Annotated in this window: 48 protein-coding genes (1 of these 48 only partly in view); 20 read left to right on the top strand and 28 right to left on the bottom strand. The window is 32.8% G+C overall.

Features of this window, described 5'->3' with window-relative positions; all coding sequences use genetic code 11:
* Nucleotides 1-111 precede the first annotated feature (111 nt).
* Together ACSV4D_RS14160 and ACSV4D_RS14155 are read right to left on the bottom strand one after the other, a co-directional pair.
* The gene (locus ACSV4D_RS14160) at nt 112-1083 is read right to left on the bottom strand and encodes a family 43 glycosylhydrolase (RefSeq protein WP_439228768.1); all 972 of its coding nucleotides are present in this window, start codon (nt 1081-1083) and stop codon (nt 112-114) included.
* Nucleotides 1084-1183: 100 nt separating this feature from the next.
* Nucleotides 1184-1663: a DUF6265 family protein gene (locus tag ACSV4D_RS14155; protein ID WP_439228767.1), complete on the bottom strand. Its 480-nt coding sequence runs from the start codon at nt 1661-1663 to the stop codon at nt 1184-1186.
* 145 nt (nt 1664-1808) lie between these two features.
* On the opposite strand from ACSV4D_RS14155, the gene ACSV4D_RS14150 reads away from it, so the two are divergent.
* The 3 genes from ACSV4D_RS14150 to ACSV4D_RS14140 all read left to right on the top strand — a co-directional run bounded on the left by ACSV4D_RS14150 (nt 1809) and on the right by ACSV4D_RS14140 (nt 6378).
* Complete coding sequence (locus tag ACSV4D_RS14150; protein WP_439228766.1) at nt 1809-2969, top strand: MFS transporter; 1161 nt, start codon at nt 1809-1811, stop codon at nt 2967-2969.
* 136 nt (nt 2970-3105) lie between these two features.
* Nucleotides 3106-4182 (top strand): peptide chain release factor 1, encoded by a 1077-nt coding sequence (gene prfA / locus ACSV4D_RS14145; protein ID WP_439228765.1) that lies wholly within the window; start codon nt 3106-3108, stop codon nt 4180-4182.
* A 132-nt stretch (nt 4183-4314) separates the two neighbouring features.
* Complete coding sequence (locus ACSV4D_RS14140; RefSeq protein WP_439228764.1) at nt 4315-6378, top strand: DUF5723 family protein; 2064 nt, start codon at nt 4315-4317, stop codon at nt 6376-6378.
* A gap of 218 nt (nt 6379-6596) precedes the next feature.
* Here ACSV4D_RS14140 and ACSV4D_RS14135 read toward each other — a convergent pair whose 3' ends face one another.
* From ACSV4D_RS14135 to ACSV4D_RS14095, 9 genes are all read right to left on the bottom strand, one after another.
* Entirely contained in the window at nt 6597-7244 is a 648-nt protein-coding gene (locus tag ACSV4D_RS14135) for a DUF6565 domain-containing protein (protein ID WP_439228763.1), read from the bottom strand.
* 51 nt (nt 7245-7295) lie between these two features.
* A complete protein-coding gene (locus ACSV4D_RS14130) occupies nt 7296-7832 on the bottom strand; it encodes a hypothetical protein (protein WP_439228762.1) in 537 nt (178 codons plus the stop codon).
* A 57-nt stretch (nt 7833-7889) separates the two neighbouring features.
* On the bottom strand, nt 7890-8156 hold the full coding sequence (locus ACSV4D_RS14125) for a YtxH domain-containing protein (RefSeq protein WP_408082604.1): 267 nt from the start codon (nt 8154-8156) through the stop codon (nt 7890-7892).
* 31 nt (nt 8157-8187) lie between these two features.
* Nucleotides 8188-8340 (bottom strand): lmo0937 family membrane protein, encoded by a 153-nt coding sequence (locus ACSV4D_RS14120; protein ID WP_408082603.1) that lies wholly within the window; start codon nt 8338-8340, stop codon nt 8188-8190.
* Nucleotides 8341-8362: 22 nt separating this feature from the next.
* Nucleotides 8363-8992, bottom strand: a complete 630-nt coding sequence (locus ACSV4D_RS14115) for a porin family protein (RefSeq protein WP_408082602.1) — start codon at nt 8990-8992, stop codon at nt 8363-8365.
* A gap of 186 nt (nt 8993-9178) precedes the next feature.
* Nucleotides 9179-9703 carry a hypothetical protein gene (locus ACSV4D_RS14110; RefSeq protein WP_439228761.1) on the bottom strand — a complete coding sequence of 175 codons (525 nt, stop codon included), beginning with the start codon at nt 9701-9703 and terminating at the stop codon, nt 9179-9181.
* A gap of 82 nt (nt 9704-9785) precedes the next feature.
* Nucleotides 9786-11552: a CHASE3 domain-containing protein gene (locus tag ACSV4D_RS14105; RefSeq protein ID WP_439228760.1), complete on the bottom strand. Its 1767-nt coding sequence runs from the start codon at nt 11550-11552 to the stop codon at nt 9786-9788.
* Nucleotides 11553-11555: 3 nt separating this feature from the next.
* Nucleotides 11556-12002 (bottom strand): response regulator, encoded by a 447-nt coding sequence (locus tag ACSV4D_RS14100; protein WP_408082599.1) that lies wholly within the window; start codon nt 12000-12002, stop codon nt 11556-11558.
* A 15-nt stretch (nt 12003-12017) separates the two neighbouring features.
* Nucleotides 12018-12581: a helix-turn-helix domain-containing protein gene (locus ACSV4D_RS14095; protein ID WP_408082598.1), complete on the bottom strand. Its 564-nt coding sequence runs from the start codon at nt 12579-12581 to the stop codon at nt 12018-12020.
* A 176-nt stretch (nt 12582-12757) separates the two neighbouring features.
* Between ACSV4D_RS14095 and pyrF the strand changes: the two genes are divergently transcribed.
* Together pyrF and ACSV4D_RS14085 are read left to right on the top strand one after the other, a co-directional pair.
* A complete protein-coding gene (pyrF, locus tag ACSV4D_RS14090) occupies nt 12758-13576 on the top strand; it encodes an orotidine-5'-phosphate decarboxylase (RefSeq protein ID WP_439228759.1) in 819 nt (272 codons plus the stop codon).
* Nucleotides 13577-13646: 70 nt separating this feature from the next.
* A complete protein-coding gene (locus ACSV4D_RS14085) occupies nt 13647-14447 on the top strand; it encodes an ABC transporter substrate-binding protein (protein WP_439228758.1) in 801 nt (266 codons plus the stop codon).
* On the opposite strand, the gene ACSV4D_RS14080 is transcribed toward ACSV4D_RS14085, so the two are convergent.
* The 3 genes from ACSV4D_RS14080 to ACSV4D_RS14070 form a co-directional block, all read right to left on the bottom strand.
* Nucleotides 14442-14582, bottom strand: coding sequence for a hypothetical protein (locus ACSV4D_RS14080; RefSeq protein WP_439228757.1), 141 nt, complete (start codon nt 14580-14582; stop codon nt 14442-14444). The genes ACSV4D_RS14085 and ACSV4D_RS14080 overlap by 6 nt on opposite strands.
* A gap of 392 nt (nt 14583-14974) precedes the next feature.
* Nucleotides 14975-15829: a formyltetrahydrofolate deformylase gene (gene purU, locus ACSV4D_RS14075; RefSeq protein WP_439228756.1), complete on the bottom strand. Its 855-nt coding sequence runs from the start codon at nt 15827-15829 to the stop codon at nt 14975-14977.
* A gap of 37 nt (nt 15830-15866) precedes the next feature.
* Nucleotides 15867-16574, bottom strand: a complete 708-nt coding sequence (locus ACSV4D_RS14070) for a DUF4197 domain-containing protein (RefSeq protein WP_439228755.1) — start codon at nt 16572-16574, stop codon at nt 15867-15869.
* A gap of 159 nt (nt 16575-16733) precedes the next feature.
* Here ACSV4D_RS14070 and ACSV4D_RS14065 point away from each other — a divergent pair, with 159 nt between their 5' ends.
* The 7 genes from ACSV4D_RS14065 to ACSV4D_RS14035 all read left to right on the top strand — a co-directional run bounded on the left by ACSV4D_RS14065 (nt 16734) and on the right by ACSV4D_RS14035 (nt 23386).
* Nucleotides 16734-17696, top strand: a complete 963-nt coding sequence (locus ACSV4D_RS14065) for an ion channel (protein WP_439228754.1) — start codon at nt 16734-16736, stop codon at nt 17694-17696.
* Between the two features lie 63 nt (nt 17697-17759).
* Nucleotides 17760-18656 (top strand): MerR family transcriptional regulator, encoded by an 897-nt coding sequence (locus ACSV4D_RS14060; protein WP_439228753.1) that lies wholly within the window; start codon nt 17760-17762, stop codon nt 18654-18656.
* Nucleotides 18657-18690: 34 nt separating this feature from the next.
* Nucleotides 18691-20160, top strand: a complete 1470-nt coding sequence (locus ACSV4D_RS14055; protein WP_439228752.1) for a phytoene desaturase family protein — start codon at nt 18691-18693, stop codon at nt 20158-20160.
* Nucleotides 20161-20162: 2 nt separating this feature from the next.
* Nucleotides 20163-21005 carry a phytoene/squalene synthase family protein gene (locus ACSV4D_RS14050; RefSeq protein WP_439228751.1) on the top strand — a complete coding sequence of 281 codons (843 nt, stop codon included), beginning with the start codon at nt 20163-20165 and terminating at the stop codon, nt 21003-21005.
* Between the two features lie 24 nt (nt 21006-21029).
* Nucleotides 21030-21470: a sterol desaturase family protein gene (locus ACSV4D_RS14045; protein ID WP_439228750.1), complete on the top strand. Its 441-nt coding sequence runs from the start codon at nt 21030-21032 to the stop codon at nt 21468-21470.
* Between the two features lie 159 nt (nt 21471-21629).
* Complete coding sequence (locus ACSV4D_RS14040) at nt 21630-22088, top strand: SRPBCC family protein (protein WP_439228749.1); 459 nt, start codon at nt 21630-21632, stop codon at nt 22086-22088.
* A gap of 2 nt (nt 22089-22090) precedes the next feature.
* Nucleotides 22091-23386 carry a cryptochrome/photolyase family protein gene (locus tag ACSV4D_RS14035; protein ID WP_439228748.1) on the top strand — a complete coding sequence of 432 codons (1296 nt, stop codon included), beginning with the start codon at nt 22091-22093 and terminating at the stop codon, nt 23384-23386.
* A 144-nt stretch (nt 23387-23530) separates the two neighbouring features.
* On the opposite strand, the gene ACSV4D_RS14030 is transcribed toward ACSV4D_RS14035, so the two are convergent.
* The 5 genes from ACSV4D_RS14030 to ACSV4D_RS14010 are packed head-to-tail and all read right to left on the bottom strand — an operon-like array spanning nt 23531 to nt 27895.
* Nucleotides 23531-24949 carry an SDR family oxidoreductase gene (locus ACSV4D_RS14030; protein WP_439228747.1) on the bottom strand — a complete coding sequence of 473 codons (1419 nt, stop codon included), beginning with the start codon at nt 24947-24949 and terminating at the stop codon, nt 23531-23533.
* A 4-nt stretch (nt 24950-24953) separates the two neighbouring features.
* Nucleotides 24954-25637, bottom strand: a complete 684-nt coding sequence (locus ACSV4D_RS14025; RefSeq protein WP_439228746.1) for an SDR family NAD(P)-dependent oxidoreductase — start codon at nt 25635-25637, stop codon at nt 24954-24956.
* A 20-nt stretch (nt 25638-25657) separates the two neighbouring features.
* Nucleotides 25658-25936 (bottom strand): TIGR03643 family protein, encoded by a 279-nt coding sequence (locus ACSV4D_RS14020; protein WP_439228745.1) that lies wholly within the window; start codon nt 25934-25936, stop codon nt 25658-25660.
* Nucleotides 25926-27236 (bottom strand): ABC1 kinase family protein, encoded by a 1311-nt coding sequence (locus ACSV4D_RS14015; protein ID WP_439228744.1) that lies wholly within the window; start codon nt 27234-27236, stop codon nt 25926-25928. The genes ACSV4D_RS14020 and ACSV4D_RS14015 overlap by 11 nt, the downstream gene beginning before the upstream one ends.
* Complete coding sequence (locus tag ACSV4D_RS14010; RefSeq protein WP_439228743.1) at nt 27233-27895, bottom strand: TetR family transcriptional regulator C-terminal domain-containing protein; 663 nt, start codon at nt 27893-27895, stop codon at nt 27233-27235. The genes ACSV4D_RS14015 and ACSV4D_RS14010 overlap by 4 nt, the downstream gene beginning before the upstream one ends.
* Before the next feature lie 111 nt (nt 27896-28006).
* Between ACSV4D_RS14010 and ACSV4D_RS14005 the strand changes: the two genes are divergently transcribed.
* Nucleotides 28007-28921: a TIGR01777 family oxidoreductase gene (locus ACSV4D_RS14005; protein ID WP_439228742.1), complete on the top strand. Its 915-nt coding sequence runs from the start codon at nt 28007-28009 to the stop codon at nt 28919-28921.
* Here ACSV4D_RS14005 and ACSV4D_RS14000 read toward each other — a convergent pair whose 3' ends face one another.
* On the bottom strand, nt 28922-29458 hold the full coding sequence (locus ACSV4D_RS14000) for a YceI family protein (RefSeq protein ID WP_439228741.1): 537 nt from the start codon (nt 29456-29458) through the stop codon (nt 28922-28924).
* A 143-nt stretch (nt 29459-29601) separates the two neighbouring features.
* The gene (rmuC, locus tag ACSV4D_RS13995; RefSeq protein WP_439228740.1) at nt 29602-30972 is read right to left on the bottom strand and encodes a DNA recombination protein RmuC; all 1371 of its coding nucleotides are present in this window, start codon (nt 30970-30972) and stop codon (nt 29602-29604) included.
* 151 nt (nt 30973-31123) lie between these two features.
* On the opposite strand from rmuC, the gene ACSV4D_RS13990 reads away from it, so the two are divergent.
* The 5 genes from ACSV4D_RS13990 to ACSV4D_RS13970 all read left to right on the top strand — a co-directional run bounded on the left by ACSV4D_RS13990 (nt 31124) and on the right by ACSV4D_RS13970 (nt 34689).
* Nucleotides 31124-31534, top strand: a complete 411-nt coding sequence (locus ACSV4D_RS13990) for a hypothetical protein (RefSeq protein WP_439228739.1) — start codon at nt 31124-31126, stop codon at nt 31532-31534.
* A gap of 44 nt (nt 31535-31578) precedes the next feature.
* Nucleotides 31579-32130, top strand: a complete 552-nt coding sequence (locus ACSV4D_RS13985) for an RNA polymerase sigma factor (RefSeq protein WP_408082577.1) — start codon at nt 31579-31581, stop codon at nt 32128-32130.
* A gap of 23 nt (nt 32131-32153) precedes the next feature.
* On the top strand, nt 32154-33533 hold the full coding sequence (locus ACSV4D_RS13980) for a hypothetical protein (protein WP_439228738.1): 1380 nt from the start codon (nt 32154-32156) through the stop codon (nt 33531-33533).
* 65 nt (nt 33534-33598) lie between these two features.
* Nucleotides 33599-34183 carry a pseudouridine synthase gene (locus ACSV4D_RS13975; protein WP_439228737.1) on the top strand — a complete coding sequence of 195 codons (585 nt, stop codon included), beginning with the start codon at nt 33599-33601 and terminating at the stop codon, nt 34181-34183.
* A 41-nt stretch (nt 34184-34224) separates the two neighbouring features.
* Nucleotides 34225-34689 carry a tRNA (cytidine(34)-2'-O)-methyltransferase gene (locus ACSV4D_RS13970; protein WP_439228736.1) on the top strand — a complete coding sequence of 155 codons (465 nt, stop codon included), beginning with the start codon at nt 34225-34227 and terminating at the stop codon, nt 34687-34689.
* A 64-nt stretch (nt 34690-34753) separates the two neighbouring features.
* Here the strand turns inward: ACSV4D_RS13970 and ACSV4D_RS13965 are convergent, their stop codons facing one another.
* The 3 genes from ACSV4D_RS13965 to truA all read right to left on the bottom strand — a co-directional run bounded on the left by ACSV4D_RS13965 (nt 34754) and on the right by truA (nt 38222).
* A complete protein-coding gene (locus ACSV4D_RS13965) occupies nt 34754-35539 on the bottom strand; it encodes an ABC transporter ATP-binding protein (RefSeq protein WP_439228735.1) in 786 nt (261 codons plus the stop codon).
* Between the two features lie 2 nt (nt 35540-35541).
* On the bottom strand, nt 35542-37296 hold the full coding sequence (locus ACSV4D_RS13960; RefSeq protein WP_439228734.1) for an ABC transporter ATP-binding protein: 1755 nt from the start codon (nt 37294-37296) through the stop codon (nt 35542-35544).
* Nucleotides 37297-37481: 185 nt separating this feature from the next.
* The gene (gene truA / locus ACSV4D_RS13955; protein ID WP_439228733.1) at nt 37482-38222 is read right to left on the bottom strand and encodes a tRNA pseudouridine(38-40) synthase TruA; all 741 of its coding nucleotides are present in this window, start codon (nt 38220-38222) and stop codon (nt 37482-37484) included.
* Nucleotides 38223-38476: 254 nt separating this feature from the next.
* Between truA and ACSV4D_RS13950 the strand changes: the two genes are divergently transcribed.
* Nucleotides 38477-38974 (top strand): metallophosphoesterase family protein, encoded by a 498-nt coding sequence (locus ACSV4D_RS13950; RefSeq protein WP_408082570.1) that lies wholly within the window; start codon nt 38477-38479, stop codon nt 38972-38974.
* Here the strand turns inward: ACSV4D_RS13950 and ACSV4D_RS13945 are convergent, their stop codons facing one another.
* The 3 genes from ACSV4D_RS13945 to ACSV4D_RS13935 all read right to left on the bottom strand — a co-directional run bounded on the left by ACSV4D_RS13945 (nt 38975) and on the right by ACSV4D_RS13935 (nt 41870).
* Nucleotides 38975-40672, bottom strand: coding sequence for an ATP-binding protein (locus ACSV4D_RS13945; protein WP_439228732.1), 1698 nt, complete (start codon nt 40670-40672; stop codon nt 38975-38977). It lies immediately after the preceding gene.
* An 18-nt stretch (nt 40673-40690) separates the two neighbouring features.
* The gene (locus tag ACSV4D_RS13940) at nt 40691-41353 is read right to left on the bottom strand and encodes a response regulator (protein WP_408082568.1); all 663 of its coding nucleotides are present in this window, start codon (nt 41351-41353) and stop codon (nt 40691-40693) included.
* Between the two features lie 103 nt (nt 41354-41456).
* Nucleotides 41457-41870, bottom strand: coding sequence for a DUF4293 domain-containing protein (locus tag ACSV4D_RS13935; RefSeq protein WP_408082567.1), 414 nt, complete (start codon nt 41868-41870; stop codon nt 41457-41459).
* A gap of 185 nt (nt 41871-42055) precedes the next feature.
* On the opposite strand from ACSV4D_RS13935, the gene rho reads away from it, so the two are divergent.
* The gene (rho, locus tag ACSV4D_RS13930; protein WP_439228731.1) at nt 42056-43834 is read left to right on the top strand and encodes a transcription termination factor Rho; all 1779 of its coding nucleotides are present in this window, start codon (nt 42056-42058) and stop codon (nt 43832-43834) included.
* 119 nt (nt 43835-43953) lie between these two features.
* Here the strand turns inward: rho and ACSV4D_RS13925 are convergent, their stop codons facing one another.
* Nucleotides 43954-44300 carry the 3' portion of an RsmB/NOP family class I SAM-dependent RNA methyltransferase gene (locus ACSV4D_RS13925; protein WP_439228730.1) on the bottom strand. It continues 913 nt past the right edge of the window, so the window shows 347 of its 1260 coding nt (coding positions 914-1260); the start codon falls outside the window, past its right edge — the gene reads right to left on this strand; its stop codon occupies nt 43954-43956.

The raw sequence follows: 44300 nt of genomic DNA, 5'->3' as shown, positions 1-44300 counted from the left end.
TTGGTAGACACGCTGGACTTAAAATCCAGTGAACAGCAATGTTCGTGCGGGTTCAAGTCCCGCTCTGAGTACAAAAACTTCAATTAGTGTTATGCTAATTGAAGTTTTTTTTTATTTAAAAGAATTTCCAACACCTAATGAAGTTCTCTTTATTTTCTGGATGGTTCCATCTTCATTAAAATAAAGGTTTTCAGCGCACACCTGTCGTTGTTTGTCTCCACAAACAGAATTGTTATCCAGCCATCTGTGATAGAATAAAATCCATTTCCCTTTGAATTCTACAATAGAATGATGATTGTTGCTTTCATTTTCTTCCTCCATAATAACACCTTGATATTTCCAAGGACCTTTAGGAGATTTTGCTGTATAATAAGTCAGGATTCTATTCTCTTCCGGCATGGTATAATAATAAATACCTTTTCTTTTAAAAACCCAGGGGCCTTCTCTTTTAGGTTTGTAACCGCCCATATCCATCGAGTACATTTCTCCTTTAACACTTAATAAATCATCTGCTAATTCAGCAACTAAATAATCTCCGCCTCCATTAAAATATACATAGCCTTTGCCATCATCATCAATGAACAAACAAGGATCATTAGCATAAGGAGTAGTCCATAATGGTTTGCCAATTGCATCTTTAAATGGTCCGGTAGGTGTGTCACTTACTGCAATGCCAATACCCATCCATTTAGTGCTGTTTTTTGGATTAATGCGATCTTTAAATCCAGTACCAGCCGGAAAACAAAAATAATATTTACCATTTTTATAGGCGCAATCAGGTGCCCAGGCAAAATTATCTGCCCACGTAAGCTGATCTACTGATAAAATAGCTCCGTGATCAGTCCAGTTTACTAAATCGCCAGAAGAGAATACATGCCAGTCTTTCATAAAAAAATCAGTTTGACATTCTAAATCATGTGAAGTATATACATACATCTTGCCATCTTTCCAAACATGTGCAGAGGGATCTGCGGTGAATATTTTACTGCCAAAATTAAGTGGATTTTGAGCTTGGGTATCATTTGCGGAGAGAACAGCTATTGCTAATGCGGTCAGCAGTTGAAATGTCTCATTTTTTTTCATTTTATAATTTATATTGGTTAATAGACTTGTAAATATAAATTATTTAAAACAAAAAACCTTGCAGTAAATAGGCAAGGTTGTGGATAGAAGTTTATTTGGATTATTTAGTTTTTACTAAAGTATACTTTTCAGAAGTTTCTTTTTTTAATTGTTGCCCTGAAATATAAGTTATTAAGCTGTTATTTATTCCCTTTTTATAGCTGATTTTTTGAGGATAATCGTTTTTTAGATTTTCAAAAATTAATTCATTTTCTGTATCTTCTTTTAATTGAAAATGAATGGGTTTGTCATTATTTTGTCCTTTTATTGTTGTGCTATATACTAGTGTATCTTCTTTTTGTTGCAGAAAAATACTCTCTTTATGAATAGTATCTTTGTCTTTAATAAATAATGATTCTGCTTTAAAAGTGCTGTCATTTACTTTTTCCCAGTTTTCAGAAAATATTCCGGTATTTGTTTTTACCTGCCAGTTTCCAATAAGCCAATCGGCTTTTTTAATTTGGTCTTTTTCAATAGAGTCATTCTTTTGACAAGCAGTAGCAAGCAAGAGTATTGAAAGAAATGAAGCCGTTGTTTTCATAAAAAAAATGAATTGATATTGTGTCAATTTCAAAGCAAAATTAGTAAAAAATAACAATAGTTTTTAAGAATATTATTTAGGCTTTTTTAATATTCTTTAGCCATTTAAATGATTTATTTTTGCAGTCCAGATAATGTATGGCTTTATGATTTTTAACTATTTTGATAATTTACGTCACTCGAAAAAAGGATATCGATTGGCAACAACTATATTCTTTTTTATTTCCGGTTTTGGATATTCTTCATGGGCATCCAGAATCCCTGCTATAAAAGCCCAATTGCATTTGTCAGAAGCTGAATTTGGAGCTGTTTTATTTGCTTTTCCCATAGGCTTAATGCTGACTATGCCTTTTACAGGAAGGATATTGAATTTATTTAGCAGCCGTTATTGTATGTTATTAGGTGCAGTTTTATTTAATATCGTTTTAGCTTTACCGGGTTTTGCGGCATTTGTATGGCAATTAGTCCTTATATTGTTGATTTTTGGGGGTTCCAGAAATATTTTGAATTTATCGATGAATGCACAAGCGCTGGAAGTACAACGTTTGTATCCTAAATCCATAATGACCACATTTCATGCTGTATGGAGTCTAGCAGGGTTTGCAGGTGCAGGTTTGGGATATGTAATGGTTACTCAGCGCATAGATCCTTCATTTCATTTGTTAGGAATTAGTGTTGCTATGCTTGCAGTAACGGCTTGCTTTTATCCAATGACTTTAGAATGCGAACCATCAAGGGAAAAAAAGAAATTTTTCTCGATGCCTGATAAAACGTTAATGAAATTTGCTATCATCTGTTTTGTTTCTATGGCATGCGAGAATACTATGTATGATTGGAGTGGTATATATTTTCAGAATGTTTTACATGCTTCTCCTAAAATTACAACGGCAGCTTTTGTGTTTTTTATGACCGCAGTTACATTAGGTCGTTTTTTAGGGGATTATGTAGTCATGCGTTTTGGTATCAAAAATATTTTGTTTTACAGTGCTATTTTAATTTCAATTGGGTTCTTAATTAGTTTTCTTTTGCCTTTTATAATTCCTACCATAATAGGATTTGTTATGATTGGAGTAGGTGTTTCCTGTACTGTTCCATTGGTTTTTAGTATTGCTGGAAAATCTAAAAGTTTGAGTAGTGGTTCGGCATTGACTTCTATTTCCACTATTGGATATCTTGGTTTTTTAGTCGTTCCGCCCATGGTAGGATTTATATCTGAGGTATTGAGCATGAAATGGGCTTTTTTAGTTATGGCATTTTTAGGCGGAATTATGATTTATATGGTGAATAAAATTTCGGAAGAGAGTTGATTATAAAGGCACACAAGACAGAGCGTCCTGACAACTATCGGAAGCAGGAAACAGCTCCTGAAAAAATGTGAAAATGGGATTCTAAAATGTGCAATCTTTTTTGTATTTTTGCACTCCAATTATAAGGACTACAACTATGTTAGACAGACTTCAGATAGTGAAACAACGTTTTGACGAGATTTCGGATTTAATTATCCAGCCGGATGTTATTGCCGATCAAAAGCGTTATGTGCAGTTGAATAAAGAGTATAAAGATCTTAAGGCTTTGGCTGAAAAAAGAGATGAATATGTTCTTTTGAAGGCGAATATTGACGAAGCCAATGAGATTATTGCTGACGGAAGTGATGCTGATATGACCGAAATGGCTAAGATGCAGTTAGACGAAGCTAAAGAAAGATTGCCTATTCTTGAGGAAGAAATTAAGTTTATGTTAATTCCTAAAGATCCTGAGGATGCGAAGAATGTTATGGTGGAAGTTCGAGCAGGAACTGGTGGTGATGAAGCCAGTATTTTTGCAGGGGATTTATTCAGAATGTATACTAAATATTGTGAAAGCCGCGGATGGAGAACTTCAGTTGTGGATATGAATGAAGGAACTTCAGGGGGATTTAAGGAAATTATCTTTGAAGTTACCGGAGAGGACGTTTACGGAACATTAAAGTTCGAAGCAGGAGTTCATCGTGTACAGCGTGTTCCTCAAACTGAGACTCAAGGACGTGTGCATACATCAGCAGCAACCGTTATGGTATTGCCGGAAGCAGAAGAGTTTGATGTGCAAATAGATATGAATGATGTGCGTGTGGATTTCTTTTGTTCGTCAGGACCTGGAGGACAATCGGTTAATACAACTAAATCTGCTGTGCGTTTGACTCACATTCCTACGGGATTAGTGGCTCAGTGTCAGGATCAGAAATCACAACATAAAAATAAAGACAAAGCTTTAGGCGTATTACGTTCCCGTTTATACGAAATGGAATTAGCTAAAAAAGAAGCTGAAGATGCTACTAAACGTACTTCTCAGGTAAGTTCTGGGGATCGTTCGGCAAAAATTAGAACTTATAATTATGCTCAGGGACGTGTAACCGATCATAGAATTGGTTTGACTTTGTATGATTTAGGAAATATCATGAATGGTGATATTCAGAAAATTGTTGATGAGTTACAATTAGTTAATAATACAGAAAAATTAAAAGAAGCCAGTGAAGTTTTCTAATCGTTAATTAAATATTATCTGTTAAAAAAAACATAATTTTTTTAACGGTATTAATAAGAAAAAGCACTTAATTTGCGTTATCAAATTAGGTGCTTTTTTTTGTCCCAAATTTATTAACTAATAGTATCAAATATGAAAAAGAACGTATTTCTTTCGTTGTTTGCTTTTGCAGCTTTTTGCACTGCCAATGCACAGTCTTATTTAGGTTATACACCAGATAATTATGCTGGTGTTCAGGGAGTTTTGTTTAACCCGTCGTCTATAGTTGACTCTCGTTTTAAAACAGATATCAATTTGTTTTCAATGAGTTCATCAGTAACAAATGATGCATACGGAGTTAAGATTTTTGACGTTTTTAAGGACGGTTATGATTTTGATTTAGAAGCTAAAAAAAGTTTTAGCAATGCTAATAACGCAGCTTTTAATGCGGATGTTATGGGACCATCGGTTATGTTTAATATCGCTCCTAAGCATTCATTAGCCGTTTATACAAGAGCAAGAGCTTTTGTTAACGTTATAGGGGTTAATGGACAGGTAATTAATGATCTTGCAAAAGATGATATGGAAAGTTTTCCTGAGGCAAACGTAGGAAGTTTTAATGGAGTTGGGAATTCTTGGGGGGAATTAGGAATTTCTTATGCTGCTGTTTTATACCAAAGAGGACAGCATTTCTTAAAAGGAGGTATTACTGCTAAATATTTACAAGGAGTAGCTAATTATCATATTCAGGGAAATGATGTAACAATGGAATTTAATGAGGATTTGATTTTGCCAGAAAACAGTACTTATACAACTACTGGTTCAGCAGTTTATGGTTCTAGTCAGGATTTTGAAACGAATTCAGATTTAGATATTAATTCAAAATCAAGAGGTTTCGGATTTGATTTAGGTTTGACATACGAATGGAGACCGGAATATAGTGCCGACAGAGCGGATATCAACGACTTAAAAGAAGTAAATAAATACAAATTACGTTTTGGTATTTCTGTTACAGATATTGGTTCTATGAAATATGAAAAAGGAATTCGTAATTTGTATGATCTGGATTATACTTTTACTCAGGATAATTTAGACGATGCTGATGGTATTTATGATTTATATCCAGCTTCTAATAGACAGCAAATTAACGGAACTGTTAAATCATATTTACCAACGGCTTTACATGCTGATGTAGACTGGAATATTTACAGAAGATTTTATTTGAATGCTAATGGTGATCTTGGAGTGGTAAGCAGAACAAAATTAAATCAAAACAGCATTGCTAATCGTGTGAGTATAACACCACGATATGAATCAAAATGGTTTAGTGCTTATATTCCTGTATCTTATATGGAGTATAGTGAACAGGCTCAGGTGGGACTTGGTTTGAGAACTGGAGTATTTTTTATCGGATCTAGTTCGATAATTTCAAATGCAATTTCAAAAAGCTCCAGAGCTGCTGATATTCATTTAGGATTTAAAATTCCAATTTACCAAAAAAAAGCTAAAGATCAGGATGGAGACGGAGTTTTAGATAATGAGGATGAATGTCCTACTGTTGCCGGACCTGTTGAAAATAACGGATGTCCGTGGGGAGATCAGGATAATGATGGTGTCCTAGATAAAGACGATAAATGTCCAACTGTTGCCGGACCAGCTGCTAACAATGGTTGTCCGTGGGAAGATAAAGATAATGATGGGGTTTTGGATAAAGATGATAAATGTCCATCTGTAGCCGGACCAAAAGAAAATACAGGTTGCCCTTGGCCGGATACTGACGGAGACGGAGTTGTGGATAAAGATGATAGATGTCCAAAAGTAAAAGGAACTTTAGCAAATAAAGGCTGTCCTGAAGTTACTACAGAAGTGATAAAAAAATTAAATGATTTTTCTAAATCAGTTTTATTTGATTCTTCCAAAGCTACTATTAAACCTGAATCCCATGATAAATTAGAAGGAATTGTAAATGTAATGGAAGAATACAATAATGCTAATTTTAAACTGGAAGGACATACTGATAGTACCGGAAATGTTGCAAAAAATCTTCAGTTATCAAAAGACAGAGCTGCTGCAGTGAAAGATTATCTGATTTCTAAAGGTATTAGTGCTGACAGACTTTCTTCCGAAGGTTATGGAATTACCAAACCAATAGCTACTAATAAAACAGCTGAAGGAAGAGCTCTAAATCGCAGAGTAGAAGTTGTTTTAATTAAATAATCTAATTTTATCTGAAAAAGATTAAAAAAAAAGCTATTTCACAATTTGTGAAATAGCTTTTTTTAATTGACATTTATTCTGAAAAGTTAAAAAATAATGAGGTCGTAAATCCCTATTATTTTTTAATTACACAGTTTATATTATAGTGCCGATATTACAAAAAAGCTTCTTCTTTAAAGAAAAGAAGAAGCTTTTTTTAATGTAACAGAAAGCAATTATTATTCTTTAGCTTCTGCGTTTTCATCAGATTTAGCTGTTGCTCTGTTAATGCGATACATGGTAGCAAATTTTATTTTCAGACCTGAAATTTTGATATTGTCTTTAGAAGATAATCCTTCTTTTTCAACAGTATTTTTTCTGGTATCTAAAGCTTCATATAACAGTTTTATTTCATCCCATTCCTCTCTGTTGTAGGTATCTTTGTTTTTATCTACAGTATCAACAAAGTGAGAGTATACATCAGCAATATTATCTTTATTTACCCAGGCAAAACTCATATCCTCACTTATTTTTTCAGTAAATAATGTACTTCTTAAGTTTTCACGGAACATAGCGTTGCGTTTTTGTACCACTTCAGCTTTATATTCTTCATATTTAGTGGCTATTTTATCCATATCCGCTTCTTTTTCAGCTTTGTTCTCCAAGTTGTTAAGAGCTTCTTCGGCTTCCAGTTTAGTTTGCTCGTATTTGGCTTGGATGCTCTCCCAGTTTTCACTGGTTTCTTCAGCAGCTACATTACTTATAGAGTCTACGTAAGATTTAAATTGGTCTACTTTCTTATCAGCCATTTCTTTTTTTTCATCTTTACATGAACTCATGAAAACAGCTATTGCAGCGAGAACTAGAAATTTATTTAGATTTTTCATTTTTTATAAATTTAATTAATTTGAATTATGTTATTTTTTAATGTTATGTATTTAAAGTCTAAAACCGTAGGCTAGACGTAAAGCAATTTGACTCAATCCACTATCTGCATTATTATTTCTCAAAGCAGGAAAATCAGGCAGATATTCGTAACGAACGCTTATGTCAATATATTTGGTAGCGTATCCAATACTTGGACTTAATAACAGAGATTTGTCATTGTAATTATTTGTTACTGCAAAAGCAGCACCTACCTCTCCCATTAAATAAAATTGATCTTCTAAAACAAAAGCTTTAAAACCCAGTTTAGCCGGAATATATCCTAAATCATTTTCATCACCGCTTATAAACAGATTATTAAATCCTGTGGTAGCTGTAAGGGAGTATTTTTTTGATAAATCATATTGCAATCGAACGTCTCCTCCCACATTAAGGTCGTAAGGATCTTCGAATGGATAACCTACAGTGGCACCAATTCCTAATTTAAATTTTTGTTCATAGTTGTCATTAGGAAGGTCCTGAGCCGTAGCTTTAGTTGTACCTGCGACTAGTAAAGCCACTATTGCTAAATTTTTGATTGCATTTTTCATAATTACAATATTATTTGTTGAACATGTTAAACGAAATATTACGTTCGGAAAAACAGATTAAACTTTATCGGCAATTTCGTTTGCCACTTTTGATTTTTCCTCCTGAATTACTTCTTTTGCGTTGTGAGCAACAGACTGGTACTTATCTTCAATTTTTTGAATTGCTTTATCCAGATCATTTTTTACATTGTCCTTTAATTCTTTTGTCTTGTCTTTAATTTTTTTTCTGGTGTTTTTTCCGCTTTCTGGAGCAAATAGAACTCCTAATACTGCTCCTGTTAATAATCCACCTACTATTCCTACTATTACTTTATTTGTGTTCATAATTTATATTATTTATTTAAGTTATTAATTTTTAAAGCCTTCTTCCGCTTATAATTCGCATCAGTACAGCAATAACTGCTATTACTAATAAGATATGAATTAAACTTCCGATGCTGTATACGAAGAATCCTAAAGCCCAGAATATTACCAATAATACTGCGACTAAATACAATAAGTTTCCCATGATTTTTTAGATTAAATTTTTTTTATAGTTTGAAACCAACATACACACTTAATGCGCTGTTTTTTGAATCTGGAAAAGTATAAGTTTCTCCGGCAAATGTTCTTTCTTTTCCAATAGTCTGTAATCCATAATTGTAACGAACCCCTATTGAAGCAGATTCAAAATCAAAACCTACACCCGCTGATAAACCATAATCCCATTTGTTTAAATCATCATTATTGATGTTTTCTTCAAAATCGAAAGATCCGCTATCAGTTTCATTAGTTGCTTTTCCATCCAATAAGTATGCAACATACGGACCTAAATGCACATTAAAATTTGGTGTGACATTCAGTTTTAATAAAACTGGTAATTCTAAGTAATTCAATTTTAATTTTGTGGTTCCTGATGCAAATACATTATCATAAACTAATTCAGAACCTTTTCTCGAATAAAGAAGTTCAGGTTGAATAGATACCGATGAAGCAACAGGAAAGTTAGCAAATAAACCGGCATTAAAACTGGTTAATACATTATTGTCATCTACATCTTCAGTATAAAGGTTCGTAAAATTAACTCCTCCTTTAATACCTACTGAAGGTTCCATATCCTGAGCTTTAGTAAAATTTACAAATGATAAGCAAACTGCTGCGGCTAAAAATAAATTTTTCATGATTTATATTTTATATTATTAATTATTATAAGATGCAGCTCCTAGGCTACATTACAAAGGTGCGATATGTTTAGTTTTCTCCTATTACAGGATATTTTGAGACTTTTATAGAATTACCATTTCGCGCATAAGCAAAAAAAACACCTTATATAAGGTGTCTTTTGTTTATATTCTCTGGTAAAATATTTATTGCTTTTCTTGCTCTTGAATTGTCTGGATGTTTTTTGTTAGAATCACAATTGTTTCTTCAGCAAGTATTTCTAATTGTTTATTAGGTGTTGTTTTGCTGATTTTTTTATATTGTTCTAATTCATTTTGAAGCAGAATGTTGGTTTTTTTTAAATAAGAAGTTACGTTAGCTTCGCTAATAAAATCTTTTAAGGTATGAGTATCATATAATGTGTTAGGAATAATGATAAAATTGTCTTTTGCAATTTTTCTAATACCTTTTTTTAACTCAAGATGCTCCGTTTCTATTTTTTTAAATAAAAGTCTTGTAGGTTTTTCCATTTTATATTCCTGAGCTTTTTGAGTAATGGCAACTACCTTTAAATTGGATTCTGCAATTTCAATTAAAGTCTGGGGTATTATTCTCATTTCAGGAATATCCTTTTCAGGTCTGGACTTTTTCTCACAGGAGCATAACATCATGCAGCAGATGGTAGCCAGAAATAAGTGAAAAACAGTTTTTTTTCTTTTTAAAAACTTCATTCGGAGTGTTTTATTTAAAAGTAAAAAATAATTTAATATACAATTTACATCATTTTTTTATAATATTAAACAATGGTTTCGCTTAAAGGGGCAGGTAAATTTCAAATTCAGCGCCTTCATTCAGTTTTCCCTTGGCAAAAATATATCCTTTATGGTTTTCAACTATTTTTTTACAAATAGCAAGTCCTACTCCTGTTCCAGGATAATCTTTTTTACCATGTAGTCTGTTGAATAATAAAAAAATTCTTTCGGCATATTCCTGCTCAAACCCAAGGCCATTATCTTTAATAGTGATTTTTATATATTCTTTTTTTGATTTTTCATTTAACTTTGGAGCTTTGGATGCTTTTATTTTTTTAGATGTTACTGTCACTACAGGCGGAACATCTGTTTTAGAATATTTTAAAGAATTACCTATCAGATTGATGAATAATTGCTCCAGTTGAAAAGGAACACCCTGTAACTTATGTAATTTTTCGGTATTTATTTGGGCTTTTTTCTCAATAATACTTTCTGAAAGCTCACTGACAGCATTAGAAAGAACATCATTCAGATCTACAGCTTCAAATTTCTTTTCTGATCGGTTTGTTCTTGAGTATTGTAGCAAATCATCAATTAAAACCCGCATTCTGTTAGAGGCTTCCTGTATTTTTAAAAAATAATCTTTTGCTATTTCGGATAAGTTTTCTCGTTCCTTGTCTTCAATTCTGGAAATAAACGTTTGAATTTTTCGTAAAGGTTCCTGTAAATCATGACTGGCTACATGATTGAATTCGGTCAGTTCTTTATTATTTTGTTCTAATTCCTTATTTCTTAATTCAATAAGTTGTGTTTTGTTAAAATCTTCGGTAATATCCTGCGTAGTACCAATCATTTTTTGATTATGCAGTCTGTCGACAAATATTTTACCAGTAGTTCTGAAATAACGAATTTCTAAAGTGTCTTTTTTAATTATTCTGTAATAAGTAAGAGGCAGGAATTTTTTTTCTTTAATTTGCTGAAAAGCATCAATAATGATTTCTTTGTCGTCAGGATGTATATATTCAAATAAGTTTTCAACTGTAGGTTGGAAAGACTGAGGTTCATAACCTAATAAACGAAATTTATTATCCGAATAATCAAAAGTTTTATTTTCAAGGTTTAATAACCAACTTCCGTATTTTCCAAGTATTTCGGCCTGATTGCTGGATTCATCAAATATTTTAAGTCTGATGTTCTGATTTACTAAATCCTTATAATTTTTAATAATTAACAAATATCCTAAGCTTAAAAGCAAAATAGAAATCAGGAAAGTTGAAAATATAATTAAAGGGGTATTGGAGTTATTGTATCTGTAAAGTTTTCCTTTTGAGTTTAACAATTTGTTTTCAGCATTAAGCATGAAATTTACTTCTGTTTTTAAGGAATCCATGATTAATCTCCCGTTTTTAAAATGAGAGTTAAATTCTTTTTTGCTGGTAAAATCATTCTTAAAATATGAAAAACGCTTGTCTACTAAATCATAAATTCTTTTGAGTCTTATTTGTTTTCTGGAGTCATTTTTTATTGTGTTTCTCAATGACTGAAAAGAATTATTAATGTTCTTACGGGCGTCCATAAACGGATTCAGATAGATGGAGTCATTGGTGATGATGTAACCACGGTAGCCCGTTTCGGCATCTTTTAAATAGGAGGTAAGCTGACCTAATTCAATTGAAATTTCATAAGTATTGATAATTGAATCATTAATCTTATCTAATTCTTTTATATGTCTGTAAGTTACAGAGGCTAAAAAAATTAAAATAAAAAAAGCGATTAAAAATACAGCCCTTATGAAGCCTATTGAATCAAATAACTTTGATTTAAACATTTTTTACATCCTTAATAAAAAATTATCTTTATTTAAACCCGAAGTTATATACTGCCAGTTTAGTGTTACTACTTCGGATAATACTTGTTTTAATTTTCCAAAATTGCTTGGTTTTTTAATATAAATATTAGCTCCCAATACAAAGGTGTTTTCAATATCCTCTTCAGAAGAAGAAGTGGAGTAAATAGCAATTACAATGTCTTTAAATTTAGGTTCAGCTTTAATTTCTTTTAAACATTCTATTCCTGATTTTAAAGGCATATTTAAATCCAGAAAAATAATATTAGGTAAAATGCTTTCAGGATCGTAAAGAAAATTCATTAAAGCAACACCATCATTTACTGTATTAACTACAGTATTAATTTTTAATTCATCAAAAGCATCTGTGAAAAACATTCTGTCGTCTTCGTCGTCATCTGCCAGGGTAATTAAGATGAAATCTTTTTGCATATAGGTATTTGGGGTTTAATTGATATTATGACTGCTAAATTCGTTACGTTTTTTCAATATTCGCTGAAATGCCGAAGGTGTAATTCCGGTAGTGTTTTTAAACTGTGAACTTAAATGTGCTACACTGGAATAATTAAGTTTAAAAGCAATTTCTGTCAATGTCAGATTATGATGTGTAATTAGCTTTTTTACATACTCAATTTTTTGAATAATGATAAAATTTTCAATCGATGTATAGGTAACTTCTGAAAATAAATTAGAGAGGTAACCATAGCTGTGATTGAGTTTTTCGGCTAAATATACCGAACTTTTAACTGTTGGAGCATCTTCGTTAAAAATCATCTCTATAATTGTTTCTTTTATTTTCTGAACAATAATGTTTTTCTGGTTTTCAATTATTTCAAAACCATACTCGTTTAATAATGAGCTTATTTTTTCATATGTAACAGTATCAATTTCTTCTAAAAATAAGATTTCATTAGTGTTAATTATGTTGTATTTGACATTGAAAGTGTCTAATTTCTCTTCTAATATTTTTTTTATTAATAGAGACGTATCTGTTTTTAAAAATAATTTCAAGGTGATTATTTTAAGTTATTTTAGTAAAAGTAATAAATAGGTTTATTATTTCACAGTTTTTGGATATTTGTTTGTTCAAATATAAAGCGTATTGTAGAATTTTTATCGAAATTTCCGCATTTTTTATATAAATTTAGGATTGGCTTTGTAACTTTGCGTTTTGTAAAATAAAATTAATGACTACACAACAGCTTATTGAGCAAATAAAGATAAAAAAATCATTTCTATGCGTAGGTTTAGATGTTGATTTAAATAAAATTCCACAAAGTTTTTTAGCATTAGAAGATCCAATTTTTGAATTTAATAAAGCCATTATTGATGCTACTCATGATTTAGTAGTAGCTTATAAACCGAATACCGCTTTTTTTGAAGCTTATGGTATTAAGGGCTGGATGTCTTTGCAAAAAACAATTAACTATATTAACGACAACTATCCAGAAATATTTACCATTGCCGATGCTAAACGTGGCGATATTGGGAATACTTCTTCTATGTATGCCAAAGCATTTTTTGAAGATTTAAACTTTGATAGTATAACTGTTGCTCCTTATATGGGAAAAGATTCAGTAGAACCTTTTTTAGCATTTGAAGACAAACATACTATAATGTTAGCGCTAACTTCTAATGAAGGTGCTTTTGATTTTCAAACGCTTGATGTAGACGGAAAAGAATTGTATAAACGTGTTTTAGAAACTTCTAAAACATGGAAAAATAGTGAGAATTTAATGTATGTTGTGGGGGCGACTAAAGCAGAGTACTTCACGGAAATCAGAAAGATTGTTCCGGATAGTTTTTTATTAGTACCGGGTGTTGGAGCTCAGGGCGGAAGTTTGTCAGAAGTTTGTAAATACGGCATGAACGCCAGTGTAGGTTTGCTGATTAATTCTTCAAGAGGAATTATCTATGCATCAAAAGATGCTGATTTCGCTCAGAAAGCAAGACAGGAAGCTTTAAAAATACAACAGGAAATGGCTGTAATTATGCAGGCGGAATAATAAAACAAAGCATTTGTAAAGTTAAAACCATTAATTTTTTAATGGTTTTTTTATTTTAAATATAATCAGAATGAAATCTTATTCTTTAATCGATGCAGTCGGTATTGTACATACTTTTGATAAAGTACCGCAACGGATAGTTTCTTTAGTGCCTTCGCAAACGGAGTTATTGGTCGATTTAGGTTTAGAATCAAAAATAGTAGGGATTACTAAATTTTGTATCCATCCAAAACATTTAAAAAATACAAAATGCATTGTGGGTGGGACAAAAAAAGTCAATTATGATAAAATCAAAGCTTTAAAACCGGATGTTATTATTTGTAATAAGGAAGAAAACACCTTAGAAATCGTTGAAAATCTTCGTGCTGTATGTGCGGTGTGGGTAACCGATATCGTTACAATTGAAGATAATTTTAAAATGATAGAGGATTTTGGAAAGCTTTTAGATTGTAATATTGAAGCTAAGCTTTTGATCTCCGGATTGTCTTTTGCTCTAAGTGATTTCAAGCAATTTATAGAAAGAAAACCCATTCGGAAAGTAGTTTATTTTATCTGGAAGAATCCTTATATGGTTGCAGGTTCGGATAATTTTATAAATGAATTATTAAAATTAAACCATTTTGAAAATATTTTTGAAAACCAACCCAGATATCCTGAAATGCAGCTTCAGCAAATAAATGAAGCAGCTGATTTGAATTTTATGTTTCTTTCTTCAGAACCTTATCCATTTAAGCAAAAAGATATTTTGGAAATGAAGGCATTAGTAAACCAGCCTGGAATTATTTTAGTTGATGGTGAAATGTTTTCGTGGTACGGAAGCCATTTATTAAAGGCGTTTCCTTATTTTAAAGAACTGCATTTAAAATTATAACTTGCAGGATTCAGGAATTAATTTGTCTTGTTTTTTCTTAGTTGCAGGAGTTTCTTTTTGCTTTACTTTAATTAGTGCTTTAAATTCTTCCTGTAGCTTTTTTATCTCGCTTGTCTCTTTCAGTAATCCCTTCATAACAGTAAGTTTTTTGCAAATTTACAGTTTCATAACATTAAAAACCTAGTTTTTTATGTTAAGTTTAGCTTTTTAACGCTGTTTTGGAGTGAAAATTAAGAATAATATTAATTTTTAACGTGGGGAAATTGCAATTATACTGCTGGAAAAAAGGTGGAAAAAACAGTATATTAAGTGATATAGTTTAAACCAAATGGTCTTAAAATAAAGAAGTGCCGGTATTAAATAATACCAGCACTTGTTTAACTAACCAAAACCAAATATAATAAATAACCAGTTCATTACATTGCAAAGATGCTACTAAATAGGCTTAAACGCTGTTAAGGTTTTGTTATTACTTTGTTGGTTATAAGTTAAGTTTTAAACATGTGTTTAAGAAATGTAAAAAACGATTAAGAAAAAATTACGGTTTTGTTATTGTATACCATTGTTTTACGTTCAGCATGTAGTTTTATAGCTCTTGCTAACACACTTCTTTCTAAATCCCGTCCTTTAACAATGAAATCTTCTATAGAATGACTATGCGAGACTCTGGTAATATCCTGTTCAATTATCGGACCTTCATCTAGTTCCTCTGTTACATAATGGCTCGTTGCTCCAATAATTTTAACACCGCGGGCAAATGCCGAATGGTAAGGTTTTGCTCCCGGAAACGCAGGTAAAAAAGAGTGGTGAATGTTGATTATCTTGTTTTTGTACAATTCAATTAGTTGGGGAGTGATGATTTGCATGTATCTGGCCAAAACGATAAAATTGATGTTGTATTCTTTCAATAAAGCAATTTGTTGTTTTTCTCCTTCCTCTTTAATGTTTTTATGAAAAGGTACATGATGAAAAGGAATTTCAAAACGTTCGGCTACTCCTTTTAAGTCTTCGTGATTGCTTATAATTAGTGGGATTTCCAGAGGTAATTCACCTGCGCTGTAACGTCCTAAAATATCATATAAACAATGGTCGTATTTAGAAATAAAAAGTGCCATTCTGGGTTTGTATTCCTGAGTATAAATTTCCCAGGACATATTGAATTTATCAGCGAGGTTGTTTTGGAAATCTTTTTTAATTAATTCCAGATCCCAGTTTTGAGTACTGAATTCGCATTCTAAACGCATGAAAAAAACATTTTCATTAGCATCAACATGCTGATCCAGATAGATGATGTTTCCTTCTATTGCTGCAATATAGTTAGTTACTGATGAGATAATTGCTTTTTGATCCTCGCAGTGGATCAGGATGGTTATTTTTTGCATTTTTTAATTATTACTTTCTTTCTGTAAATTTTTTAATTTATTTGTTGTCCTGCATCGCAAATACTCTTTGTAGTAAAGGAGTTGTTCTGGCACTGATGTTATTTCGGATATTTTTTTCTTCAACGGCAACCATTTTAAAGACACCGTTCATGGCTTGATTTGTAACGTAATCTGTTAAATCCGGATTTACTTTAGTAACCAGTGGAATGCTGTTGTATTTAGTAATGATGTTTGCCCAGACTTTATCAGCACCTACTTTTGAAAATGAATTTTTGATTACAGGGTTGAATTTACTGTATAAAGATGTAGAAGTGCTGTTTTGTAAATAGGTCGTTGCTGACGTATCATTGCCCAGTAAAATTCCTTTAGCGTCAGTAAATGACATGTTTTTAACTGCTGATACAAATATGGGTGTAGCTTCTTTTACGGCATCTTCTGCAGCACGGTTGAGTACTTTTAGTCCTTCATCAGCTAATGAGCTTAATCCTATTCGCCTTAATCCGGTATCTACTTTTCTCAGTTCTTCAGGAAGCAGAATTTTTACGGCTTCGTTTTTATAAAAACCATCTGTAGCAGTGAGTTTACTCACTTGTTTTGTGATACCATTATTTAAGGCTTCTTTTAATCCGTTGGCAATATCAATTGTTCCGGTAGTTCCGGTTTGAGGCATTTGACTAAGGACTTGTTGCATCTCTGCACAACTAAAAAAACTAAACACTAGCAGGAAAGGAAATATTTTTTTCATTTTAAAGAATGTCTTTATTTGTTTTTATATTATTGTTGTCAAAAATACTATTTATTATAATAAGTACTCACTTAGATTATTTATTGCTTAAAAAAATAAATAGAGATATATTTTAAGGGGCTTTTGTTAAATTTACAGAAAAATCAACCCGGAAAGCAAATGGCCTTTTTAAATAAAATTAACCTGAAAGCGGTATTAGACAGAAATACAGGATTTGGTACCAATGCAAATAGTTACGGTGGTCGTTTTGTAAATAAAGACGGAACTGCTAATGTTCAGAAACAGGGAATGCATTTTTTGCATCGTATCAGTTGGTATCATACGATGATTGATATGCCGATTTGGAAGTTTATGTCGGTTATATTTATTTTTTATTTACTCATAAATTTATTTTTTGCATCAGTCTATTTTGCTATAGGAATTGAACACCTCGATGGTATCCCGGGAACAGATAGCAATTGGGTTAAATTTGGTCAGGCTTATTTTTTCAGTGCGCAAACATTTACCACTGTTGGTTATGGTCATATAAGTCCGGTTGGTTTTTTTACCAGTTTACTTGCGGCTGCGGAAGCCTTGGTGGGTTTACTCAGTTTTGCTATTGCTACAGGTTTGTTTTTTGGAAGATTTAGTAAGCCAACAGCTTTTTTAAAATTTTCACACAATGCACTTATTGCACCCTATGGTGATATTTCGGGATTGATGATCCGGATGACACCTTTTAAAAACACTAATTTTACTGATGCCGAAGCAAAAATGACCTTAGGGATGAGTGTTGAGGAGAACGGCATAAAAGTCAATAGATTTTATTCCTTAAACCTGGAGCTGGAAAAAATTAATTCATTGACTTTGAGTTGGACTTTAGTACATCCTATAACCCAGGAAAGTCCTTTGTATCAGTTCAACAAAGAAGATTTTGAAAATGTCAGAGGGGAGATTTTTGTTTATATTAAAACTTTTGATGATATGTTTTCAAACACAGTTGCTACCAGAACGTCGTATACTTTTGACGAAATTATTTATGGAGCTAAGTTTGTGAACATGTATTACAGAAGTGATGATAATTCTAAAACTATTCTGGATTTAGATAAGTTAAATGAATATGAAGAAGTGGTCTTTAATTAGTTCGTGACTAATAAGGTTTGTAAAAATAAAAACATATATTTGTTTAATCTTATTTTGAAATAGATGAACAATATAAAAAATGTTTTTAGTATCAAAGATCTTGAAAATCTATCAGGAATAAAGGCGCATACAATACGGATATGGGAAAAAAGATATCAGATTCTGGAACCCATGAGAACAGATACGAATATACGGTTGTATGACTTGGTGAGTTTGCAAAAACTACTGAATATTACTTTTCTGCATGAATATGGTTATAAGATTTCTAAAATAGCCACGTATAAAGAAGCTGAAATTCCTCAGCTAGTCAATCAGATTGTCTCAGCTAAAAATTCTAAAAATCATGCTTTGAGTGCTTTCAAAATGGCAATGATGAACTTTGATCAGCAATTATTTTTTAATACTTATGATTGGTTAGCAGCCGAAAAATCTTTTCAGGAAATTTTTTTAGATGTTTTTATTCCGCTTTTAGAAGAGATAGGGGTTTTGTGGCAAACAGATACTATAACGCCTGCTCATGAACATTTTATTAGTTATTTAGTACGTCAGAAAATAGTTTTAAATTCAGAAAAACTTCAGATTTTAAATCCTGTCCGTCAGGATAAAGTTTTTGTGTTGTCACTTCCGTTAAATGAAATTCACGAACTGGGTTTAATGTATCTGCATTATGAAATTCTTTCAAAAGGATATAAAAGTATCTATTTAGGAGAAAGTATGCCGATACAAAATTTAAAAGATCTTAAAAAACATTTTGATAATATTGTCTATGTTTCTTATTTGACCATTAAACCGGACAGAGATCAGATTAATAATTATATTGAAGAAATGGTGGAGGAGTTGCATGGTGATGAAACGGAGTTGTGGTTTACAGGAAGATTAGTTTCGTTAATTAATTCAGAAAAAGTAAAAGATAAAATTACTGTTATTGATTCCATTTCGGATTTTAATTCTAAGCTGTAGTTTTGTTTAGTGTTTTTGTATATTTGTTAAACAAATGAAAAAGAAAATTACAATAATAGGATCTGGTTTTTCAGCATTATCTGCTGCTTGTTATTTGGCAAAAAGCGGTCATGAAGTATTGGTCTTTGAAAAGAACGGGACAATAGGGGGAAGGGCAAGACAGCTAAAAAAAGACGGCTTTACTTTTGATATGGGACCAAGCTGGTATTGGATGCCGGATGTTTTTGAGCGTTTCTTTGCTGATTTTGGAAAAACAACAACTGATTATTATGAGCTTATAAAGCTGTCTCCGGCCTATCGGGTCTATTTTGGAATCAATGAATTCATAACCATAGCAGATAATCTGGATGAAATAGCGGCGACTTTTGAAAATACAGAAGAAGGGAGCGGTAAACAGCTTAGGGCTTTTATTGCAGGGGCTAAAAGTAATTATGATATTGCCATTAAAGATTTGGTGTATCGGCCGGGAGTTTCTCCATCAGAATTAATCACCGTAGAAACGACGAAGAAAATCGGACAGTTTTTTAGCAACATCAGTCGGGATGTTCGCAAAAAATTCAAGAATGAAAAACTCATTCAGATTTTAGAATTTCCTGTTTTATTTCTTGGAGCCAAACCTTCTGATACACCTTCTTTTTACAGCTTTATGAATTACGCCGATTTTGGTCTGGGGACCTGGCATCCTAAAACAGGAATGTTTGATGTAGTTCGGGCAATGGAAAGTTTAGCAACAGAATTAGGGGTACAGTTTTTTGTCAATTCGAATATTGAAAAAATAGTTGTCGAAAATAAAACAGCCACGGCTATTATTGTAAATGGTAAAAAAATAGCGTCTGATTTGGTTTTAAGTGGCGCCGATTACCATCATACAGAAACTTTACTAGATACAGAGCACAGAATGTATTCAGAACAGTACTGGGAAAGTCGTGTTTTTGCACCCTCATCTTTATTGTTTTATGTAGGTTTTAATAAAAAATTAAAAAACATTTCACATCATGCGTTATTTTTTGATACTGATTTCAATCAGCATGCAAAAGATATTTATGATCAACCTAAATGGCCGGACGAGCCTTTGTTTTATGCAAACTTTCCTTCGTTGACTGATAAAACAGCTGCACCCGAAGGAATGGAATCAGGTTTTTTCTTAGTACCGCTTGCACCGGGTATTAATGATTCCGAAGCATTAAGAGAACAGTATTTTGATAAAATAATCGAACGTTTTGAGATTATTACGCAGCAAAATATTAAAGATAATATTATATTTAAGCAATCCTTTTGCAAAAATGATTTTGTAGAACAATACAATTCGTATAAAGGAAATGCATACGGAATGGCAAATACTTTATTACAAACAGCTTTTTTAAGGCCAAAACTTAAAAGTAAAAAAGTTCGTAATTTATATTTCACAGGACAATTAACAGTTCCGGGACCAGGTGTTCCTCCGGCATTAATATCCGGAAAATTAGTATCTGATTTGATAGATAAACAATTTCTAAAAGTATAGTTATGAAGCAGTTATTTGATGATGTTTCCTTTAAATGCAGTAAATTAGTAACAAAGAATTACAGTACTTCTTTTTCTTTGGCAGTTTATATGCTTTCACCAAGTATCAGAGATGCTATTTACAGTATTTATGGTTTTGTACGTTTTGCTGACGAAATTGTAGATTCGTTCCACGGTTTTGAAAAAGAAACGCTGATTAATGATTTCGAAAAAGAATATTACAAAGCGTATCATTCCGGGATTAGTCTGAATCCGATTTTAAATTCTTTTCAGCATACCGTCAAACAATATAATATTGATGACAATTTAATTCAGGCTTTTTTAAAAAGTATGAAAATGGACCTCGTTAAATTAGATTATGAGTCAAAAGCTGAATACGAAGAATACATTTATGGTTCAGCTGATGTAGTGGGACTGATGTGTTTAAAAGTATTTGTTGACGGAAAAGAATCTAAATACGAAGCTTTAAAAGCCGAAGCCATGCGATTGGGATCTGCTTTTCAAAAAGTAAATTTCCTGCGCGATTTAAGAGATGATAATCTTATTTTAAACCGCAATTATTTTCCCGGAGTAGATTTAAAATCATTTGATGAAAATGCTAAAAAAGCAATTATCAATGAAATAAAAGAAGATTTTAGAATTGCTTATCAGGGAATTGTGAAATTACCCATAGAAGCAAAATTTGGCGTCTACACTGCATATGTATACTATAAAAAATTGCTTAAAAAACTGGAAAGTACACCCTGTCACGATATAGGAAATGCCAGAATCAGAGTTTCTAATTATACTAAAGCAACACTCTTAGCCCAATCGTTTGTTACTTATAAATTGCGACTGATTGAATAAATAACCGATTTTAAAAACTAAAAAATGATTTATTTTTTAATTACAATAGCTGTTTTTTTATTGATGGAATGTGTCACCTGGCTCACGCATAAGTATATCATGCACGGACTTATGTGGTATTTTCATGAAGACCATCATCAGCCTAAATACGAACATGTGTTTGAACGCAACGACATTTTTTTTGTAATTTTTGCGATTCCCAGCATCGTACTTTTTTATTACGGAGTAGAGGGCGGCATAAATTACCTTTTTTTCATTGGTCTCGGCATTACTCTTTACGGAATTTGTTACTTTCTGATTCACGATGTTCTGATTCACCAGCGATTCAAGTGGTTCAGGAATACAAAAAACAAATATTTAATAGGTTTAAGAAAAGCGCATAAAGTACACCACAAGCATTTAGGAAAGGAAGACGGCGAATGTTTCGGAATGCTTTTTGTGCCTTTCAAGTACTACAAAATGTAGCATAATTTGGGCGTGTCCTTTTTTGAAAAAAACAAGAAAAATGTTTTTTCAAAAAAAGGTCGGGCTATTCGTTACAATCTTTATGTTTTTAAAGAAAAAACATAAAGGATTTTCACTACTATCCCTCACGCAACTCACTTTGTCTGAAAAAACAAACTCATGAAAGTATATTCAAAACAAACAATCCAACATGTCAATGCTACCCTTGAAGAATGTTGGGCATTTTTTTCCAGTCCGGCTAATTTGCAAAAAATAACACCGCAATCCATGGGGTTTCAAATCACTGATTTTGATGGGAAAAGTATGTATGCAGGTCAAATTATTCAATACAAAGTATCACCACTTTTAGGAATTCAATTACCCTGGGTTACCGAAATCACTTTTGTAAAGGAAAATAATTACTTTATAGACGAACAACGTTTTGGACCTTATACTTTATGGCATCACAAACACTTTTTTGAGCCCGCAGAAAAAGGAGTAAAAATGACTGATTTAGTACATTATGCTTTGCCATTGGGTTTCATTGGGCGTATCATGAATACGCTGGTGGTTAAAAATAAACTCAAAGAAATTTTTGAATACCGCGAACAAAAAATTAATGAAATCTTTAATAATTAGTGATGAGTAAAGCAACTGTTTCTTTTTTCTGGTTTCGACGGGATTTACGGTTAGAAGACAATATTGGATTGTTTCACGCTTTAAAATCTGATTTTCCGGTAATTCCCTTATTTATTTTTGATGAAGCTATTTTAGACAGTTTACCTAAGGATGATGCCAGAGTAGGGTTTATTTATGAAACACTTTCTAAAATAAATTCAGAATTGAACCAAACAGAGAGTTCATTATTAATAAAAAAAGGAAAAACCCGTCAAGTCTGGCAAGGGCTCCTTGAAGAATTTGATATCAAAGAAGTTTTTTTTAATAAAGATTATGAACCTTACGCTAGAGAAAGGGACGAAAGTATTTGCCAGTTATTAGAAGCGCATCAATGCATCACTTTTTCTTTTAAAGACCAGGTAATTTTTGAAGAAAAAGAAATCACAAAAGCTGACGGTTTGCCTTATACGGTTTACACGCCTTATAAAAATAAATGGCTGGAAAAATACCATCAGGAAAACCCCATCCGGGAATATGATACTTCTCAGCTCTTTTCTAATTTTTATAAAAGCAATTTCGATTTTCCTTCTTTGGGACAAATTGGGTTCGTAGAAAGTTCTATAAAAGTACAAGCCTATGAACTTGATAATATAGATAATTATCAGGAAACACGTGATTTTCCGGCTGTTGATTCCACTTCGTATTTGTCTCCACATTTGCGTTTTGGAACGGTAAGTATCCGAAAAATGGTCAATTTTGCTGCAAAAACCAATGCTGTTTTTTTAAGCGAATTAATCTGGAGAGAGTTTTTTATGCAAATTCTCTATCATTTTCCTAAGGTAGTAACACAGAATTTCAAATCAGCTTATGATGGAATCCAGTGGCGTAATAACGAAGAAGATTTCAAACGCTGGTGTACGGGGACGACTGGCTATCCTATGGTGGATGCAGGAATGCGACAGCTGAACGAAACCGGGTATATGCACAATCGGGTCCGTATGGTTGTAGCGAGTTTTCTTTGCAAGCATTTGATGATTCAATGGCAATGGGGTGAAGCTTATTTTGCCGAAAAATTATTGGATTATGATTTATCGGCGAATGTTGGAAACTGGCAATGGGCAGCGGGAACGGGTTGTGATGCTGCACCTTATTTCAGGGTTTTTAACCCGGAGATTCAATTGAAAAAATTTGATGAAAAAGGAATTTACGTCCGCAAATGGATTTCGGAATTCGATTTGGGATACGGCGAACCTATGGTTGATCATGCCTTTGCAAGACACAGAGCGATTGCAACTTACAAAGCTGGAATCTTGAAATGATTTTGTTTCTTTTTAATCAAGCAAAAAAGAAAATTAGTAAACCATAATTTTACTTATAAAACGGTATTGGTTACAAAAAAAGAATCTTCTCTATTTTAGTTTTTTGATCAGATTCCTACTCCGGTGCAATGACAACAATGGCGACTATTTTATCAATCTCTTCAACATTCCCTCAAAAATAAACCCATGGAATGGTAAAACGGAATACCAGTACAGTTTTCCTAAAATTCCCTTAGGTCTAAATGTCGCCGATTGATACAGTGTGTTTCCAATAATTTTGAATTCGAGCCAGGCTTCTCCCGGAAGTTTCATTTCGGCAAATAAGATTAATTTTCCTTCCTCTTTGTTAGCATATAAAACCCGCCAAAAATCCAATACATCACCCGAATGAAGGTTACGTTTGTTAGTTCGTCCGCGTCGTAGTCCTACACCGCCAAATATTTTGTCCATAAAGCCTCTGATATTCCATAACCAACTACCATAATACCATCCTGTTTCTCCGCCAATAGACCAAATGCGATTGATAGTAAATTCACGGTTTATGATTTCTTTTTTGCGTCTGTCAATAAAACAATCTTTTTTAGGCACTTTTAGATATTCACTAAGATTGTTTTTAAAGCGTCCGCTAATTAAGGAGTCTTTCCAGCTTGATGCAACCTGATCTTCTTCTATTTTCATCAAAGCTTTGGATAATGCTTTGTCATAGGACATAGGTTTTACTTTCAATAATTCATTGATTTTAGTATCCTTGCATATCACTTCCACTTTCATGCTGCTTACTAATGCGGTAGCTAATTTATAAGAGGTTGAAGTTACAAAATACAACCAGTACGATGACAGTTTTGGTGTCATTACGGGCACCGTAAATATCCATCGGCGTAGATTTTTTGCTTTGGCGAAAGCCAGAAGCATTTCTTTATAAGTGAGAATATCAGGACCTCCAATATCAAAATTCTGATTGTACGTGAGTGGATTCAATAATGATTTGGTCAGGAATTCTAACACATCATTGATGGCAATTGGCTGACATTTGGTATTGAGCCATTTAGGCGTAATCATCACGGGAAGTTTGTTGACCAAATCCCGGATAATTTCAAATGATGCGCTTCCGGAACCGACTATAATTCCTGCTCTTAAGGTAGTCATGGCAAAAGTTCCCGAATTGAGAATCTCTTCTACTTGTTTTCGTGATGATAAATGTTTGGATAATGATTTGTCATTGACAATTCCGCTCAGATAAATCACTTGTCCGGCTTGAGTCTGATTGATTCTTTCTGTAAAGTTTTCAGCCGAAATTCTTTCCAGTTCATCATAATTATCCGAAGATCCGGACATGGAATGAATCAGGTAATAAGCTGCATCAATGGATTCAGGAATATTTAATAAGCTTTCTTTTTTTAGAAAATCAACTTCAATAACTTGTATGTTTTCTTTAAATTCAACAGGGATATAAAATCTGTTTTTATCTCTTACACAGCATACCACATTATGACCTTTTGATACAAGAAGAGGTAAAAGTCGTTTTCCAATGTAGCCCGTGGCACCTGTTAAAAGGATTTTCATGGTGTTATATCTTAAATGTTACGATGCCGTAGTCCATTTCAAAAATCTGTCCTGAAATTGATTTTGCCTTTTCTGAAATTAAAAAATCAGCCATTTGAGCTACTTCATTAGGTTGCAGATAGTCTTTCATGGGATGACGCTGAATCATATTTTCTTTCATCCGTTCATTTCTCAGGATATTCGAAGACAGGGAAGTTTCCGTTATCGTGGGAGCAATGGCATTGATTCTTACTGTCGAAGCTAATTCGGCTCCCAATGATTTTACCAACCCTTCAACTCCTGCTTTTGCGGAAGCAATGCTGCTATGAAAAGGCATTCCTAGTTTTACCGCAACTGTGCTAAAGAGTAAGATTGATGGATTGTTTCCTTTTTTTAAAGCAGCTAAGTATTTCTGAATGGTTTTTACTGCTCCAATTACATTGATTTCAAAATCATTCCTGAAATCCTCTATGCTTAAATTTCCGAAGGGTTTGAGATTAATAGATCCCGGACAATAAATAAGAGTGTCAACAGTTTCAATTTCCGGAAGCTCATCCTTCAAAACATCAACCGTAAAATGCTTGAGGTTTGGATGAATATTCTCAGGTGCAGATCTGCTGAGGTTATAAACAAAATTATTTTCTAATTGTTGCAACAATACAGCATTTCCAATCCCTTTACTTCCACCAATGATTACAATGTTTTTCATTTTAAATTTCTGTTGTTGAATTATCTTTTTGAAATTTTATTTTTATTAATCTGTCTCTGTCTGCTGCATTTAAAACGCCCTTCTGTAAAACTTCTTAGCTTCTCATGTTTAGTTTTACGAGCTTGCACTCTTTTCCGCCACATTTTAAAACTTGATGACTTCATTTCACGACGCATCAAATTAATAACCTGTTCTTCTTTTAAACCAAATTGCAACTCTATAGCCTCAAAAGTGGTACGGTCTTCCCAGGCCATTTCAATGATGCGGTCTTTATCTAAGTCAGAAAATTCAATTTTCATCTTGATATTTTAAATAATTATTAACCACAATTTTAGCCTTCAGGTCGAACATCAGGTTGTATAAACCAAAGAAAGTTCTGTTCATATAAATAAAATGTTTGGAGCCGCGGTTTCCATTCATTTTTTTAAGATTGGTATCTTTAGAAAAACGTTCTCCTAATTGAGCTATGTTAGCAAAGAATATTTCATCTGAAAAATCAAAAGTTTCCGTTTGGAAGGGTTTGGTAAAAAGAGATAGTAAATCATAGAACATTTGGGTGAAATAAGTAATTTCTTTCGGAGTGTCATCCGTTCTCAGGATTTCTAGTTCGAATAATTTTTTTCGAAAAAGTTCAGTATCATCAATAATATCTTTATTGATGAGTTCGAAATAAGGAATGTAAAAGTCATTCGGAATTTGTTTCATGCATCCAAAATCAAGAGCTACCAATTCCTTTTTATCATTAATCAGGAAATTTCCCGGATGCGGATCAGCATGAACTTTTTTCAGAATATGAATTTGGTACATGTAAAAATCCCAAAGTGCTTGACCTGTTTTATTAGCAATTTCCGGATTTGAATTTTTAAATTCTGATAAATGTACTCCTGTCATCCAGTCCATTGTAATAATTTTCTCTGAAGAAAACTCAGGATAATATTCCGGAAAAACCAGATTCTCTATTTTTTTACAAGCCTCTGCTACTTCCTTACTTTGTTTAAGTTCCAGTAAATAGTTGGTCTCTTCAATTAGTTTATCTTCTACTTCTTTAAAATATTTATCGGAATCTTTTCCCTGCAGATTAAACATTCGGATAGCTATTGGTTTAACCAGAGCCAAATCAGAAGAAATGCTGTTAGCCACACCAGGATATTGGATTTTTACTGCTAGTTTTTTGTTGTCTTTTACTGCAAGATGCACCTGACCAATACTCGCCGCATTGACTGAATCAGCATTAAATTCATCAAAAATTTCATAAGGCGTTTTGCCAAAATTAGATTTGAAGGTTTTTAAAACTAATGGTGCCGAAAGCGGTGGAACAGAAAACTGCGACAATGAAAATTTTTCTACGTAAGCCTGAGGCAGGAAATTCTTGTCCATGCTCAGCATTTGTGCCACTTTAAGCGCACTTCCTTTCAGGCTCTTTAATCCGTCATAAATATCTTCAGCATTATTCTCGTTTAATTTATCACGGCTTAAGTCAGAATTGACTATTTTTTCACCATAATATTTTAAATAATTAACACCTATTTTAGCTCCGGTTTGTACCAGTTTGGTTGCGCGCTCAATTTTTGAAGTGGGGATATAATCGATTGTTTTCATGAGTTATGTTGCATTTTTTCTTTAAAAATAAATTTTCCAAAATCGATTAAGCTATTGAGAGGTGCTACATTTATTAATTCAAAACTTAATTTCACGGATTTTTCAATATAAACATCGGTTTTTTCAAAATTAGGAGAACCGTCTTCAAGCCAGAATTTTAATGTGAATAGAAATTGAATCCATGCACTTTCCTGAATTGCTTTTTCCTGAAATTCCTGTATTTTTTCTTGTTGAATTCTTACTTCGTCTGAAGTGATTCCGGCAATGAAATTTTTAAAATGAGTTCTTAAGCCTGAAAGCTGCATCAGGTTTTTTAACTGATTCTTGTTTTCGTTCAGACTCATTGTAACATAACTTCTGTTAGCAGCCAGTAGTTCGAAAAATGTAAAGTAAAAACTTAATAGTTTACTTTTCATATCATACGATTCGTAGTTTGGATCTTTAGAAAGCAATTCAACCGTTTTTTGTAAAAACAAAGTATAGATTTCTTTTTCGATACTTTCTAAATTCCCAAAGAATGTATAAAATTCTGCTTCTGTAAATCCATTTATTTTAGAAAAGAGATATACTGATTTTGGTTTTTCATTGTGTTCTAATGTGTAATCCATATACATGGATACAACTGCGTCTTTAGTGAGTTTTATTTTTTTAGTTGCCATTTTTTATAAGTTTTATTTAGAATATAAAGATAATGAATTGTTTAACCATAATGTGTTAATGTTAAACAAAATAAGTTTGTATCTTTGAAATAAACTGCAAAAAGTGATTTTATGAAAAAAAACATACTGATAAGCGGGGGAACTGGATTTGTTGGAAGGCATCTAACGAAATTGTTAGTTGCCAATGGCTTTTCGGTTTCTATCTTGAGCAGGACAAAAAAAGAAAATACCGAAACTGTTTTTTACTATACATGGGATGTTGAAAAACAAACGATGGAAGAAGAGGCAGTTCAAAAAGCAGATTATATTATTCATTTATCAGGTGCTAATATTGCTGGAAAACCCTGGACTAGTAAGCGTAAAAAAGAAATTGTAGCGAGCAGAGAACAAGCTGCAAAATTGCTGTATGTCACATTGGTAAAAATGAATAAACAAATAGAAGCTTTTGCTTCCGCATCAGCAGTAGGAATTTATGGTGCTATGAACGGTCGGGCTATTTGCCATGAAGAAATGCAGCCTGCAAATGATTTCTTAGGATTGACTTGTCAGAAATGGGAAGCAGCGGCTGATACTTTTGAGAAAGTAGGAATTAGAACTGTAAAAATTCGTACTGGTTTAGTGATGGGTGAAAATGTTGGTTTTTTAAAAAAATTAGCTCCTGTTTTTAAATTTAAACTGGGAGCTGTTTTAGGTTCCGGAAAACAATACATGCCCTGGATTCATATTGATGATTTGTGCAGGATATATTTAGAAGCCATACAAAATCCGGAAATGCGAGGAGCTTATAATGCGGCTGTTTCTGATGATACTACTAATGAGTCATTTTCAAGGGTTCTAGCAAAAGTGTATGGATATAAATTATGGTTGCCTAATGTCCCTTCATTTTTGATCCGATTAGTTTTGGGCGAAATGTCTAAATTGCTTTTAACAGGGAGAAGAGTTTCCAATGCAAAAATCAGGACACTCGGTTTTGAATTCAGACATACCAATTTAGAAGCTACACTGAAAGATTGTTTGGTCGTATGATTATTGAAGTTCAGCATTGACTGATACATTTACATTTTTAGATATTTTGCTGCGTACTATAAAAGGAATGTCAATCTTAAAATCATCAGTGTTTAATGTAAAATCAGATTGAATGGAAATTTTATCTTTGTTTGTTTTATAAAGTGTTGCAGGCACTCTGATGTTTTTAGTTACACCATGAATGTTGATTTTTCCTTTAATGTAATATTCATTTGGTATGTCATTGATTTTTTGAAAAGATAATTTTTCAATTTGACCTTTAAAAATGGCTTTTGGATATTTTTTGCTTTCCATATAATTAGCGTTAAAATGATCCTGCATCAGACTTCTTTCAAATTGAAAATCCTGAATTAGCGTCACAAAAGTAATATTCCCGTTTTTAGTATTGAAAAACACATGAAGTTTATTGTTTTCTGCCGCTACTGCTTCATAAAAAGGAACTGAAGCCTCAAAAGTAATCCTGCCATTAGTTGTCATTTTCTTGTCCTGAGCAACTATTGGAAAACTTAAAAAAAATAAAAGTACTATTTTTTTCATGGCAACTACAATTTTTCTACTTAAAGTTAGAAAAAAAATGCCAAAAATCCTAATAAAAAGAAATGAAATATACCTGAAATCAGTTCTTTTATTTCTCCTGAAAAAAGTAAAAAAAACTTTTTCGCTTTAAAAGCTGTAGCGGTTTAATCAATCAATTTATTGTCATCTTTTTGTGCCCGGGCCAGGATACTTTCCGGGAGTGCTTTTTTAGCTTTGGCTCCCATCTTTTTTAACTTTTCTACCCGTACGATTAGGTTTCCGCTGCCGTCCACCAGTTTGTTCATAGCTCCGCTATATTCGGTTTTTGTTTCGTCAATCTTTTTACCAATTTTAATCAAATCGGCTACAAAACCTTCAAATTTGTCATATAAAGCACCTGCCTGGCGCGCAATTTCAAAAGCATTTTCCTGTTGTTTCTGATTGGTCCACATACTGTCAATAGTACGTAAAGTGGCTAATAGTGTAGCCGGTGTAACAATTACAATGTTTTTTTCGAATGCCTTATTGTACATAGCGCTGTCTTCATTTAAGGCAATGGCAAAGGCGGGTTCGATAGGGATAAAAAGTAATACAAAATCAGGACTTTCTATCTGATATAAATCCTGATAACTTTTATTTCCTAATTGTTCTACATGTCGTTTGATGGAATTAACATGCTCTTTTAGATAAATAATTTTTAAAGCATCGTCTTCTTCATTGATGTATTTTTCATAAGCTGTCAGAGAAACTTTTGAATCCACAATCATCTTTTTTCCGTCAGGTAAATTAATCACCACATCAGGAAAAACACGATTTCCATCCTGAGAAGTAAAACTTTGTTGTACTTCATATTCGCGTCCTTTTTCCAGTCCTGATTTCTCCAGCACACGTTCTAAAACGAGTTCGCCCCAGTTTCCCTGCATTTTACTGTCACCTTTTAAAGCTTTTGTCAAATTCAGGGTTTCTTTACTCATCTGAAGATTCATTTCCCGTAATCCCAGAATTTGTTGGCGTAAAGCCGCATGGTAATCGATACTTTCTTTATGGGTATCTTCGACTTTCTTTTCGAATAACTGAATTTTATCCTGTAATGGAGACAAGATGTTTTTCATGTTTTCTTTATTCTGCTCTGTAAACTTATTCGATTTTTCGTCTAAAATTTTATTAGCCAGATTTTCAAATTCTTTGGTGAATTTCTCCTGTAATTTTTCTACTTCGTCTTTTTGTTCTTTGTTTCTTTCCCAGAGATTATCAAAATCTACTTCTTTTTTTGAAAGCTGGATGGCCAGACTGTCTTTTTCGTTTCGAATAGTTTCTTTTTCCTGATTACTGATTGCTAATTGTTTTTCAAACTGGATTTTCTCATTTGAAAGTTGTTCTCTCAATTGATTGATTTGTGAATTAAACGAAATTAATTTTTCTTCCAGACTTGTTTTTTCGGACAGAAAGCGAGCAGAAAACAGCAGTTTTCCAATAAAAATTCCAATGGAAAGAGCAATAATAAACGACAATAAAAACGGAAAAAGATCTGACATATAATAGTTTTACAGGTAAAGTAAGCAAAAATAAAGATTAATGATGATTCTGCCTCTTTTTTTATTCAAATCAGTATTACTTTTTTAAACTGTTTTAACGCAACCATTTATATACTTATCAATCTATTTATAACTAAACCGAATTCGTGTTATGAGAAAGCTAAGCATTTTGTTTTTGTCTGTTTTTATACTTTTTTTTGTCGTTTCAGGATGTAAAAATGAAGAAAACGAAACTCAAAATGTAACAGCTATTTACGGAACCTGGTATTGGAAACAATCCAGAGGAGGAATAAACGGAAAAGAGATAATAACTCCGCAGGGAACAGGAGTTGATAAGAAATTAGTTTTTAATACCAATAAAAAAGTGACTGTTTTTACTAATGAGGTAGAAACAGGAAATTATACTTATACAATCACAAAGGGAAACAGTATCTTTGATGATAAACAACATTATTTATTGACTTTTAATGATATGGCTTATGTAATTCAGTCACTTGATAATACGAATCTGAGTATCCAGGATAATTTTGCAGACGGGTATGTTTTGACATATACTAAGTGAATTTTTAATTTTGTTTCCGTTAAACTGTTTTAAGAGTTAATTTTTTGAAAGAACCATTAGACCATTATATCCGAAAATGTATCGAAAATGATAGAGGAGGACAACAGAAGATTTATCAGTTGTTTGCTCCTGTATTGTATGGTCTGTGTCTTAAATATATGAAGAATGAAGAGGATGCCAAAGATGTTTTTCAGGAAGCATTTGTGATTGCGTTTCAAAAAATGAGTCAATATAGGTTTGAAGGCAGTTTTGAAGGCTGGCTCAAACGGATTTTTATTAACAAGCTAATAGAAACTTTAAATAAGAGGAAAAGGGATGTTCTTTTTGTAGATGAAATGTATCAGGAAGATCTGGTCGATGATGAAGAGGATATAGTTTCTTTTTCACTTCCTCAGGAAAAATTATTAGAAATTATTCAGCAATTACCGGATCAGTACCGCTTAGTATTTAATCTGTATTTTTTTGAAAAAATGAAACATAAAGAAATTGCTGTTTTACTAAATATTTCAGAAGGAACTTCTAAATCTAATCTGAACAGGGCAAAAAGTAATTTACAAAAAAAAATAACAGCATTAATGGCTTCGAAAAATAGTTAAAAAAGAAGGCAACAAAAGATATTATGAAAAAAGATAACATAGAGAAACTATTTTCTTCACTGGAAGATTTTTCTAAAAATCCTCCGGATGATTTATGGATGGGGATTGAGGAAAAATTAGACCATCCTGATAAGAAAACAGCATTGCCTTATTGGTGGTTCGTTGCTGCAAGTTTAGTGATAGGTTTAGGACTTTTTATCACTTTTAATTCCGGCTCTAAAGACAATTTAATGACTAATCCTGTTAAGAATGGAGTCGTTAATCAGTTAAAATCCAGTGACAGCGAGGAAAAAGACAAGGTAAGTAATAAAGTGATTCCCAATAAAGGAAAACAAGAGAACATTATTAACAGTAAAATTTCAAATTCATTAGTTGAAAATGAAAATTCGGAAAAATCTTCGTCAGTAAATGAACCAACTGTTATAGTTAGAGAAAAAAATCAGCCGTCTCATAACGACAAAGCTGTTGTGATAACATCAAACAAAGATAATGTATCGTTTAAAGGTTCAGAAGAAAATAAAAATCAAATAAAAGACAACGGAATCGCTGAAAAAGGAAATCAAATTGCGGAATCAAATACAGCCAGTATAGAAAAAAAAGATGTTAAGATAAAAGATAATTTAGCTTCAGCAAGTTTGGAAGAAAATGCTCTGGCTGCTATTGCAAAAGGACAGGAAAATCAACAGAAAAAAGCAGTAATTGAAGATAGATGGTCATTGCAGGTGTTTGCGGGAGTAAATAGTTCTCAGAATTTAAAAAACCAAAAAACATTAGGGAATACGATTGAATCCCAAAAAGGGCATAGTTACGGTGTAAAAACAAATTACAAACTCAATAGCCGGTGGGCGGTAAGTACGGGTTTGAAAATAAGTGAATTAGGGCAGCAGGTGGCTAATGTTTCCTATGTGAATCAGTCTGAGAATCTCCTTAATATATCTAAGGCACCTTTTGCTTCACCGCAGGAAAAAGGAGCAATTTCTACTAATTCTAATTATTTATTTATACCTAACAACAATGCTGAAAAAAATACAGCTTTAGCCAGTACTACTTTTTATCAAAAAGGAGATTTATCTCAAAAAGTACAGTATATTGAAATGCCCATGGAGATTTCGTATGCTATTTTAAATAAAGGAAAAGCTAGAATCAACATGAATACCGGAGGATTTATAGGTAAAATGATTTCCAATAAAGTATTACTGGATAATAATCTGATTGGTGAAAATCAAGAAGTAAATGATGTGGTTTTTGGAACCGTTTTAAGCAGTACTTTACAGTATGAATTATTTAAAAAGACAAAAGTTTTTGTAGAACCGGGTATGAATTATTATACACAGCCAGTACAGAATCAGAATTTCAATCAGTTTCAGCTGATTTTAAATTTTGGATTGAATGTCTCTTTTTAAATCACTTCAAAAAGGAGTAAGACTGGGCTGATTTGTTTATTTTTGCGCTAAATTTTATTTAGCTCATGCCACATCAGCATTTTATTTTACATAAACCTTATGGCTATCTGAGTCAATTTATATATGAATTGAAACGGAAAAAGAAATTGTTGGGGGAATTACATGATTTTCCTGAGGGAACAATGGCTATTGGTCGTTTAGACGAAGATTCAGAAGGTTTATTATTACTCACAACTGATGGGAAAGTAAGTGAACAAATTCGTTCTAAGAAAGTCGATAAAGAATATTATGTTCAGGTAGACGGAATAATAACTCAGGAAGCTATTGAAGCACTTAAAAAAGGAGTTGAAATAGGTTTTAACGGGACTAAGTATATTACCAAACCCTGCGAAGCGCAATTCATAAAGGAAATTCCTAATTTTGGGGCCAGAGGAAAAAAAATCCGTGACGAGCGTCATGGACCCACTTCCTGGGCTTCGATAACGGTCAATGAAGGAAAGTTTCGTCAGGTGCGTAAAATGACTGCTGCTGTTGGATTTCCAACCTTACGATTGGTGCGTGTTCGGATAGGAAACGTTCATTTGAATGATTTACAATCAGGTGAAGTGATTGAAGTGGAAAATTTCAATAGCAATTTCAATGATATATAATGTCAAGGACAATAAACAAATAACCGAATAAACAAATCATAATGCTCAACATTGTTTTAGTAGAACCTGAAATACCTAATAATACCGGAAATATTGGTCGTTTGTGTGTAGGAACCGAAAGTCGTTTGCATCTGATACATCCGTTTGGATTTGTTATTAATGATAAAAATTTAAAACGCTCGGGTTTGGATTATTGGGTACATCTTGACGTGACTGAATATCAGAATGTAAGTGAATGGTTGGAACAGATTCCGGATCAATCACGGGTTTTTCTTATGAGTTCTCATGCGGAGCAATCGTATTTAGAAACCGAATTTCAGGATGGTGACTGGTTGGTTTTTGGGAAAGAAAGTGTTGGTTTGAGTACGGAATTTTTAGCTTTGTTTGATAAAAAAAATCAATTAAAAATTCCCATGTCTCCTTTAATCAGGAGTTTTAATATTGCTAATTCGGTGGCTTTTGTAGTTGGAGAAGCTAAAAGGCAGATTGCAGGAAGAAGAATTTAGAAAGCAGAAAGCAGAAAATAGATTTTCTTAGTAAACTTAGTGAAAAACTTTGTGCTCTTTGCTGTTAAGAAATTACAAACTTTCCTTTCGTAGCATCAAAAACAATATGTTCATCTTTGAACAATGTATTAAAACTTCCTTTTGCAATAAAATTGCAAGGTTCATCCTGCATCACAGTTTCAGGAGTCATGATAATCATTTCGTCGCTTAATTGAATCGCCATATCAATATCATGAGTAGAAAATAAAATACATTTTTGAGTCTCCTGAGTGAGTTTTTTCAGAAGTTTAAATAAGGCAACTTTATGTAATAAATCCAAATGTGTGGTAGGCTCATCTAAAATAATCAAAGGTGTGTCCTGTGCAAGAGCTCTTGCTACCAGAACTTTTTGTAATTGTCCGTCGCTGATTTCATAATGTTTTTTGGAAGCCAGATGTTCAATTTGGGTAAGTGCTAATGCCTGATTCACTTTTTCAGTATCTCCAGTTGTTAAGGTACCTATCCAGTTAGTGTACGGCTGCCTGCCCAGTGCGACCAGTTCAAATACCGTGAGATTACTAGGGGGTAATTTCTCAGTCAGAACAAGACTTAAATTTTTGGCTAAAGCCAAAGCATTCATTTGGTGCACGTTGTTTTCGTTTAAAAAAACTGTTCCGGAAATTGTTTTTTGAATTCCGGTAATGGTGCGTAATAAAGTCGATTTTCCAACACCATTAGCACCAATAAGAGCAATGAGTTTCCCTTTTTCTAAGGTCAGGTCGATATCAGAAGCTATTATGGTCTGTTCTTTTTTATCCGAATAACCAATGCTTATATTGCTTGCTTGTAATATGGTTTGAGATGGAATCATATTTATTGAGCCAGTGAAAACTGAGAATCATAAAGGTTTTTATAATAGCCCGATTCTTTGTTAATCAATTCCTGATGTGTGCCTTCTTCAACGATTAATCCTTTGTCCATAACTACAATTTTATCGGCATTAACAATGGTCGCTAATCGATGTGCAATCACAATCGAAGTTCTTCCCTTAGTAATCGTTTCTGTAGCCCGCTGAATTAATTCTTCGGAATAAGTATCAATAGAAGAAGTGGCTTCGTCTAAAATCAAAATGCTTGGATTGCTCACATAAGCTCTTAAAAAAGCAATCAGTTGGCGTTGTCCGGAAGAAAGCATTACTCCGCGTTCTTTTACGTCAAAATCATAATTATCAGGTAAGCTCATGATGAAATTATGGACCCCTATTTCTTTTGCGGCAGCATAAACATTTTCACGGCTAATTTCAGGATTATTTAGCGTAATGTTGTTGTAAATGGTATCCGCAAAAAGGAAAACGTCTTGCAATACAATCGCAATTTGTTTTCTTAGTGAACTCAAAGTATAGTTTTCGATATTATTATTATCAATACAAATCGTTCCGCTTTTTATTTCGTAGAAACGGTTTAATAAATTGATAATAGTAGATTTTCCGGCTCCGGTAGAACCTACAATAGCAATGGTATCACCTGAATTTACCTTTAAATCAATACCTTTAATTACTTCTTCGTCCTCAATATAACTGAAGTGAACATCTTTAAAAGTAATATTTCCATCAAAAACAGGCGCTTCAATTTTTCCGGTATCCTGGATTTGATCTTGGGTATCAATAATTTCAAAAACACGATTAGCAGCAATCATTCCCAGTTGCATCTCGTTGAATTTATCAGCAATCTGGCGTAAAGGGTTGAACAGCATTCCGATAAACATTGTATAGGAAAATAAATCTCCAAAAGTAGTGAAATTATCTCCATTCAGAATTTTAATTCCTCCGTAAAGCACAATAAATCCAAGTGTTAACGACGAAATTATATCGGCAATAGGGAAGAAGATAGAGTTATAAAGTATGGTTTTTATCCAGGCATTCTGATGTTTTTCATTAATATCTTTAAATTTTTCCGATTCGATTTCTTCCCGGTTGAACAGTTGTACAATTTTCATTCCGGTAACGCGTTCTTGCACAAAAGTATTCATGTTAGCAATCTGGGTACGTACTTCTTCAAAAGCAACCTGCATTTTGCGTTGGAAAATTCGGGTAATAAAAACTAAAATTGGCATAGCCACAATTACAATCCAGGTTAGTTTCCAGTTCATGTAAAACATAAAAATAAGTACAACAACCATTTTCATCAGGTCACTTATAATCATAAAAAGCCCCTGACTAAAAATTCGTGCAATGGATTCAATGTCAGAAACGGATCGGGTTACAAGTTGGCCAACAGGAACCAAATCAAAATATTTCATTCGGAAACTCAAAATGTGTCTGAACAGTTTAATCCGGATATCTTTTACAATATCCTGCCCCAGCCAGTTTGCCCAATACACAAAATAAAATTGGGAAAAAACCTCCAGTAAAAGTACAATCCCCATTAAACTGATGTATAGTAAAAGTCCGTTAGCATCTTCGGTCTGGATGTAGCCATCTACTGTTTGTTTCAGTAAATACGGGCGTAAAGCAGCAAAAAGAGATAACGAAATGGCAAAAATTACTACGCCATTAAAACGCCATTGATACGGCTTCGTATATTGTAATATTCGTTTGAATAACCGGGTGTCGAATGCTTTTGCTTTCATTTTTTTTTTAAGCTGAATTAATATCAGTTTTCTTTAGGAGCTATTTCCTGCTGTTCATTACAATCTTGTTCGCCGAAACCCGGCTTCACAAGGATTTCCATTGCCATCAGGGCTAGGGAAATGGTATATTTTCAAAATTAGTCTTTAGTTCTTAGATTTTACTACTAATGACTAGTAACTAATTACTAATCATCTATATATGGATATTCAATTTTAGTTAAATACAATCCGTGTGCCGGAACCGAAAATCCGGCTTTTTCTCTACTTTTACTTTCGATTATAGTGTTGAAATCGGCTAATGTTATTTTGTGTAAACCAATATTTACCAGAGTTCCCACTATAGAACGCACCATATTTCTCAAAAACCGATTGGCTGAAATGGTAAAAATCAATTTATTTCCTTCCTTTTTCCAATACGCTTCAAAAATAGTACAATCAAATGTATTTACATCTGTATTTACCTTTGAAAAACTTTGAAAATCAGTATGGTTGAGTAATAATTTGGCAGCTTTATTCATTAAATCAATATCTAACTCTTGGTGGAAGTACCAACTTTGCTCTTGCGAAAAAACATCTTTGTAACTATTGATATGGTATTCGTAGGTTCTTTTAGTTGCATCAAAACGAGCGTGTGCTTCACTGTCAACAGGGAAAATACTATAAATAACAATGTCTTTAGGAAGATAGGAATTGAGCTTGTGAATTAATTTTGGAATATCAAAATCAGCTTTAAAATTAAAATGAGCATACATTTCGCTGGCATGTACTCCTGTATCAGTACGTCCGGCTCCCATTAAACTGATATCCGAATGTAATAAAACGGAAAAAGCTTTGTTCAGCGTTTCCTGTACCGAAGCAGCATTAGGCTGAATTTGCCAACCATGATAAGCGGTTCCGTTGTAGGCTAATTTTATAAAATATCTCAAGTTTGTAATCTCAAAGTTTCAGAGTTTCAAAGGTACAAAAAAGTAGTTAAGGTAGTGAGTTGCCCGGCTGCTAAGTTTTTGTTAATGCCTGATGACACATTTGAACAGGGTGTTTGGATTTAAAAAGTTTTCGCCACAAATTATACAAGCCCAGTTTTTTTAAAACAAACATTCTGGAGTTGAAATGGTAAGCAGTTTTGGTGCTTTAGAAAACTTAGTATCTTAGCGCACTAAAATATCAGATATAAAAATAAATGAAAAAAATCCTTTTGCTTTCTGACACGCACAGTTATATGGACGATGCTATTTTGAAATATGTGCACCAAGCTGATGAGGTTTGGCATGCCGGAGATATTGGTGATTTGAAAGTAACTGATACTTTAAAAAAAATAAAACCCTTGCGTGCTGTTTACGGAAATATCGATGATGCTCAGGCACGTTTGGAATTTCCGTTGCACAACCGGTTTATGTGTGAAGAAGTTTCAGTATGGATTACCCATATTGGCGGATATCCGGGGAAATACAATCCGAATATAAAAGCTGAAATGGCAGCTAATCCTCCTCAATTATTCATTTGCGGACATTCGCATATTTTAAAAGTGATGTTCGATAAAAAACATAATCTCTTACATATGAATCCCGGCGCTTGCGGGAAAAATGGATTTCATCAGGTTCGTACGATGCTGCGGTTTGTTATTGAAGGAGATAAAATTAAGGATTTGGAAATTATTGAACTGGGAAAAAGAGTCTGATTAAACAGCGTATTCGATGGGAACTATAATCTCAATTCGGGTTCCTTCTTTAGGTTTTGAAATGATTTTAAATTTTCCATTCATTGTGTTTATTCTGGCCTTAATCTGGTTTAGTCCAAAACCTTCAATAGTTTGAAATTGATTGATTTCAAAACCTTTACCATTATCGCTTACTACAATGCGCAATTGTGAATTTACTTCTTTTAAACTAAGCTTGGCTTTATTTGCTTCACTGTGTTTGATAATGTTGTTTAATAATTCACTGATTATGAAATACATTCTCATTTCGTAATCTTCATTGTAGCGTGTCTCATTAGAAACACTACTGGAATATTCAAAATGAATAGTAGAGTTTGAATTCATTTCGCATAAATCATTCAGCGCAAAAAACAATCCAAAACGCGCTAATAACGATGGTAAAAGCTGGTGTGATAAGTCGCGTATTTTATAATGTGCCTGTATCAGAATGGCTTTAGTTTTTGTTATTTCTTCAGAGTTGTTTTTATTTTTTGTTGAAAAAACACTAAGATGTAAAGCTGCGGATGAAAGTAAAGCGCTGATGTTATCATGTAAGAAGGCAGCAATTTTTTTCCGTTCTATTTCTTGTCCATTTATAGAAGCAGTAATTATATTTTCCTGGATTTTACTTTCAATATTTTTGAGTTTATTTTTTTGTTTTAATTTATTGTTTTGGAAATATAAATAAAAGAAAACTATAATTAAAAGCAGTATTGATATAATCGTTATACTGTACAACTTATTTTTGGATTGTTTTTCCAGCAAAATTTGGTGTTGTGTTTTGTACTCGGTTTTGATATTGTCAATTTCTCGTTTGTATTCATCGATTTCGAGATTTATACCGGCAACATTTAGTTTTTTTAATTTATCTTCATTGTTAATTTTTGCGGTCAGTTCATTGTAAGCCTTAAGGTATTCATATGCTTCTTTAAAATGATTTGTTTTGAATAAAAATTTTGAATATTCCTGATAAGCAAATGATAAATCTGACTTTTCATTTCCTTCTTCTCCCAGTTTAATAGCGTGTTCAAAATAAAATGTAGCTTTCTCTGCCTTATTTAAATGGGAATAATACATGCCGTTTAGCATTTTTAATGCTACGATTGTGGTTTCATCACTATGTTTTTTATGATGTTTATTGATATAGTTAAGATAAGGAAGTCCTAAGCTAAACTTATTAATATCAAAATAGGCCCAGGTAATATTCAGTTTTGTTAAAAAAAATTCTGAAGAGTCGGCAGATTTTATGCTGTATTCCAGTGATTCTTTGTAATGATAAATTCCTTTTGAATATTCTTTTTTGTCAAAACAATAAATATTCCCTAAGTTGTTGTGTATCCAGTTTTTCAGGTGGTTATTGTTAGTCTTATTGGCATAAACAAGTCCTTTTTTATAATAGAATAGTGCTTTTTCATATTCTGCCAACTGATCAAAATTAGCAGCGATGGTATTATAAGAAAGTGCAATTAAGTTATTGTCCTTTAGTGAAATTGCTTTGCTTAAAGCATGACGCGAAAGAATTAATGATTTTTCATAATTCTCAGCTCTCATTAATCGGGTCGCTTCCTGAGTGAGCGCAGTAGTTTTAGTATGTAATGAATTTTCAGTTTGGGCATATACCAGATTCGTAACACTAATAAATAGTGCCAACAATAAATAGTAGATGCGTTGATAGTACATGCCGGTATAAATTGAAATCTAAGATTTTATTAAATTATTTTTTAAAGCAAATTTGACTAAGCTAATGGTGTTTTTAGCCTGTAATTTTTTCATAATATTTTTGCGGTGCGTTTCTACAGTATTGGCACTAATGAATAACTGATCTGAAATTTCTTTTCCGCTAAATTCTAACGCAATTAATGTAATAATTTCAATTTCTCTTGAGGTTAACTGATAATCAGGATTGAGATTACTTTTATTTAGTTTTGAGTTGTTTTTGGTAGCCGAAGAAAAAATTATTTCACGTACTCTGCTGCAAAAATATTCCTCATTATTACTTACAACTTCAATGGCTTCAACAATGTTTTCACCTGCACATTGTTTAGTCAGGTAGCCGCTGGCACCTAATTTCATGACTTCCTGAATTATTTTAATATCATCATAGGTCGAGAGTACAATTACTTTGCAGGGAAATCCTTTTTTTGAAAATTCTTTTAATACTTCTATGCCGTCTTTTTCAGGCATGCTGATATCTAAAATTAATATATCGGTAGCGTTGTTGCTCACTTCTTCATAAAGGGTTGTTCCTTTTAAAGAATACCCTATGACCTGAAAGTTTGGAATAGCATTCAACAGCGTGCGCATGCCCACAATTAGTACCTGATGGTCGTCGGCGATATGAATTCGTATAGGGGTTTCCATAAAATGATTTCTAGTATCTTCAAATGTATAAAAAAAAGATCACAAAAAAACCCGAATGTAAAATTCGGGTTTCCTTCGCACTAATAAATTAAAATTTATAGGTTTACCTCAATCGATCCACAGATTTTACAAGATCTTCATCCTTTTTGATTGCCTTATTTGCTAAAACTAAAGCTACAATGGCTAAAATAGGTAGAAACATCCCAATACCTTTCTCAGAAACTTCAGGAGTTTCTCCAGATAAATTTAGTGAATGATATAAAAACAATCCTAATAAAATCAAATTTAATATGATATTCAATCTGCCCAGAACAAATTGATTTTGTCTTTTTTTATAGGATAAAATACTTAATAAAGATAGTGTTGTGCTTAATCCAAATAAAATTACATATAATTGGTTTTGCATAAACAGAAATGATTTACCGTCATTAAGTGTCCATAATGGAAAAATAAAAGGCAAAATACCCGTAACTACAAAAGCTATAAGTAAATATATGGTTTGAATTCTTTGTATCATTATCTCAATATTGTAGTACAAAAATATATTTTCTTTTCATAAAATACTATTGTATGATAAAATTTTATTCGTATTATTGCAATATAATACCGTAAGCACTTCATACTGCGGTGAATTCATAATAAAAAAAACACACCCAATCTTTTTTCAAGATTCCCCATTTTAATTAAATTCATAGAACATTCATGTTTGATATTTCGGCATTAAAGGAAATGAAGCTTTCTGAGCTTCAACAAATAGCTAAAGCTGCTAAAACAATAAAGTACAATGGTGTAAAAAAGGATGCCTTAATTACCAGTATTTTGGATTTTCAAAATTCTTTAGCAACAACTGCAACAGAAGAAACTGCTGCTACTGTTACAGATGATAAGCCTAAAAGGCAACGGATTGCCCCCGCAAAGAAACCGGCAATTATAAAAAACAAAGCTAATGCAGCTGTGAAGAATGGAGTAGAAAATGAGGAAGGGGAATCAGCTCAGCCTGATGCGCCGGTTGCAGTGGAAGAAGCAGAAGTTGTAAATGAGCAAAAAGAAGGAACAGTACAAGAAACTGTTGCCGGAAGAGCTAAAGCCGGAAAGTTCAATAAAGCAACTTATGAAAAGAAAATAGCTTTAAAAAAGGACAAGGAAAATCAGGATACAGTAAAACAAACCGAGGCGGAGAATGAAACAAGGTCTGAAGAAGTTTCAAATGATGCTACAGTTCAAACCCCTCAAAAGAAAATAAATCCACACGAGCGTAAGCGAACTGACGAGGTAAATCAAAATAAACCAAATCCAAACCAAAACCAGAATCAAAATCCTAATTTTAAAAATAAGAAGAATAATTTCAGAGATTCTGATTTTGAATTTGATGGTATTATAGAAAGTGAAGGCGTTCTGGAAATGATGCCTGATGGTTACGGATTTTTACGTTCATCCGATTATAATTATTTAGCTTCTCCGGATGATATTTATTTATCAACTTCACAAATTCGATTGTTTGGTCTAAAAACAGGAGATACTGTAAAAGGAGTGGTTAGACCTCCAAAAGAAGGAGAGAAATTTTTCCCTTTAGTTCGTGTACTGAAAATTAATGGACATGACCCGCAGGTTGTCAGAGACCGAATTTCATTTGAACATTTAACTCCGGTTTTTCCATCAGAAAAATTCAAATTAGCCGAAAGAGACAGTTCTATTTCAACACGTATTATCGATTTGTTTTCACCAATAGGAAAAGGACAACGTGGTATGATTGTAGCCCAGCCTAAAACGGGTAAAACCATGTTGCTGAAAGAAATAGCGAATGCTATTGCTGCGAATCATCCTGAAGTATATCTTATTGTTTTACTGATTGACGAACGTCCGGAAGAGGTAACTGATATGCAGCGTTCTGTCCGTGGTGAAGTTATTGCTTCTACTTTTGACAGAGAGCCACAGGAGCATGTTAAGATTGCCAATATTGTTCTTGAAAAATCAAAACGTTTAGTAGAATGTGGACATGATGTAGTGATTCTTTTAGACTCCATTACGCGGTTAGCCAGAGCTTACAATACAGTTCAGCCAGCTTCAGGTAAAGTATTAAGTGGTGGTGTGGATGCTAATGCGTTGCAAAAGCCAAAACGATTCTTTGGAGCTGCCCGAAATGTTGAAAAAGGTGGTTCTTTAAGTATTATTGCAACTGCTTTAACAGAAACAGGTTCTAAAATGGATGAGGTTATTTTCGAAGAATTTAAAGGTACGGGTAATATGGAATTACAATTGGATAGAAAAATTGCCAATAAACGTATCTTCCCTGCAATTGATTTGACTTCTTCGAGTACACGTCGTGATGATTTATTATTAGATAAAGATACCTTACAAAGAATGTGGATTATGAGAAAGTATCTTTCAGATATGAATCCTGTGGAGGCAATGGAATTTATAAACGATCGTTTTAGAAAAACCAGAAATAACGAAGAGTTTTTGATTTCTATGAATGACTAATTCAGAGAAAAGAAAACAGAATAAAGAAGCTAGAAAACAGATAAAAAAAATCCTCGTGTATGCGAGGATTTTTTTTTGAATTATGAAGAATCTAAGATTTAAACTAAAAGCTATATTCTTTATTCTGTTTTCTTTTCTCTGGCTTCTTTATTCTCTTTCACTGGATTTTCTTTACGTTCCATCAAAGCCATATAAAATCCGTCAAAACCGGATTCTGAAGCTAAGATTTTATGGTCTTTTATAAAGGTGAATTGTTTTCCAATTTCGGTAGTTAAAAAACGTTCAACTTGCTTTTGATTTTCTGAAGGTAAAATAGAACAGGTTGCATAAACCAATTTTCCACCTGGTTTTACAATTTTAGAGTAGCTTTCTAAAACTTCTGATTGTACTTTTCTAATGTTATCAATAAACTCAGGTTTGAGTTTCCATTTCGCATCAGGGTTTCTTTTTAAAACACCTAAACCGC

Origin of the sequence: Flavobacterium sp. ARAG 55.4 (assembly GCF_051846875.1) — a bacterium.
In the GTDB taxonomy this organism is placed as follows: Bacteria; Bacteroidota; Bacteroidia; order Flavobacteriales; family Flavobacteriaceae; genus Flavobacterium; species Flavobacterium plantiphilum.
Note: the sequence above shows the minus strand (reverse complement) of the source record. Positions and strands in the feature narration are given on the sequence as shown.

What these genes read in the sequence shown, in the direction of transcription:
- ACSV4D_RS13990 (WP_439228739.1), top strand. Translation starts at nt 31,124, where the DNA reads ATGAGAAAGCTAAGCATTTTGTTTTTGTCTGTTTTTATACTTTTTTTT.
- ACSV4D_RS14125 (WP_408082604.1), bottom strand. Translation starts at nt 8,156, where the DNA reads ATGAACACAAATAAAGTAATAGTAGGAATAGTAGGTGGATTATTAACA.
- prfA (WP_439228765.1), top strand. Translation starts at nt 3,106, where the DNA reads ATGTTAGACAGACTTCAGATAGTGAAACAACGTTTTGACGAGATTTCG.
- ACSV4D_RS14000 (WP_439228741.1), bottom strand. Translation starts at nt 29,458, where the DNA reads ATGAAAAAAATAGTACTTTTATTTTTTTTAAGTTTTCCAATAGTTGCT.
- ACSV4D_RS14105 (WP_439228760.1), bottom strand. Translation starts at nt 11,552, where the DNA reads ATGTTTAAATCAAAGTTATTTGATTCAATAGGCTTCATAAGGGCTGTA.
- ACSV4D_RS14100 (WP_408082599.1), bottom strand. Translation starts at nt 12,002, where the DNA reads ATGCAAAAAGATTTCATCTTAATTACCCTGGCAGATGACGACGAAGAC.
- ACSV4D_RS14150 (WP_439228766.1), top strand. Translation starts at nt 1,809, where the DNA reads ATGATTTTTAACTATTTTGATAATTTACGTCACTCGAAAAAAGGATAT.
- ACSV4D_RS13980 (WP_439228738.1), top strand. Translation starts at nt 32,154, where the DNA reads ATGAAAAAAGATAACATAGAGAAACTATTTTCTTCACTGGAAGATTTT.
- ACSV4D_RS14110 (WP_439228761.1), bottom strand. Translation starts at nt 9,703, where the DNA reads ATGAAGTTTTTAAAAAGAAAAAAAACTGTTTTTCACTTATTTCTGGCT.
- ACSV4D_RS14155 (WP_439228767.1), bottom strand. Translation starts at nt 1,663, where the DNA reads ATGAAAACAACGGCTTCATTTCTTTCAATACTCTTGCTTGCTACTGCT.
- ACSV4D_RS14085 (WP_439228758.1), top strand. Translation starts at nt 13,647, where the DNA reads ATGAAATCTTATTCTTTAATCGATGCAGTCGGTATTGTACATACTTTT.
- ACSV4D_RS13940 (WP_408082568.1), bottom strand. Translation starts at nt 41,353, where the DNA reads ATGGAAACCCCTATACGAATTCATATCGCCGACGACCATCAGGTACTA.
- ACSV4D_RS13975 (WP_439228737.1), top strand. Translation starts at nt 33,599, where the DNA reads ATGCCACATCAGCATTTTATTTTACATAAACCTTATGGCTATCTGAGT.
- ACSV4D_RS14140 (WP_439228764.1), top strand. Translation starts at nt 4,315, where the DNA reads ATGAAAAAGAACGTATTTCTTTCGTTGTTTGCTTTTGCAGCTTTTTGC.
- ACSV4D_RS13945 (WP_439228732.1), bottom strand. Translation starts at nt 40,672, where the DNA reads ATGTACTATCAACGCATCTACTATTTATTGTTGGCACTATTTATTAGT.
- pyrF (WP_439228759.1), top strand. Translation starts at nt 12,758, where the DNA reads ATGACTACACAACAGCTTATTGAGCAAATAAAGATAAAAAAATCATTT.
- ACSV4D_RS14040 (WP_439228749.1), top strand. Translation starts at nt 21,630, where the DNA reads ATGAAAGTATATTCAAAACAAACAATCCAACATGTCAATGCTACCCTT.
- ACSV4D_RS14130 (WP_439228762.1), bottom strand. Translation starts at nt 7,832, where the DNA reads ATGAAAAATGCAATCAAAAATTTAGCAATAGTGGCTTTACTAGTCGCA.
- ACSV4D_RS14050 (WP_439228751.1), top strand. Translation starts at nt 20,163, where the DNA reads ATGAAGCAGTTATTTGATGATGTTTCCTTTAAATGCAGTAAATTAGTA.
- ACSV4D_RS14160 (WP_439228768.1), bottom strand. Translation starts at nt 1,083, where the DNA reads ATGAAAAAAAATGAGACATTTCAACTGCTGACCGCATTAGCAATAGCT.
- rho (WP_439228731.1), top strand. Translation starts at nt 42,056, where the DNA reads ATGTTTGATATTTCGGCATTAAAGGAAATGAAGCTTTCTGAGCTTCAA.
- ACSV4D_RS13970 (WP_439228736.1), top strand. Translation starts at nt 34,225, where the DNA reads ATGCTCAACATTGTTTTAGTAGAACCTGAAATACCTAATAATACCGGA.
- rmuC (WP_439228740.1), bottom strand. Translation starts at nt 30,972, where the DNA reads ATGTCAGATCTTTTTCCGTTTTTATTGTCGTTTATTATTGCTCTTTCC.
- ACSV4D_RS14080 (WP_439228757.1), bottom strand. Translation starts at nt 14,582, where the DNA reads ATGAAGGGATTACTGAAAGAGACAAGCGAGATAAAAAAGCTACAGGAA.
- ACSV4D_RS14010 (WP_439228743.1), bottom strand. Translation starts at nt 27,895, where the DNA reads ATGGCAACTAAAAAAATAAAACTCACTAAAGACGCAGTTGTATCCATG.
- ACSV4D_RS14045 (WP_439228750.1), top strand. Translation starts at nt 21,030, where the DNA reads ATGATTTATTTTTTAATTACAATAGCTGTTTTTTTATTGATGGAATGT.
- ACSV4D_RS14060 (WP_439228753.1), top strand. Translation starts at nt 17,760, where the DNA reads ATGAACAATATAAAAAATGTTTTTAGTATCAAAGATCTTGAAAATCTA.
- ACSV4D_RS13960 (WP_439228734.1), bottom strand. Translation starts at nt 37,296, where the DNA reads ATGAAAGCAAAAGCATTCGACACCCGGTTATTCAAACGAATATTACAA.
- ACSV4D_RS14025 (WP_439228746.1), bottom strand. Translation starts at nt 25,637, where the DNA reads ATGAAAAACATTGTAATCATTGGTGGAAGTAAAGGGATTGGAAATGCT.
- ACSV4D_RS14035 (WP_439228748.1), top strand. Translation starts at nt 22,091, where the DNA reads ATGAGTAAAGCAACTGTTTCTTTTTTCTGGTTTCGACGGGATTTACGG.
- purU (WP_439228756.1), bottom strand. Translation starts at nt 15,829, where the DNA reads ATGCAAAAAATAACCATCCTGATCCACTGCGAGGATCAAAAAGCAATT.
- ACSV4D_RS14135 (WP_439228763.1), bottom strand. Translation starts at nt 7,244, where the DNA reads ATGAAAAATCTAAATAAATTTCTAGTTCTCGCTGCAATAGCTGTTTTC.
- ACSV4D_RS14030 (WP_439228747.1), bottom strand. Translation starts at nt 24,949, where the DNA reads ATGAAAATCCTTTTAACAGGTGCCACGGGCTACATTGGAAAACGACTT.
- ACSV4D_RS13935 (WP_408082567.1), bottom strand. Translation starts at nt 41,870, where the DNA reads ATGATACAAAGAATTCAAACCATATATTTACTTATAGCTTTTGTAGTT.
- ACSV4D_RS13950 (WP_408082570.1), top strand. Translation starts at nt 38,477, where the DNA reads ATGAAAAAAATCCTTTTGCTTTCTGACACGCACAGTTATATGGACGAT.
- ACSV4D_RS13965 (WP_439228735.1), bottom strand. Translation starts at nt 35,539, where the DNA reads ATGATTCCATCTCAAACCATATTACAAGCAAGCAATATAAGCATTGGT.
- ACSV4D_RS14020 (WP_439228745.1), bottom strand. Translation starts at nt 25,936, where the DNA reads ATGAAAATTGAATTTTCTGACTTAGATAAAGACCGCATCATTGAAATG.
- ACSV4D_RS14055 (WP_439228752.1), top strand. Translation starts at nt 18,691, where the DNA reads ATGAAAAAGAAAATTACAATAATAGGATCTGGTTTTTCAGCATTATCT.
- ACSV4D_RS14005 (WP_439228742.1), top strand. Translation starts at nt 28,007, where the DNA reads ATGAAAAAAAACATACTGATAAGCGGGGGAACTGGATTTGTTGGAAGG.
- ACSV4D_RS14015 (WP_439228744.1), bottom strand. Translation starts at nt 27,236, where the DNA reads ATGAAAACAATCGATTATATCCCCACTTCAAAAATTGAGCGCGCAACC.
- ACSV4D_RS14065 (WP_439228754.1), top strand. Translation starts at nt 16,734, where the DNA reads ATGGCCTTTTTAAATAAAATTAACCTGAAAGCGGTATTAGACAGAAAT.
- ACSV4D_RS14120 (WP_408082603.1), bottom strand. Translation starts at nt 8,340, where the DNA reads ATGGGAAACTTATTGTATTTAGTCGCAGTATTATTGGTAATATTCTGG.
- ACSV4D_RS14115 (WP_408082602.1), bottom strand. Translation starts at nt 8,992, where the DNA reads ATGAAAAATTTATTTTTAGCCGCAGCAGTTTGCTTATCATTTGTAAAT.
- ACSV4D_RS14070 (WP_439228755.1), bottom strand. Translation starts at nt 16,574, where the DNA reads ATGAAAAAAATATTTCCTTTCCTGCTAGTGTTTAGTTTTTTTAGTTGT.